Source organism: candidate division WOR-3 bacterium (assembly GCA_029858255.1).
Taxonomy (GTDB): Bacteria; Hydrothermota; Tepidihabitantia; order SM23-42; family SM23-42; genus SM23-42.
Genome location: JAOUFJ010000018.1, coordinates 1 through 50,375, shown reverse-complemented (window position 1 = coordinate 50,375; position 50,375 = coordinate 1). Strand labels below are relative to the sequence as shown.

Genomic DNA, 50,375 nt, shown 5'->3' with positions numbered 1-50,375 from the left:
GACGTTGAACGGTTGCGAAACCCATTGGCCAAATCCTAAATCCGAAGCACGAAATTCTAATTCCGTAAATACTCAAATCTCCGATTTGATGCTATTTGTGAGAATTCCCGTAGGGAACAATATCAAATGCCAAAATTAAAATTATCGAAGCAATCGATGCCGGCATTAACAGGCTTCGATCGGGTTCTCGACTCCCCTAGAACAGCGAAGCCTATGGAACGGTATTAACGGAAGTAACGGTATTAGCGAGATTAGCGAAAATAGCGATATTAACGGAACTAACGATATTAGCGGGAATAACGAACGTAACGTTCTATGTTTATTCGAATTTCAAGTGGAGGTCTTTTAATTGCTCCGGCGTAACTGAGTCAGGTATGTTCTCGAGCAATCCCTGAGCGGTCGTTGTTTTGGGGAAGGCAATGACATCCCTTAGCGAAGTCAATCCTCCAAGAACCATGACAATGCGGTCAATACCGGGTGCAATACCTCCGTGCGGTGGTGCACCGTATTCAAGTGCATCGAGCAGCATAGTGTATTTTGCAGCATCCATACCAGCGATGGCAAACAACTTTTCCTGTAACCTGCGGTCATGATTCCTTATGCTGCCCGAGGCAAGCTCGTTGCCATTGCAGACCAGATCATACAACCGGCCGTGCACGCGCAAAGGGTCAGAGTCAAGAAATTGTATATCACCGGGTCTGGGCTGTGTGAATATGTGATGACTGGCAACGAAATCCCCTGTCTTCTCGTCACGCTCAAAGATCGGAAAATCCGTCACCCACAAAAATCTGAAACCGGTTCCACCTAGACCGAGTTCTGCAGCGAGTTCGGTTCTCAGCCGACCAAGAAATTTGAATATCCGTCCATCACCTGCCGCCACGATCAATAGATTTCCTTTCTCCAGCCGCATTTTCTCGATGATCTTCCCATCGATCACTTTGCCAATACTGCCGGTGCACGTGTCGTCAATCTTCGACCAGAATACGCCACCGAGACCGGCCGTCTTCGCGCTCCCGTTCATCGCATCGAGCTTCTTGCGTGATATCTTACTCCCCGGTCCGACAACCAAACCGCGGATCTCATCTTTTCTATCAAACGGCGCGAATTCAACACCCTTGAATATATCGCGCAGGTCGACAATCTCCATGCCAAAGCGCAGGTCTGGTTTATCACTGCCATATCGCTCCATCGCACTCGCGTATGTCATCCGTTCGAAAGGTATTTTAAGATCCTGCCCCATAACAACCTTGAAAATATGGCTGAACATTCCCTCGGCAACAGCAAAGACATCATCCTCGTCGACAAAAGACATCTCAATGTCGATCTGTGTGTGTTCCGGCTGGCGGTCATGTCTCGGATCCTCATCACGCATACAGCGGGCGATCTGGTAGTATCGCTCAAAACCGGCAACCATCAGTAGCTGTTTGTACATCTGCGGAGACTGGGCGAGCGCGTAAAATTTCTCAGGGTATAACCTTGACGGAACAAGGTAATCCCTTGCTCCCTCGGGCATGCTCCTGGTCAGGATCGGAGTTTCTATTTCAATGAAATAGTTCCTATTCAAATATTCGCGCATCGCCGTAATTATATTGTGCCGGAAAACAATGTTACGTTGCATCGGGGCTCTTCGCAAATCGAGATACCGGTAACGCAAGCGCAATTCCTCATTAGCCTTCACTTCACTTTCAACGACAAAAGGCGGAACCTTGGATTTGTTCAGTATTTCCAGCTTGTTCACAATCAACTCAACCTCGCCAGTTACCATTTTAGGATTCTTTTGATCGGCTGGACGTTCTTTTACATCTCCTGCCGCGTAAATACAATCCTGCAGACCGAGTTCCTTTACGCCGGTAACGGTCGGATCGATCACCAGCTGCAGCACGCCGGTCCGGTCCCTCAGGTCTACGAAGATCATGCCGCCGAGATTCCTTATGCGGTCTACCCAACCGTAAACCGTGATCTCTTCACCTATCTTTTCTCTCCGGACTTGATTATTGAATATTTTCTTGATCGTTAACCTCTACGTTTTTTCACCCTCAATAACGATCTGCGAAAAATCGGCAAATTTCAGAAATAACTCGTTGATCGTGCTGACGAGGGCCAGACGATTCTCTCTCAGTTTCCTGTCTTCACACATGACCAGAACATCATCAAAAAATTTGTCGATCACCGGTCTCATCTCGAGAAGCAATTTCAGTAATTCAGAATAGTTCTTACTTTCGATCATAGCATCCAAATCTGGTCTGACCTTCTCACCCATCCGCAAGAGTGCTTTTTCCGCCGGCTCATTGACGAATTCAGCGTCGACAGTCATTGCTGCTTTAACATTCTTCAATATGTTTCTCACCCTTTTCTGGCCTATCACCAGCTTCACGAACTCGGGACTGTCCCTGAATGATTTGAGCGCTTCGCAACGCTTCTTAGCGTCAGCAACGTCCCCATTCCATATCGCCAGCACGGCTTTAATCTCGTCGTACCGGTAGCCCTTATCCTGCAGATAACGCGTCAATCTCTCGATAAAAAATTCCGGCAGAACTCCATCTTCGATCTTTTTATTATACACCCTGAGCATACCGGCAATCAAACCGGAAAGGTCCAGATGGATTTCAAACGCATCAACGAGCTGGATCACAGCATATCCATTCCTTCTGACCGCCAACGGATCATTTGAGCCACTTGGCCGATTGCCGCTCAAGAATGCTCCAACCACGTTATCGAGCTTGTCGGCAATTGAGAGCAGTGCTCCGCTCAGAGTCTTCGGCAATCTATCACCCACAAACCTTGGAAGGTAATGTTCGCTGATCGCGTTCGCCACCTCTGCACTTTCACCTCCTGATCTAGCATAGTGGCCACCCATTATACCTTGCAACGATGTGAATTCTTTTTCCCTTACCATCTCGGAAAGCAGATCAGCCTTGCACAACATTGCCGCGCGTTTCAATGTTTCGATATCAACGGCAGGAATTGATTTGTACTCTTCTGAAAAATGCTGGAGACGGAGAGATTTATCGTACAGTGTACCCAGACCCTGTAACCACATCATATCTTTTGTCTGTTTAAGCATACTCTGCAAACCAACCTTCATGTCATTCTGGTAGAAGAAAAGGGCATCGTACAAACGTGACTCCATCACTCTCTCGTAACCGACCTTGACATTCTGCAGCGCCTTCTTCTTGGCACTGAATACATACACATACTTATTGGTATCACGAATCCAGATAACATTTCCGTGAGCACGAAGTACTGTCATCAGAACTTCTTCGGGAAGATCGAGGTACCGCGCGTCAAATTCGCCCGTGACAACTTCGGGATACTCGGTTGTGCAGTTTATTTCTTCGATCATCTCGCTGCTGTGGACCGGCTTGCCCTTCACTTTTTCGGCTGCTTGTTTTATTCTCGTCAGTATGATCTTTTTCCTCTCGTTCGGATCCACGATGACACCGCCGTGCCGCAGAAAATTCATGTATTCCCGAGGTTTTTCGAGCCGTATGGGCTTGAATGAAAAGTGCTGATTCGGCCATGAATAACGATTCGCCTGAACGCCGGCATATTCAAATCGCAACGGTTTGCGGTCGAGGAGCGCAACAAGCCACCGTATTGGGCGGGGAAAACGAACCCGTTTGTCATTCCATACCATGGTCTTCGGAAATTCAAGATTGGATATTATGGGCGGTACACTATTCCGGAGAATATTCTCGGTCGAAGCTCCCGCGATTTCCTTCCTGCCGTAGACATAATCGCCTTTCTTCGTCCGCTTGCTTATGATCTCATTGGATTTTAGACTGTTCGCTTTCATGAAACCAATTAGTTTTTCAGTCGCTTTACCCTTCGCATCATAGGCAAAACGCTTGGGTGGACCTGGTATCTCAATTACCTGCGGCTTCTGTCGCCGACTCAAACCAAGCACCAGCGTACCCATCCGGCGTGGCGTGTATATTGTGCGGATCGATCGGTAGAAGATCTTCTTCTGCTTGAGCAGTATCTCGATCTGTTCAGCAAGACTCTCGGCCGCCGGTTTCAGAAAGTGCGGCGGGAATTCTTCAAACCCGATTTCCAGAAGGAAATCAATCATTTGAAACGTTCGCTTGCTCATTATTCTTACTCAGATATAGTGCAGCAGCTTTATTGGCGAGTGCCCTGACGCGGCCGATATACTTTGCCCGTTCCGAAATGCTGATCGCGCCGCGTGCCTCTAACATGTTGAATAGATGAGAACACTTTATCGTGTGGTCATATCCTGGATATACCAACCCCTCTTCAAACAACCTGTTCGCCTCTTTTTCATAGGTAACAAAAAGCGAAGCAAGGATGTCAGCCGGCGCCGATTCGAAGTTGTATTTGGAATACTCTATTTCGTTCTGACGGTAGACATAACCCCATGTCAACGTATTGTTCCATTTGACATCGAAAACCGAAGGGACGTCCTGCAAGATCATCGTTATTCTCTCGAGACCATAAGTAATCTCAACCGGTATGACCTGCAAGTCAACTCCACCGGCTTGCTGGAAATAAGTAAATTGAGTTACCTCGAGTCCATCCAGCCAGACCTCCCAACCCAAACCCCAAGCCCCCAATGTCGGTGATTCCCAATCGTCTTCCACAAATCGGATTTCATGCTCCCTCAATTTTAGCCCGAGGTGCTCGAGTGATTGAAGATAGATCTGCTGAATGTCGTCCGGCGCTGGCTTCATGATCACCTGGCACTGATAGAACTGCTGAAAACGCAGCGGGTTCTTCGCATACCTTCCGTCGCGAGGTCTTTTTGATATCTCAAGGTAACAAACATTCCAGGGGTCGTTGTCCAGAATTCTCAAGAATGTAGCCGGGTTGAACGTGCCTGCGCCGACTTCTGAGTTATAGGGCTCGAATAACAGACATCCCTGCTTTTGCCAGAACTGCTTCAGGTTTATGATCACATTCTCGAAAGTGTGAAGTTTCTTCATAGACCAAGGTCTTCGGCAATGCCCTGCATACTTTCAAGGCATATTTGGACAAATTGCTCCAGTTCCAGCCCCACATTCTTGCAGGCGGTTATTTGTTCCCTGTTCGCGCCGGCAGCAAATCGCTTTTCCTTGAACCGCCGCAGCACGAAATCCACGTCCAGTGCACTCAATTTCTTCTCAGGATGCATGAGTGCACCTGCGACAATCAATCCGGTCAGTGGATCTGCGCTGAATAAAGCCCAGTCTAATTTTGAAGAGGGCCCGAGGTGCCCGGAATGTGCTTTCACCGCACGGACTATAACCTCATCAATCCCCAGGCTCTGGAGGAACATCGCGCCCTCTAAGCCGTGGCGAGCGGGATCACCTTCAGTTTCCTCGTAATCGATGTCATGGAGCAATCCAGCAATACCCCATGATTCCTCATCTTCACCGAACCGTTGTGCTAACTTCCTCAGGCAAGCCTCAACTGCAAGGCAATGTTTGAACAGATTCTTATTCTTGAGCCTCTGCACAAGCAGTTCATAAGCCTCTTTTCGCATCATAGATAAATATTATGTATATATTAGTAAAAAAGTCAAGGAAAAAAAGGGATTTTCCGGCCGAGAGGCCCAAAACCATCGAAATTGCAGAGCTATTCACCATCAGGTAAGAGAAATCAATATGCTTCGTTATTGAACTGCAATTCTACTGGACCTCTTGAACAGCCGTCAAAATATTGACTTTTGTCCGATTTTAGGGTATAATTAGGGTCGAAAGGAGGACTTATTTATGCGGCGTGTCATTATTATGGGTGCAGCAGGAAGAGATTTCCATAATTTCAATGTCTATTTCAGAAATAATCCCGATTTTAGGGTGATTTGTTTTACCGCAACTCAAATACCCAATATTGCAGACAGATTGTATCCCAGAGTATTGGCGGGTAAGGGATATCCTCGAGGTATACCCATTGAACCCGAGAAAAAAATTGCGCAGATGATATCAAAACACAAGATCGACGTAGTTGTTTTCGCCTATTCGGATATTTCCCACAACTATGTCATGCATAGAGCATCCGAAGTGATAGCGGCCGGTGCGGATTTCTGGCTACTCGGGCCCAAATCTTCTATGATTACATCAAAACGGAAGGTCGTGTCGATCTGCGCAGCAAGAACCGGATCAGGCAAAAGCCAGACCACGCGCCGAGTCTGTGAAATACTACACAATCGCGGCTTGAAGACTTCAGTAATACGACATCCCATGCCCTACGGAGACCTCAAAGAACAGATCGTGCAGAAATTCTCTACGCTCGAAGATCTGGACAAGCACAAATGCACAATCGAAGAACGGGAAGAGTACGAACCGCATATTCTCAGAGGGAATACTGTGTTCGCCGGTGTCGATTATGGCCTGATATTGAAACAAGCCGAGAAGATCAGCGATATCATTGTCTGGGACGGAGGCAACAATGATCTGTCATTCTATAGATCAGACCTTCACATCGTCGTCGTGGATCCTTTCAGGACCGGAGATGAGATGACATATCATCCAGGCGAGACGAACGTGAGAATGGCCGATGTGGTCTTGATAAACAAGGTCGATACTGCGCCCCGTTCGAGTATTGAACTGCTCAAGGAAAACATAAAGAAACTGAACCCCCAGGCAGTTGTCCTTGAAGCGGCGTCACCCACTTCAGTCGACAGGCCAGAACTAGTGAAGGGCAAAGCGGTCGTGGTTATCGAAGATGGACCAACCTTGACCCACGGGGGTATGTCCTTTGGAGCAGGTATCGTTGCCGCGAAAAAATACAATGCTGGCAAGATTGTCGACCCGAAGCCCTATGCCATCGGTTCGATAAAAGAGGCTTACGTGAAATACCCGCAGATCGGGGCTCTGATACCAGCCCTTGGTTACGGTAAGAAACAGATAAAAGAACTTGAAGCAAGTATCAACAATACACCTGCCGATTCCATTGTCATGGCAACTCCGGTGGATTTAAGAAAATTTACGAAACTCAACAAACCTGTCGCAAAGATCGATTACGAGTTAGAGGAAAGGTCTGGACCGAGCTTGGATAACATCCTGAAGAAATACCTTAAGATCTAGCAGTATTGTCATTCCCTAACTGCAGGAAAAACTAACGAAAGGAGCAATGATGTCAAAAAAACTTGTTTATGAATTTGGTGGCAAGAAGGCCACGGGCAACGCCAAAATGAAAAACCTGCTTGGCGGTAAAGGCGCAAATCTCGCGGAAATGACCAATCTCGGTATTCCCGTGCCGCCCGGGTTCACGATAACGACCGAGGTCTGTAATTACTACTACGAACATAAACGCGCGCTGCCGAAGAAATTGAAGGAAGAAGTCAGGAAGTCAATACGCAACGTCGAGAAGATCATGGATCGAAAATTCGGCGATGCCGGCAACCCGCTTCTCGTTTCAGTAAGATCCGGCGCGCGTCGCTCAATGCCTGGTATGATGGAAACAGTATTGAACATCGGACTAACCGAAAAGACAATCCCCGGATTGATCAAACAGAGTGGCGACGAACGTTTTGTTTACGACGCGTACCGCAGGCTCATCATGATGTACTCGGACGTAGTCATGGAAAAAGGTGCGGGTGTCGAACCTAAAAATGAAGAGTCGGGAATCCGCCGACAGCTGGAAAAGGTCATGGATAATATGAAAAAAGAAAAGAATTATCGTAATGACCTCGATCTCAACGCTGAAGACTTGAAAGAACTTTGCGCCAGATTCAAGAGGAAGATCAAGCAAACTCTCGAGAGCGATTTCCCGGACGATCATAACAAGCAACTCTGGGGCGGTATAGAAGCCGTCTTCGCTTCGTGGAACGGCAAAAGGGCTGTCAGCTACCGGCGCATTGAAGGTATTCCCAATGAGTGGGGAACTGCCGTCAATGTGCAGGCAATGGTCTTTGGTAACATGGGTAAAGATTCTGCCACGGGCGTCGGGTTTACAAGAAATCCAGGCAACGGTGAGAACAAATTCTACGGTGAATACCTGATCAACGCGCAGGGTGAGGACGTCGTCGCCGGCATCCGCACTCCGGCGCCGATAAATGAGTATTCCAAGTCCGACCACAACAAAAAGCTCGTTACCCTGGAGAAAGCTATGCCCACCATCTACAGAGAACTGTACAGCTATCAAAAACGTCTCGAGCGTCACTATAAAGACATGCAGGATATTGAATTCACAATCGAGAACGACAAACTCTACATGCTCCAGACAAGGGTCGGAAAAAGAAATGGACCCGCCGCGGTCAAGATGGCAATGGACATGCTCAAGGAAAAGCTCGTAACGAAGGAAGAAGCCGTGATGCGTGTTACGCCCGACCAGCTCGACGAGCTACTGCATCCAATGGTTGATCCCCAGGCAGAGTTAGCCAAGAAACCAATTGCCAGAGGTCTTCCAGCAGGACCCGGCGGAGCAACCGGGCAGATCGTCTTTTCATCCAATGCTGCCGTGGAATGGACAAAAGCAGGCAAGCAAGTGATTCTTGTGCGCGAGGAGACGAACCCCGAGGATGTGGAAGGCATGAGAGCAGCGCAGGCAATACTCACGGCAAGAGGTGGCATGACATCGCACGCCGCGCTTGTAGCCCGCGGTTGGGGCAAGTGCTGCATAGTAGGCTGTAGCGACCTGCAAATCAACCACGAAAAGAAGGAAATTTCTGTGGCGGGAAAGACCCTTCATGAAGGTGAATGGATAACCCTCAACGGCACCAGGGGTAATGTCTATGATGGACAACTTCCGATGATAGCAGCGGCCGAAGAGAATGTACTATTGCAGCAATTTCTCAAAGTCTGTGATTCGATTCGTACGCTCGGCGTCCGGGCAAATGCAGATACCCCTGATGATGCGCACAGGGCAAGAAATTTCGGCGCCCAGGGTATCGGACTCATGCGCACCGAGCACATGTTTTACGGTAAAGGTTCTGAGGAACCGCTCTTTAGACTACGTAAGATGATCGTCTCCAAAACTCCGGAAGAACGAAGAAAGGCGCTCGAAGAACTCTACCCCTATGTGAAAAAGGACATAAAAGACGTACTCGAAGCAATGAACGGCCTGCCAGTTGTCATGCGGCTGCTTGACCCTCCACTCCACGAATTTGTGCCGCGGGAAAAGAGTAAGCTTGAACAACTAGCAAAGGATTTGAATATATCTCTGGAAGAACTCATGCAGCGCGCTGACGCTCTGCACGAATCAAACCCGATGATGGGTCATCGCGGTGTAAGGCTTGGAGTTACTTATCCAGAGATCACGAGCATGCAGGTAAGAGCGATCTTTGAAGCGGCAGCGGAGCTGATAAAAGAAGGGAAGGACCCCTATCCCGAAATCATGGTGCCGGTCGTCGCCGAGGCAAAGGAACTCGAGGATCAGAAGCAGATCGTCGATACAATATATAAGGAAATCCTCGCAAAGTACGGTCTCAAGAAAATAAAACACATGTATGGAACAATGATCGAGATCCCGAGGGCATGCATCGTTGCCGACAAGATAGCAGAACCCGTCGAATTTTTCTCCTACGGCACCAATGATCTAACCCAGATGGGTTTCGGTTTTTCACGTGACGATATCGGAGGCTTCCTGGCAGAATACATAAAGAAAGGAATCCTCCCCGAAGATCCTTTCCAGAGCATTGATCAATCGGGTATCGGCGAGCTGATCAGGATCGGCATAGAGCGGGGACGCGCGACAAACCCTAATCTGGAAATAGGAATATGCGGTGAGCACGGGGGTGATCCACGCTCGGTACACTTCTGTCACCGGGTGTCCATGAATTATGTGTCCTGCTCGCCATTCCGAGTTCCGATCGCACGTCTTGCTGCTGCTCACGCAACCTTACTTTACAAAACAAATAGAAAAGCAGTAAAAAAATCAAAACCCAAAGCAAAGAAGAAGTAGAGTGATATTAGTGGGGCCAGCGTCAACATGAACCGAAATGCTGGCCCCTTATTTCTTCGAACCATCCGGAAGCACAATCGTTTCGTCAAAACACTTTCGCCATAAATGAACAACAGCAGTGAGTCAAGCAGATGCTGAATCTAATACCGCGCGGTTACCCGCGCGACATCTGGGTCATATTCTTCGCCCGTATCGTTACCGCGGTCGGTTTCTCGGTCTCGATGCCATTCTTCAGTCTGTACATGCACAATGAACTCGGCATAAAAATGACGGTCGTCGGCATAATCTTGATGCTTGCCACGGTCACCGGTGCGGTACTGGGTATTTACGGTGGAGAATTGAGTGATCGGCGCGGCAGAAAATGGGTAATGGTCCGCTCGCTGCTATGGCGCTTCGTCATCTTCGCGATCATGGGTTTTTTCATTGCCCGGCGCGCGAATATTTTGATCATCACATCACTTCTGGTCGCGAACAATGCTTTCGGCTCATTCTTCATACCGGCCTCACAGTCATATGTCGCAGACCTCACCGGAGTCGATAAGAGGACGACTGCCTATGGGCTGTTAAGAATAGGCGGCAATTTCGGTTGGGCACTCGGGTTGATACTTGGCGGACTGTTGGTGACTATTGATTATTCTGTTCTCTTCTATTTCACGTCTGCCTGCATGTTAGTTGGCGCGGTCTTGCTGATAAGGTTCAGTAAAGAATCACTGCATGCGGCGGCTAAGAGCAAGTCACGGCCTGTTGGGCTCAGGGAAATATTGTCTGTTACCGCTGACCAGCGATTCCTTAAATTCACGATAATCTGCACGGTAATCTTCATGGTCTGGGGCCAGCTCGTCTATCCGCTTTCAGTTTACAGCGTCAACAGCATCGGTATCACAAAACCGCAACTCAGCATACTATTTTCTATCAACGGCCTCCTTGTCGTGTTTTTTCAGTATCTGGTCACCAATCTAATACCGCCAAAGAAAGAACTGTCAGGATTGTGGGTCGGCTCGGTCATATACGGGATCGGATATCTTGTGGTCGGGTTCGCTGCCGGCATGAACCTTCTCATACTGGCAGTCGTAGTAATAACGATCGGCGAAATGGTCGTGACACCCACAAGCCTCAGCTACGCCTCAATAATCGCCAAAGATGCTCACACCGGCAGATACCTTGGATTTTTCAATCTTGCGCAGTCTCTAGGCTGGGCTGTTGCACCACTCGTCGGCGGTATTCTGATCGACACATTCACCGGACGTTCTCTGGAGATGTGGGCCATTATCTGCGGTCTTGCTTTTTTGGCCGCTATCGGTTTCTCTCTATTCAAAAAGCAATTCAACAACAAGCTGTAAGAAAATCCACGGAATCCAATTTGGAAGATACTGTGTGATGTCCAAGAGAAAGACGCCGATTCAAATCACCAGTCGGCGTTTCTGACAATTTCACTCAAACCACAACGAGTCAGGCTACTTTTCGATACTGTCCAGTTTCGACTTCAGCTCTTTTAGAACTTCGATCGCCTCGTCGACCCTTCGTTCGTCGATCAATTTGCTGACCTTGGCCTTATACTCGACCCGCAGTGCACCCTCTCCCGAAGCACTGAGGCTTTCCATATCGAATTCATGCATGCCCTCGGTTCTGAACTCCCGTACTGGCCTCTCCCCCTCTTCAACATCATCGTCGCGCGCCGGTTCATCATCCACAGCACCTGCCGGTGAAGCAGGGTTGAGTTCCCTCACTTCAATATCAGCAAGTTTTTCTTCGGGGGCGGTTTGCGCTTCCTTACTCTTGAAGATAACCTCGAATACCGACCTTACCTTTTTCTCCTTTCTCAATTTCTCAATTATATCCATAAAATTACCTTATCCCCTCACGCCTCGATCTTGCCTTCTTTGTAGAGCTTGACTGCTTCCCTTGCTTCCTGGTTAGAAGGATCGATCTGGAGGGCTTTGTTGTATGCCTTCAACGCTTCCTCAAATTTCTCTAATTCGATCAACGCCCTACCCAGATTCACATATGCCATTGCATTGTTCACATTCTTTTTCACCGATTCCTCGAACGACAGAACGGCTTCGTTGACGTTTTTCATCCTCAAATACAACAATCCCAAGTTGTTATGCAATTCAGAAAATTCAGGCTCCAGCTCAATCGCATGGAGGTAAGCGTCTTTTGAATCCTCGTACTTGCCTAACTCGGCGAGGATCAAACCCTTGAGATTGAAATACTCGGCGGTATTGTCGATCTCTAACGCCCGGTCTATTTCGTTCAATGCTAATTCGTAATTACCACGATAGAAGTAAAGGGTTGCCCGGTCGAAATGATCAAGTGCGGTCTTCTTCCTGCTGAGTTCCTGTTCTTTCTCAAATCTGTCCGCTTCTTTCTGCAAGAAGCTCTGGATATTTTCAAGGATGTCTTTCGTGTATTCAGATAACTTCGTCTGCCGGTCCAGTGATTCGGTGAATTCACGAGTGATCAAAGAAGTCATTTCAATAACGCGATTGTTCAAATCCTCGAATTTTTCGGCGAATTTCTCTACAGCATCAAAGGTCTTCTCGTACTGTTTGCCGACCGCGCTGAGCCGATCGCTCGCTTCGCTTGTCACGCCCTTCATTGACTGTGCCATCGACTCCCCGACCTCCGCGACACCCGTTCTCATACCTTCAGCCAGCGCAGCGATCTTACCCAGGGACTGGAGATAGTTGTTGTTAAGATTATCCATCATCGCCGTCATGGATTCGAGATTCGATGCTGCTTTGGTGAAAAGATCACGTACATCCGTAAAATCGCCGCGTATGCTGTCCAGTGATGCTGCCTGCCCCGTCTTCATGTTGACGATTTCACTCTTCACACCATCGAGATAACCACTCATCTCGTCCCTGAACCGGTCAGCAGTTGACGATATGTCGAAACGCAATTCATTTACCACCGTTTTCATCACTTCATCAATACTTGTTATTCTATCGATCAGGGATTGACTTTGCGTACCGGTCGACTCAGACATCGAGGACAGAACCCGATACAAATCTTCGAATTTCGCGACCAGACCTTTGACCGCCGCATCAATCATTTCAGCATTCTGTGTCTTGAGGCCCGACAGCTCTTCGCCTATACGACCGCCCACGCCGTTTATTCCTGTAAGTAGCGTATCGGAAACACGCATGTTGCTAGCACTGAATTCTGCTACCTTTTCCTGCAGTGACAATACGGTCGCCTTCAGGCCGTCGGCCTGTTTCTCAAGGACCTCGCCAAGCGCCGTGATCTTATCTGCAACTGTGCTGCCAAAGTTCTGGAGACCACCGTTCAATTCCTCAAATTTTGTGCTGAAGGCTTCCTGCAACTTATCGAAGCCCAGTATCATGACTTCGATTTGTTTCTTCTGAACGTCCAGACGGCTGGCAATCTCATCCTGCAACTTGACCCCTGCGGCAGATACACCTTCACCCAGCGCATCGGTACCGCGGGACATTTCGTCCCTCAATTCCTTTACGCCTTTCTTATAATCATCGATAAGCACGCCGGTTTTCATGTTCGACGAAAGTAGCGAGCAGAGTTTCGTTGCGCTATCATATACCATGCATTCATTTTTCAAACATGCAAGCAGTTCCACCTCCTCGTCGACCTTTTTACCACTGTCATCATACACGTCCCTTCTCTTGATCAGAAAGGGGCACTTCATCAGGTCCTCCCTTCGACAAAATACTTGCCCTTTGTTGCCCTCTTGGCTTGTGCAAGTTTCTCAAAACTGCTTATGCGCTGTTCCATGCCATCAATACCAGATTGCTTCAGCGCAAGAGCCGCGGCACCGAACGAGCCCATCGCCTCATAAACATCCGCATATGTCTCAGCGGTTTCTTTGTCGAGCGGCAACATCTGTACGATCTCGAGTGCGTCCATCGGGCGCTTCTTCCTCAAAAAGAGTCGTGCTCTCAACACAGCATGACGTTTGGATACCGCTTCGTCGCCCGCCTCAAAATTGAGCTCGCGTTCCGCATCCTCAGTTTTATTCATCAAGAGGTACAGATGAGCCCTCTCCAACCTCTTGTTGTCGTCCCCACCCTGCAATGTGGCTATCCTTTCTCTGTAGTAATCTTCGCGCGCTTTCTTGATCATACGATAGACCGACTTCCGATCTCTCGTCCTTGTAAGAAGCTCAGAGTAAATCTTGATCGCCCGTTCTGCCTCCCCTGCTTCGTGCAGCAACTGCCCAAATTTAAGCACAACATCATCGCGATCCGGCATCAACTGCATTGCTTTCTCGAAAGATCTTATTGAGCTCTCATAGTTGTTCTGATAGGCATACGCTCTACCCAGTAATATATGCGCATCGCCGACACCAGGGTATTTCTCAATCAATCTCTCTAACCGATTGGCAACCTGCTCGACATATGAAGATTCTTCGGAAAGAAGTTCGTCAAGAACTTCGATGGACTCCTTGGCATACCCACTATCAATATACAGGTCACCCAGATAAAGTAATACGTCGGCTGCCTTCTCTTTGTACCCGCTCAGCGTACTCATGACATTGACTGTTTCGGTTGGCACCATCTGGACCAATTTTCTATAAACCTCGACACCCTTTGCATTCTCGCCTTCATCAATAAAAATACGTGCAAGAAAGTAATAAGCAGGAGGTGACTGGAAATCTGCCGGAATGATCCGGCCGACGTAACTTTTCAGCCAATCGCTTTCCTTTTTGTCCAATTCATATATCTCGTCAAATAATGTGAGCGTATCTTCCCAATTATGATAACTGAAATAAATCTCCGCCAACTTCTTACGAGCCTCTATGTCCTGCGGATTATCGGCACAAATTTTCTTCATCTCGGCGATCACCGGCTCCCGATACTTCTTGTCATGTTCGTGAGCCTCCATGAAAAATTCAATTGCTGAACTCTTGAGGCCGGTCACGTAGTACAATTTGGCCAGCGAGAAGCTGAGCAGCGGACTTGATTCGTCCTTATGCAGACGTTCAAGAAGAGGAATGACTTTGCGCACGAACGACGACTCTAGCTCAGCAGCTTTCATAAGATCGTCTACCGCATCATTGTTTTTCTGTAAACTCAGTTCTATCATACCGAGAGCGAACATGATCTTTGGATGAGCCATGACCCTTGATGCGAGCGTCTTCAACTCGGCAAGTACATGCCCAGATCTTGTGGGAAGAATCTTTGCCGTGAGCAGATACTCTTCGACCGCTTCATCGATGCGTCCAGCTTTGCTCAGTGCACGCCCCCGTGCAAAATGGGCCGGCACATTGCTCTTGTCGGTTTTCAGTATTCTATCCAGGAACTCAATGACTTCGGACGAATAATCCTCATCACCATCCAAAGAAATCATCAAAGGTCTCACGGCATCACTCAATTGCCCCACTTCAACCAGCGCTTGACCAAGCTTGAGATTGAAATAATGCGCATCCTTATCAAAAACCTCAACCGCGCGACGTGATTCTTCTATCACCTTATCCCACATTCCGCGGTCAAAGAATGTTTCAACCAACAATGTCCGGGCTTCCCTATCTTTGGGAAAAGACTTGATGGCATCGTAGAATTCGTTGATGATTTCAAAAAAGGCCTGCGGGTCAACCGATTGTGCCGTCTTGAAAAATTGGGTGGCGATTTCCATCTCGCCTTCACTGATAAACAGACGCGCCGCGGCGAGTAATAGCGGAACCGCGTTCGGTCTTTCTTTTATCACCTCGATAAGGGCTCGTTTCGTCACATCTTTTTCTTCCTGAATCTTGAAGCATCTCTCAAAACCACTGACAGATTTCCTGTATTGACCGGTGTACGCATATGCCCGTGCCATGGCCAGCTCCGCCACGAACGTATCTACCTTCCTGTATTTTTTGTACAGAGGTTCGATACTGACAAAGAGTTCCGGTTTCCTGTTTACAATCAGGTCAAATGAAGGAAACAAACGAACAAGCTGGTCCGGTTCGATCTCGAGAAAATCCATGAGCACTCTCATTGCCTCTTCCGGTCTGTCAAGCATAACAAGACTCGTTGCACGCAAGTTAACATACTCAACATCCTGCGGATGAGTTTCGCTGATTTCGGTAGCCGCCTCGTTGACATATTCGTACTTTCCTCTGTCCATCAATCTGTGAAAGAGGAGCAAAGCGCTCTCCCGATCTCCTTTCCGCGCATAGCACTGACCGAGCAGATAAAGCGCTTTTACGTTTTCCACATCCTTTTCTAAAATCGCATTGAGATTTGGAATATATTCATTCAACAAACCCGGATCCACTGCATACACCGATTCAATGACACCGACGGCAGCTGCAACGTCATCGTGCTTAAGGTACAGATTGACAAGTCCCTGGATCACATATGGATCGTTCTGCTTCTGTTCAAATGCTTGTTGATACCGCTTGAGAACCTCTTCGTACTGCCCTTCATCAATTTCGAATATTTTGTTGAGTTCGCTAACCGCCAGGGGAATTCTCTTTGCACGCAGATAAGCATCGGCAAGAGTGTAGAGAATCTTCAAGTTCTTCGGATTAACCACCTCCAATTTCCTCAAATCCTTGATGACCGTGTCCACATCCTTCGTTTCTTCTTCGAGCACCTGCTGTAACTGTTCAATAGAAGTATCCAAATCGCCCTGGGTTATGTACAGGTCGGTAAGCATTTGCGTATATGCTGGTTGAACGGCTGGCGGTGGCTTTACCGCCGACAGGATCTCAATGAGCAGATCAGAAGCATCCGGGAATTTATCAAATATCCGCTGGGCCTGCGCCAACGCCCCTTCATAATCGTCGTTCGCCAACTGTACTTTAAGAAGCAGCAGCACGGCAAAAGAATCACCGTATCGCTCTCTTGCAATAACACGCGCCCAGCTCAGCAAAGGTTTCTTGAAAAGATCCATGACCATGAGCGGTTCCATAACGGCAACACCTTCCTCACTTGCACCCAGAAAGAACTTCAGCGAAGAAAGAATGATCATATTATCAAAATCGTGTTTCAATACGACGTCCTTATTCTCAATGCTCTGTTTTGCCTTTTCATATTTTTTAACCAGAAGATTTCTATCGTGCTCGCTCAGGGCCAGTAGAATCTTGCTTATCTCTTCATACCTTTGCTGCGAGTTGTAAAGTTGAACGAGAAAATCTCCAGCATCAATTGAAGTATGGTGGTAGAATAAATCGGATAATTGAGCAATTACTTCGTCCGCCCTCGATGGTACTATTCTCTGAACTCTGCGTAATAACTCTACTGCACGCCCACGTTCTTCAGCATCATAATAAAGACGTGCAAGTTCCTGGAAGAGATCAAACGATTCTGCATCATCTGTCAGGTTCTCTTCGAGTACTTTGATCGCCGCCTCTTTCCTATCTTCGCGGATGTAGTCATGTGCTTTTTGCAGGGCTTTCTGAGGGTCCTTCACGCTGAATATATCAAACACTCTTCACCCTTTTCTGCAATTCTTCCTTCTTAGCGGCAAGCACATCTACAAGCGAATGAATTGGCTCACTACCAGCTGCCAGCAGAATGCCTGTAACAAGATGATCGAGCCAGCTGGCGATTTCCGAACTCCCGGTCAAACCCAATTCCTTCATGAGGCCGAAGCGAAATACAAAACTTATCAATAACCCCAAAGCCGTGCTGGTCAACCAGGCAAATAGTTTCTTCTTTCGAGCAGGCACCAAATGGAGTATCTTTTCAGTCACCCTTTCTATGATCAAGGATAATCCTAAGACCGCAATCAGTATCCTACCCATTCATCCTCCCAAAAACCTTCCAACACCGAAAACTACAATTTCGTACTATTAAAAAGTCTTGGCTATGGAAAAGATGCTCTTCAGTTGCTCATCAGTCTTTCTCAAACGTGCCGAGAGTGTCTTCGTGAAAACCCAGAGCAGCTTGTAAGCGATATCGGTCTGGCGTTCTAGCAATTTCCGGAAATCATCTTTGCCTATACATAGAAGCATAGTATCGTCGTTGGCAATTGCCGATGCCGAACGCGGCGCATCATCAATGAGCGCCATCTCACCGAAATATTCACCTTCTCTGAGTATAGTCAGCGCCTCTTCACCTACACCCGGGACCAGCGTCGATATCCGTACGCTACCAGTCACGATGAGATAGAAGGCATCCCCGATGTCCCCCTCTCTGAAGATGAACTCATTTTTCTTAACCTTTTTCTCTTTAGAGATCGACAGCACCCTTTCCATCTCACCAGGAGTTAATTCACGGAACAGATATACTTGACTCAGTACATCTTTCTCTTTTACCTGGCCTCCGACGCGAGTCGGCATTTTTCTCCTCTTCTTATCGCATGAAGCTCCCTTTTTGTCAGTATCAATCCGATTGAAGCCTCGCTGAATACACTAACTACCTGTATTTTACCAATATCGAAATCCGGCATCTTTTTCCCAGCAACCACTCGCTCCTGGTAGACATCAAAGACATCACCCACAGCAATACCAGCAATTTCTCCCTGATCGATATACGCAAAAACATGAGGTGGCGTCAATTTTTGACTGGTCTTGACTTCCACGACATAACCCTCGATATCCTTTTCCGTCGGTATCAATTCAACCTTCTCCGGCGCCAGGATAGGTTCATACGGAGTAACAAAGTCGCCTTTCTTGATGATGTCGTAGGAGGCCATGACCTTACATCTTGAGCCTTCATCTCCAATTTCTTCTACAACAGCTTTGCCCAATACTATGATTTCCTTTCCTAATCTCTTACCCGTCTTCGGATGCGATATTTCCTTGCCCGGACGATAGATCGTTAGTTCATCGCCAACATTCACATTGTCAGCACGATCGATGTAGACAATTCTATACGCAGAAATCGCCTTTTCGTAAGTCTGCTCGGTACCAACAATTTTGCCCCAATAAGGCATATCCTGATCGAGTATGAAGCCGGCACGATGGATCATTTCCTCACTGAACACCCTTCTTTCCGGCTCAATAACCGAAAAGACTTCGGTCATCGGTTCCTCCTTCGGCAGTATTGTCACTTCCTCCTCAGGCACATAAACCGGTACTTCCTCAGGCACTTCTGATATTGCCTCTTCAGGCGAAGGCGGTATGACAAAAAGCTGCTCTGGATAGATCCAGTGCGGGTCGGCAATCTTCGTCAAATTCGCACGCCAGATATATGGCCACAGAAAAGGATTTTGATAATAGAAACCCGCTATGTCCCAGAGTGTATCACCATCTTTGACCGTATGAGTTCCTTCCTGTGCAAACACCGAGACGAATACCAGCAGTATCAACAATTTTTTCATGCCTTCCTCCTTATTCTTTCTGATAAAATGATGCGGGACACAAACTTTTCAATATGAAATGCGTCGTTAACAAAAAACTGCGGCCGGCCAACCTGATGGCTGCAGATTATTGTCCGCTTCTTAACATCCACCATTCCCCCACCTTCCAAGAAGTGTTCTGATCTTGACCACCTGATCGTTCATTTTGAACACCCTCGCAACCCTTGGCCCGATACCAGAGGTTATTTCGTACACGATCGTTTCTGCTTTTGCCGCGCATTCCTCCACCGTAATCTCTTGATCCCCGTCTTCGCCGAACAGAGTCACGATGTCACCGACTACGACACCTGGTAGATCGGTTACATCTACCATTATCAGATCCATACAAACGGTACCGACAATCGATGCTCTCTTTGAACGGATAAGAACCTCACCCTTGTTTGAAAGAAGACGCGGGTACCCATCACCGTAGCCAACACTCACCGTGGCAATTGTACTTCGCCGCTTTGTTCTGTACGTGTGCCCGTAACTGATCGGCGTGCCAGTTTCAACAACACGAACATTCACGACTCGTGATTTCAGTTTCATCACGGGGCTGAAGTCACCCTCATACGCAATATTGGGAGAAGACCTCAAACCATACAAGGCAATCCCTGGACGAACGAGATCGTAGTGAGATTGAGGCCATTTGAAAATACCTGAAGAATTGGCGATATGGACCGAACCAACATCAATGCCACGGGGTTTCATTGCGCCTACGAGGTCATTGAACCGGTCGAGCTGCTCCTGGGTGAAGGCGCCATCCGCGTCGGCAAGAGGGAAGTGTGAGAATATGCCATCTATTTTGACCCGGGGAGAAGCATGGATAATTGCCAGAGCATTTTCCGCCTCATCGACAGGAAATCCAGTTCTGGTCATACCGGTATCAACCTCCACATGCACAAGCCCCGGAGTCCTACGTTCCTTCAATTTCTCATCGAGAACTTTGAAGAAACCGAGTTCTGAAACCGTTGGGATAATGTCATGATCCAAAACCGTATCGATCTGGTCGTACAGAATGGGGCTCAAAATGAGTATTTTTGTCTTTATTCCAGCATCCCTCAGTTCAATCCCTTCTTCGACACCGGCCACACCGAACATATATATGCCTTCTGATTCAAGCACACGCGCAACCTCGATCGCACCGTGGCCGTAAGCATCAGCCTTTATGGCAGCCATTATCCTTGCTCTACCCGTTGATTTTCTTACAATTCTATAGTTGTTTGTGAGCCGATCAAGCGAAATTTCTGCCCAGACTCGTCCTCCACACGCGTTCATTAACATAAATATATATATATATCTAAAAAAATCAAGAGGAAAATAAAAAATGCACGGACGTGAACGCCAGAAAGTATTTATGGCATTGACCTGCGTGGATTTGTCGCGATGAAATCGGAACGTTAAAGTAAAATCACATCTCTACAATAGCATCACGCTCAGGACCTAATGATATATGGCTCACTCTTATGCCAGTGTTTTCTTCAATCACATGTATATAATTCAGAACATTAGACGGCAGATCATCAGGTGAACGTACACCTGAAATGTCCTCTTTGAAGCCCGGTACTTCAATATACCTTGGCACCAAAAGTTCGGTAGCGAAGGGATCCAATTCATCACTGTTCTCGTACCCTATGGCGACTCTTATCTTATCGAAACCGGCCAAAACATCCAACTTCGTCAGGATCATCTCCTTTACGCCGCTGATACGTGCAGCATATCTGACGACCGCAGCATCAAAAGGGCCACACCGTCTCGGTCTGCCAGTTGTCGAGCCGAATTCGGCGCCTGATTCACGAAGCAGGCTACCTAACTCTCCGCTGTCTTCAGTGGGGAACGGTCCCTGACCCACTCTGGTCGTATATGCTTTAGCCACTCCCACAACACTCTCCACACTGTAAGGAGGAATACCAAGGCCAATACCCACACTACTCGCCACAGTATGTGATGATGTCACATACGGATAAGTACCATAATCTACATCAAGCATAGCACCCTGTGCGCCTTCAAACAAAACATTCTTTCCAGCGTTCATCGCCTGGCTTACTATTCTCGTATCATCCGCAACCATCGGTTTTAACTCGTCTGCGTATTTCATATAAAGATCGAAAATTTCGCTATCGGAAAGAGGTTCGGCATGATAAACATCCATCAACACTAAATTCTTCCTTGAAATATTAAGGCATAATTTCTTCTCAAAAGATTCAATATTGTACAGGTCGCCTACTCGCAGCCCGGTCCGACCATATTTGTCTTCATACGCAACGCCAATCCCTTTCTTCGTTGTACCGATGGCTTGTTTCGTCCCTTCCCGTATTTCATCGATCAAGATGTGATAAGGCATAATAAGATGACAGAATTTCGATATCTTAATACGCTCTCTGATCGCGGGATCGTATTTGGTGAGATTGCCTATTTCTTCGAGGAGAATTTTGGGGTCAAGCACGCACCCTCCGCCAATAACACCTGTGGTGTTTCTATTCAACACGCCGCAGGGAACCTGGTGAAATATCACCTTCTCTCCTTCATAACGCACCGTATGACCGGCATTAGAGCCGCCCTGAAAACGGGCATTGATATCGAAACTCCGGGCAAGATAATCTACGATCTTACCTTTACCTTCATCTCCCCATTGAAGACCCACTATCGCAAGGTTCATATTCAGTCAATTCTACCCAATTAGCCGTAAAAGTCAATAATAGTCCAACCCTTGACATATAATATTCATAGGAATATTATTGAGGAAGGCGGAATACGGCGGATTCAGACTGATGGGCAGACGGTATATCGTTCTACATCCATCCGGTTGCATCCGTTTTCATCCGTCTGCATCAATGCACGGCCTTTATGCCGTGCATAGGATTGGAGGTAGCAATGCAAGAACTCACGAAGAAAATTGAGCATTTGGTCAAAAGAATTGAAAGTAACAATCAGTGGCGCCAGGGAGAGTGCGTGAATCTCATTCCATCGGAAACTACACCCAGTCCTCTGGTAAAGTTTTGCGAGATCTCAGACCCTTCCGGAAGATATGCTGAGCACCGCACAATGAAGGGTAAGGAAGTATATTTCTATCAGGGCATTGATTTTATCAGGGACGTCGAAGAGGAATTGCACACCGAAATGGCTGCATATTTCGGGTGTCCGCGCATCGAACTGAGACCGGTCAGCGGTCAGATGGCGAATGAGGTCGTGTTCAAGGCAATGGTAAAGTTCATCAACCGGGACCGTAAAGAGGGAGAGCCATTCCGAAAAATGAGACTCGTAATGAACAATGCATTGACAAAAGGAGGTCATCTCAGTTCACAACCCATGGGCGCGCTCTTCAATTATGTAGAAGAAGACCCGAAAACGGGCAAGGAGAATGTGATTAATTTCCCGGTCAGAGAGGATTGTCTTTATAAAGCGGACACGGGAAAACTGGCTGAGCTACTTGAACAAAACAAGCCAGAACTCATCGTTTTCGGGAAAAGCATGTTCCTCCACAAAGAGCCAGTGGCGTTCGTGCACGATATCATCAGCAGCTGGCAACCGCGACCTGTCATCATGTATGATATGGCACACGTGTTGGGTCTCTACGGTGTATTACAGGAGCCTTTCGAGGAAGGTGCCGATGTCGTCACGGGCAGCACGCATAAAACTTTCTTCGGCCCACAGCGTGGAATAGTAGCATCGACGATCACTAAAGAAAGCCCGATCTCGCATTTATGGATCGATATCAAGGGCCGTGCTTTTCCGGGATCAACGAGCAATCACCATCTCGGCACACTGGTTGCCCTTCTTATGGCAACCTACGAAATGAATACTTTCAAACATGATTACCAAACTCAGATCCGCAAGAACGCGCGTGCTTTTGCAGCTGCGCTCAAGGATGCAGGTATCGACGTTGAAGGTGATGAAAAGGACGGGTTCACAGACACCCATCAGGTCGTGATCAGAGTGAGCAAGTACGGCACTGGCAACGAACTCGCCCAAAGGCTTGAGCAGAATAACATCGTAGCGAACTACCAGGCACTGCCTGATGATGAGACCTTTCTCGAGGCAAGCGGCATCAGGATGGGTGTTCAGGAAATGACACGATACGGCATGACCGAAGAAGATTTCAGAACCCTCGCCGGGTACGTTGCCGATGTGATAATCAGAAACGTTGATACCAGAGGCAAAATCGCCGAATTCAGAAAGAATTTTCTGACGATGCATTATTGCCTTTCTTTGGAGAAAACTGCGCCATTCGTTGCACGCATCTTCTCGAGCATCTTTCCGAATGAAGAATTTTTCAATTCGGTAGTAACAAACCTCGAATCATTGCTACGGAAGTAATACAAACTCGCTTTCAAGAAAACCGGTTGCGTAGAATTCCTACGACTACAACCCTCCAATACTATGGCGTTGCCGCATCTGCGAATACATCACCACAGCGCATCCCGCAAGTTGCATTGAAATGATGGAAAGACCATTGACCAGAGACCGCTCGGATATAATAGAACTCTTTCTTGCCGGAGTCGATGCTGTAGACCCGTACGAAATTACGCGACGGAGCATCAGCATAACCAAAGAATTGCTCACGATTACAGATCATCTGCGTAACCAGGAATGTTATGATCTTACAAGATTCAAACGCATCCTGATCGCAGGGTTTGGCAAAGCAGCCCTGCCCATGGCCCAGGCCATCGAACAAATTTTGCTGGATCGGATTACCAAAGGTGTAGTCATAACTCCCTATGGAATTGGTTCGAAACTGAAGCGGATAGATGTCACCGAAGCAGGGCATCCCATACCAGACACCAGAGGCATAAACGGAGCGCAGCGAATTACGGAGATGATGGGAGATACGACAAAAGACGACCTTGTTATTCTGCTCGTGTCGGGCGGCGGCTCGGCTCTCTTCACCTTACCCGCCGCGGGGATAACCATAGATGATCTCAGAAAAATGAATGAAACTCTTCTTAGAAGCGGTGCGAACATCGATGAAATTAACACAATACGCAAACACCTGTCGCTTGTTAAAGGCGGACAGCTGGCAAGATTTGTCCATCCTGCAAAAACAGCCGCACTGATCATTTCCGATGTGATTGGAGATCCACCGCACGCGATTGCCTCTGGTCCGGCAGCACCAGATCCTTCAACGTTCTGCGCAGCATGTGATATCCTCCGCAAATACCGGCTCTTACAAACTACACCGCCGAATATACTCACCCGTCTTGAAGGGGGCTGCCGCGGCGAAATACCCGAAACACCAAAACCTGGCGACCCACTTTTCCGGAACAAAAGAAATTTCATCATCGGGAACAATATCACAGCACTGCAGGCGATCGCAAAGCTGGCCAGACAGAAAGGCTATGAACCTTTTATCCTTTCTTCTCGGATCAGCGGTGATACACGATATGTGGCAAAGGTTTTCGCCGCAATGATCGAAGACTTCAAAAGAATCCCTATCACCGTACCTATATGTATCATCTCGGGAGGTGAGATGACTACAATGGTACAGGGTACTGATATTGGCGGTCGAAACCAGGATTTTTGTCTATCTCTAGTTCCTCTCATCAAAGGATTCAGAGATGTTCAGGTACTCAGCGCGGGCACCGACGGTATCGATGGCAACACCGATGCGGCCGGTGCCATAGTTGACAGTCATACATATGAACGCACCAGAGCGATGAGACTTGATATCGAACAATCGCTTGCCAACTACGATGCGCACACATTCTTACAAGCAACGGGTTGCCTTTTGATAACAGGATCGACAAAAACAAATGTCATGGATATTCAAATCGTGCTGCTGCACTGAAAGAACTTAGTGACATGAAACACGCAGGGTGCCGACCCAGGGCATTGTTGATCAATCCTTGGGTTTATGACTTCAAGGCATTTGATTTCTGGAACAAACCTCTCGGCCTTCTGATCGTCGCCCGATTGCTCCGGAAATCCGGTTTCGACATCACACTGATAGATTGCATGGACCGCAGCAGCCCGTATTACAGCACGGGCACAAAAACTGACCGGTTCGGACGCGGCAAATACCATTTTGAGGTGGTCGATAAACCTGCATTATACCGGAAAGTTCCCCGTCTTTACAAAAGATATGGCCTGCCTCTTTGTATCTTTACGGACACAATCGAGCGAATAGAAAGACCCGATATCATTTTTGTCTCTTCGACTATGACCTACTGGTATCCTGGTGCGTTCGAGGCAATAAGAACCCTCAGAGAAAAGTTCAAAGGAGCGAAAATTATTCTTGGTGGTATTTACGCCACCCTCTGTGAAGCCCATGCCCTGAAGTATTCCGGAGCGGACATAGTAGTCACCGGTATGGCAGAAGCGAATTTGCCCAATCTGCTCCGGAAACTCGGGTACTCTCAAAACAACGATAACAACGCATTAGGAATAATACCGGATTTCTCGCTGTATGATAAGCTCAACTATGGGGTCGTTCTGACTTCACGTGGATGCCCATTCAAATGTACATATTGTGCAACCCGAGTATTGTGCCCCGTGTTCGCTGTGACACCGAATACCGAAATTCTCGAGCAACTTTCTCGTTTTGCAGGAAAAACAAATGACATCGCCTTTTTCGACGATGCATTGCTGTACAACAAATCATTTCCGGAACTGCTCAAGAAGATCATCGAGAAGAAATACGACCTCAACCTCCACGCATCGAACGGTCTGCACTGCAGATACATCACGCAGGATATCGCCGGGCTAATGTCCAAGGCGAATTTCCAGACCATTTATCTCAGCCTGGAGACGACCAATCCCGCTGTTCAACAACAGACCGGCGGCAAGGTGAACACCGAAGAATTCATGAATTCTGTCCGAATACTGACGAGGGCAGGTTTTGCGCCGGCTCAAATACAAACCTATGTGCTTTACGGTATGCCCGACCAGGGTCATGAAGAAGTCATCGATTCCATCAAATTATGTCATGACCTCGGGGTTAATCCTCATCTCTGTGAATTCTCACCCATCCCGTATACTGCCGAATACGAAAAAACCGGATTTGATGAGAACACCGACCCTCTCTATCACAACAATCTGTTCTACACCTGGTATTATCCCAAACCACGAATTGCCCTGTATAAAAAGATCAAACGCCTGCTCACGAAAAACAAAACCTAACTCGAAGATCAGACGAAAATTGTCATCCGTGCAATCTAATAATTTTTTGACAGGTGGCGGTGTTACGTAAATATTGGCTAGATCTTGGAGGGTGACAACAATTTCTTGGCGGCCTTAATGCCGCTGGTGAGTATATATTCCTGCATCTTCTGGTCTGTATGGTACCCGGAAGTCTTTGTCGTGGTCTGCCTGAGCACGATCACGTCGACTTCCGTAGTTTTTTTCTCTTCAACTGTCATGTTGTTCAGCACGATCTTCAATGATCTGAATTTCTCCAGCAATCCGAAATCAGGACGTGCGATCAGCACAACGTAGAAATATGGATACTCGCGGGATTTCACGGTGTTGATCGAAATCTGCCCCTGCACACCAATGAAATCATCGGGTGCATCTATGAACTTGATAAGAACCCTCGTATCGTGTGGAAAAGTCCCCTGCTGGGCGTGCCCGATCTCAAGATAGGGAACTGCTCGAATGCCCGGATCGTTCTTTACGAGAGGCGACTCGATTATGCCTTTGACGATATCAACCTTAGTATCCAGAGCTCGAGGCATCCAAGCACTTTTCCGCCCGCTCAACCCAAGCCCGATGAATAGAACGAACGCGTTGACTATTGTCGCGAGCAGAGGGAAAGGAATTGATATTTCCTCCAGGATCGGGAACAGGAATCCTCCGAAGAACACAAGGATAATAACAAAGCCAAGCAAACATCCAAGATTGCCACTTCTGAATTTCTTTATCTTGCGGCAGTGTTCGATGACTTCATCGATCTTTCGCGTAGTGACCTCCTGCCATTCGGTTTTTTCAGGCACCGCTTTCTTGATTGAAATACTCTTAACGATATTTAACAAAGCGCAGAAGATGATGAAGGGTATTCCTGCCAGGATGTTATGCGTGCTGAGCTGTATCAGGAATCCGGCAGCAATGAGCACTGCCGAAACCACGACGCGAAGGTGCGGACTTATCTTGTCGAATATAAGATATACTTTAGGGTCGCCCAATTATCTCCCCTTTCCCAACGGCCTGCCAGTACAAAGGACACGCCCCCTTACATTCATTAAAATGCGCGCATCGACGGCACTCATCCGGGGCGTATTCCATGTGCTTGTAGCAGTGGAGTTTCTCCGACTGCCATAGATCACTGAAACTATGGCGCAGCAACGAGCCCACCGGTTCACGCCACGACGAGCAAGGGATGATATTGCCCGCCGGGTCGATACTAAGCAATCCGGTTATCGCCGCACATGCCTTATTACCCAGACCGTGCGCAATAGGATTGAAGATGCACAACGGCACTGGTGAATACCAGAGGAATTTTATATTGTGTTCCTCGGCATAACGCTTCACCCGGAGAATATGATCACCTATTTTCGAATAGGACATCCAGATTTCCTTTTTACCGGCAGCACGGCCGCAAGGGATCAACAGATTCATTGACAGCCTGCTCAGTCGCAGACGCCTGGCGAGGTTGACTATCTCAAGCGCATGTGCGATGTTGTTCTTCGATAGCGTAGTATTTGTATGGACCGGAATTCCGACCTCTTTAAGTAATCTGATGCCTGAAATTGTAGAATCGAAGGCACCCCTCTTGCCGGTTATATAATCATGTACGTCCGAATTGGACCCCTCAATACTGACTTGAACGCTCGACAATCCAGCCTTCTTGAGCGCAACCACAACATCCCTATCAAGCAGCGTACCGTTGGTAATGATGTTCGTCCAAACTCCGAGCTGCGAGGCGTATGATACCAATGACACAATATCCTCACGCAGTAATGGTTCACCGCCCGTGAAGCTCACTGACGGGATCATTGCTTCACGGTAGATTTTGAAAATGATTTTCTTCAAATCATTGGTGTTCAACTCCCTCTGCGGATGATCGCCCACATAACAGAATTCACAATTAAGATTGCACCGGTAGGTCACCGCGATTTCTGAAAGGACCGGATATCTATTGATGTCACCAGTGAACTCATGATAGTCAATGGCAATACGCCGTTCATTATCTCGCAAACAACCACTCACTATCGCCCTGAGATCACAGAAAAAATGATGCACATCTCTGCGTTTGAACGGGTCATCGCCCAGTTTTTGCAGAAGTGCGTCAGTGGTGTGGCCACCAAGTAGATGTTTCATTATCATTACACCCGTTTCGTTCAACCCGTATGCCTGATTGGGAATGAGGATCAAGAGCCGGTCGATCTCACGCACGTAAACATATGGTTTGATCTTTCGGATAAACTCATCAACCCAGCGCAAGTCAAACTCCTGCATAGAGTTACGAGGCAGACCATCCACCCCATAATCATCTTTTTCCCAGATGACTTTCTTTCCATTTAGGACTTTAGGTATTTTCATTTTTAAGAATTTGTTCATTCTAGGTATTTAGGAATTTGTGATTTTAGATGTTTAGGCATTTCCAGCTTTAGATATTCGTCCACTAGTGTGCTCCTCCGCTCACACACGCCGAGTGGCAGGCCGAATGACATGCCGAGTGACAAGCCGAATGGCAGGCCGAATGACATGCCGAATGACAAGCATCATGACAAGCCGTGTGCACGTAACATGCACTGTGGCAGGCATCTGATCGAACAAAGGCCGAATAGCTCCTGACCGGATCACCGTACACAACAAATCCCTGTTCGGTTTGATCGTAGAATCTACGTCTTGAAAACTCGCGTCCCATCAAGTAGTCATAATAATCCCTCTTATCATATTCAGCGTCGATCGGCTCTTCGGTTGATGGTGCGCCGATTTTCTCTGTGTAGTACGATTTCGTCGCATCCAGGTCGCAATCCCACGCTTTGGCCGAAACATTCTCTACCACCTGTCCCATCAGTGCTTTTAAGCCGCTTTCATCCATTGACCCGTCTGTTTTCACGGCGTCGAGGAAGGCCGCTTCGTAATAGCGTAATCCTGTAGGTCGTTTGAGCACCTCTATTCTCAAAGGGTCCCTCGATGATATGCCGATAATCCCATTTTCGGTTAACTGAGTCGACAATATCGTCAGTATCTTGTTAACAGAATAGTCCAGAAGAAATGCGGATTCGATCAGGTCTAGTTTTGCCACCTTGCCCGATTTCCTGAACGTGGCAACCTCGATCTTTGGTGGGACCCAGTCACTTCTTAGCCACTGCAGACTGGCCACGTCACTGTAGGCGCCTTTCATGTTACGCGCCTTACGATTAGAGTAGAAAAGATAAGGTATGACGTATAGAACCATATACAGCAATTCATACGGAAATGAAAATTGCTTTTCTCTCTCAGTCTCTATCTCGATCTGACCAAAACGATCGGTCTTGAAATAAGTGGCAGGCACATATTGCTGGATCATCATTTTTTCGCGCGCGTCTATGTTGTTCTTGTGTATGCGCACAGCAAAGAAATGCTCACCTCCATACGGCTGTCCGAAATAGGACAACAAATACTGTTCATTCATGAACCTTTCGGTTCTGAAGCCGTAGTCATCAGGATCCACCTCCTGACCAGGTACGGTTATCGGGTAATAGACGTAGACCGTATAGTGTTCAAGTGGCTCATCCCACTGGGGCGGCGACCAGTGCAGTACTACCAATTCACCATATTCGCTCAGTGTAGTTGCCAGATTGTCGCTCTTCGCCAGGTCCCCGCCAAAGTGTATGATATAGGTTATCTCACCGGGGCCAAAGGATTCGCCTCGTGCCAATAGCACGTCATATTTGTCACCCATGTCCTTTATTTCGAGCGGATAGCGCCTGCCATAATCATCGAGCGCGTATGAATCATCGAAGTTGAAATATGGTACGACCGAGATGCCCTGGAGGTAGAAGCCGTGCATGGAGCCTGAGAGCACGTTGTATCGTACCTTGTACACGAAATCAGCCCGACCGTCCTGCCATAGTGAAAGATCGACCTCTACCCAACGCAGATCAGCCGTCAGTGAGATCAGTGCAATCAGAAACAGGTTGAACATTATCGTCTAATTGCGGAACACGAGGTATTGACTCTTCTTGTACCTGCTATTCTTTTGAAGCTTCCACCCTTGCTCTCAAAAGGTCGGACTGAGCCGCAATGAATGCAGCATATGCCTCTTTTGCCTCAGACCAGCATGACTCATCCGGGAACGAGGCGACAATGCCCTGCCAGACAATTTTATATACTTTCTGGAGGATATCCTTTGCCGACCCCTTTGCCGTATATTCGAATTGAGCCACCACGGGCACGGGTAGAAAAACCGGCGTTGGACCTGCAACGATCTCGGTCTGCGCACCCAAGAATACCACATCCATATTCTCGATCACATCAATATGGATCTTGATGGCATTCATCACCGAAGCTATCGAGAAATCTGCAGTCGAGAATTTCATGATCAGAATATTCCCCTTTATTTCACCATACGGTAAATTCATTATACCTCCTTTTCTCCATTGTATACAAATTATCAACCGTGTCAATTTATCGCGTGCATAGATCGCTGATGCCCTGATACATCGATATAGAGATGAAGTTAGATTGCTTCGTCATCCACCTACGGCGGATTCCTCGCAATGACATCCAACTACTACTCGCTGTCATTGCGAGGAAGTCGTGAGTTTGTCGAACGACGACGAAGCAATCTCATGCTGATGTCAATAGACATACCCGAGATTACCACGTCTGCCTTGACCGGACTCGCAATGACTTAGCACGGCGCAAAAAAAAGGGGCAGGAAGATCCTGCCCCTGATGAAAAAAGGAGGTACTAGAAGGTGATATAAGTAAAGAGATGACCACCAATCATCGGGTCAAGGTCAGTCCCAAAATAATCACCTGGCATCCAGTAACCTGCTGTGGCGCCGAGCGTGATCGTCTTCCTGTAGGTGTAGGTGGTGAGCAAGGCGAATTCCATGCCCATGTCACTCTCATCACCATCAGGTACCCAGTTCTTTGAATACATGAAGAAATCACCTCTCAGCATGAACGGCCCCTGATGGAAACCGAGGTTCGCGTTTATGACATTGATGTTAGTCGACATCTGGTCAAACGGCGCAACAAGCGAAAAGCCGTATGCGGTCGTCATCGTGTGTGCTGGACCAAATCCCGGCCACCATTTGTAGAATCCGAAGGTGTACGGACCCCAGATCGGGGATTCGTACGCCTGGTTCTCGTCATCCGGCAAACCGAGCGTATCGAGTTCATCGCCGCTCAGCATGACATAAGCACCACCGATTGAGATCGGCAGTGTTGGAGGAGCATACGACACTCTGCCCAGGGCATGCATGCCTTTGTAATTAACGGTCATGTCAGTAAAAAGGGTATCCTCATAATCGATCTGGTTATCTCCCATCATCATCGTGAATTCACCATTGACGGTCAATCCAGCGATCGGTCCGATATCTACCCTGCCACCGAGCCACATCGGGTTGTCGTCCATCATCACACCTTCCATCTCGGCAGATGTCGTTCTCCAGAACCAGTACGGTGCAACCCTGAACGCACCTTCCAGGAACTTACCCGTTATCCAGGCACCGAATAGATCAAGGTCATCCGGCACTTCGCTAACAGCACCGGCATACCAGCAACCACCGTTCTCTTCAAGGCGATACCAGGCCAGGTCATAATCGACCATCTCGGTGCTGCCGTAGAACTTGGCACCCATCACGCCATCTTCGCCGCCGTCAAAGACCTGTTCACCCTGCAGAACGTGCATTTTGCCAGCCCGGAAATTCAGCGGGCTGTCGAACAGTTTTGCAAGATCAATGTATGCTTCGCGTACTGCGACATCCTGACCAGGCGATGGACATTCCTCGCCCTCACCGGTTATGGGGTGCTTGCCAAATGTACCCCAGCCGCCGACCGTCACCTGACTCGTGACCCCGGAACCAAAGTCAGCCATGATTCCGACATCAGCATGCATATAGAAGAATTGATCGCCATCAGATGTAGCAGTGTCAAAATCCGCATTCTGCCAGAAAAAGCTGTAGATATAGAACGTGCCATTGTTTGTAATCTCTGGCTTTCCCGCGAACGCCAGCGATCCTACAAAAATGGCCAACATTACACATAATACCTTACTATGCATCTTTCCTCCTTAGTTTTTAAGGTTTGGTTGGTTTCATTACACCATTCTCATCCCTCATCAGAGGGTATGGTTGTTTGGGCAAAGGTGCACCCGGTGCTTCATCAACGGAAACACCGTATTTCCAGTCGGGCGGGCAGATGGCAATATAACGGGCATACCCACCAGTGCCACCCAGCGGTTTGGAATAACCGATCGCAATTAGCGCACCTTTTTCAGGTACTTTATCAAGATTCGCGACACCCTCAGCCTGACAAAAGTGATTGTGCATCAACCAGTATTCACCCTCGAGGTTCGGCGTAGTATCGGTGTCCAGAGCTTCATGGCCGTGAAACAAGATCTTACGTTCATTTTGTAAGAACTTGATTGCTTCAAGACCGACACCAGGGAATGGTTTCGCGTTGAACTTTTCATTCGTCTGCCATCCCTTATACCAATCAGATCGCACCATTACAACCGAGCCCTCGGGGATCTTACCATATTTCTTCTCCCAGGCTTTGATGTCATCCATACCGAGGTGATATCCTGGGTTCTTTGCCACCTTGTCAGCGATGTTGATCACAACCAGCGGTCTTATGCAGTAAGTCGCTGGAAGATCACTTATCGTTGCCCCGTATTCATCCCAGTGCGCCGGCGGATCCAATTGTGTTCCGTACTGGTCAGTAGGAATCCAATAAGATGTGGCGACGAAACCGTGATCCTTATATGTGAAAACATCACCCATAGAGGCGTAATCACCGAGATCTGCACCTGCTTCAGTTGCCTCGAATCTCGCATGACCAAAGCCCGGCCAAACCGGTTGCGTGGGGTGAAATGCGTGCGTAAGGTCAATATATTTACATTTCTTGAAGTACTTCTCGTACATCCCCCACATGTCCATGTCTTCCGCCTGCAGATTGCTAAGAACCATTAATGTTATTACTCCCAGCAATACAATCGATATTCTCCGCTTCATCCGTCACCTCCTCATCTACGACAAAACACCTGTCAAGTTTTTCTAACCACCTCCTTCCGTATTTTCTTTCTTCTTGATAGATCGTGAAATGCAGTAAACCAGCCCCCCGTAAAGGATAGTACAGCCGAGGACCAGCATGATTATCGCCGATACTGGCATAGACTCCTCCCATCCATAGTCTAGCAATTATATCAGAGATTCATCACAAGTCAAGGGCTTTATCTCAGCCCGGATCGCCTCAATCCTCCGCACCTTCTTCGTGTACTGCCTTGGCTTTGATCGACATCAACACGAAGGAAATCACAATAATGCCAAGTGTTATTAAGACACCTACGGCCGTTGCCCATGTAGGATAGCCTCCATAGCCTTTCCGGACAAGCGCTATTATGTTCAGAATCAAAGAAATACCAAGAATGACCGGCGTGATGATCTTGATACAGACATCCCACCATTTACCGATCTTGAAATCAGATACTTCATTGACGTACTCACGCATTTTATGCGCCTTGTAGATATAGCCTATGACAATGCACTCAAGAAGTCCGACGAACGTCAGGCCATAAGAACTCGCGAAATAGTCAATGATATCGAGCCAGTAGTAACCGCCCCTCGTCGTGAATATGATACCGATTAGGAATCCGCATACGCAGACAACCGGCAGAACCAATTTCTTGTTAAAATGCCATTTGTCGGTGAACCCAGCAACAAAGGGTTCGATCTGCGAAAATGCGGAATCGATACCAAGAGTGAGCAACAAAAGGAAAAAGAGGATTCCAAAGAACGCAGGGATAAAAGGTAGCAATCTTATCGCAGTTGGATAAGTTATGAACGCAAGGCCAAAACCCGATTGTGTCACCTGCGGCACGCTTACTCCCATCGCCTGCGCCAAATAACCCAATATTGAAAATACCGCGAACCCCGCAAAGAAACTCGTGCCGCAATTCGCCAGAGAAACCATGAACGAATTGTTGGTGATGTCGCTCTTTTTCGGAAGATAGCTGGAATAAACGATCATCGTCCCCATGGCCAGTGAAAGGGTGAAGAATATCTGCCCATAAGCGGCCAGCCAGACCCGGGGATTCAAGAGTGCTGCAAAATTGGGTGTAAGATAGAATTTCAAACCCTCTATCGCTCCAGGTAGTGTCAGACCCCTTATGACCATGATCACCAGTATCACCCACGGAGTGATCACTGTATAGAATACTATTTTGCTCAAAGCCTTAAGGCCTTTGAACAGACTGAGATATATCGCCAACCACACAACCGCGAGACCGATCACGATCGGCCACCTGATGCCACCCAGGATCCCGGGGCTGCCGCTCAATTGCAGAAAATCCTGTTCGAAGAAAACCTTCGCATCTGTCCCCCAGCTCAGATTAAAAGCATAGACTACATAATCGACACACCATGCCATGATGACCGGATAGAACAAGAATATCAGCATGACCACCATCAATGCCAACCAGCCAATCCATTCCGTTCCCTTGCGAACACCTGCAAATGCTGTCGGCGCGCCAGCCTGCATCTTTCTCCCCAAACCGTACTCCACGATCATCAAAGGAATACCCGCCGTAAACAACGCTACAAAATATGGGATAAGGAATGCCCCGCCCCCGTTCTCATAGCACATGTATGGAAAACGCCAGACATTGCCAAGACCTATTGCGGCACCGATCGAAGCGATTATGAAGCTGGTTCTAGAAGTCCACCTCTCCCTTCCCTCATTCATTTTACCTCCCTCTTACAATGTCACTCTACAGCAAACCCGACATCATGTCAACCACGGCGAAATCACCGTGTATCATTTAGCGCGAGTACAGTGCATATTAAGAAAATCAACGAGCAGCGAGAAACCGGTTTCCTTCTTGCCCGCGCCAGGGCCGACAACCGTCACCTTGCCCAACACATCGGTATCAAAGGTCAACGCATTGATCACCCCGTTTACATGATACAGAAAATCCTCGGCACCGACCAATTGAGGTGAAACCCTGGCCATCACCTTGCCGCCCTCTTTCCACGCGTGACCGATCAACTTGTATTTCTTGCCATCCTTACGCGCGTTTTCGATATCATCGAGAGTTATTTGAGTTATTCCTTCAGTTGGAACATCCCCGGGGGTCAGCATACCACCCATTACTACATTTGCGAGAATGACAATTTTCGCCTGTGCATCCCATCCCTTGACATCTGCATCGGGTTTTGTCTCTGCATAACCGAGCCTCTGCGCCTCCTTGAGAACCTCTTCATAACTCTGCCCCTCGGCCATCTTGGTTAACATGTAGTTAGTCGTGCCGTTCATTATGCCCTTGATCTCGCGTACATCAGCACCGGCAAGTGCTTCGAGCGATAGATTGATGGCCGGCGTTCCGCTCAGTACTGTCCCTTCAAACTTCAATACCACCCCATTTTTCTTCGCAAGTTGGGAAAGTTCCCTATAAAATAGTGCTACAGGCCCTTTGTTGGTGGTAATAACATTTTTCTTTTCCCCGAGGGCAGCACGTATATGAGAAATACCCGGTTCTCCATTTTCAATATTTGTTGGACTCACCTCAACGATCACATCCGCATTGGTGTCGTTGATCGTTTTCAGACTGTCCCAACCTTTGACACCCTGGTCATATCCATTTATGTTACCTTCTTTGTCGACCTGAGCCAAGATCTTTTTCAGATCGAGACCTCCCTCCTGATAGACCGACCCTTTGACCGGGTCAGAAATAGCCGTTACCTTGTACTCCAATCCGAAACTGTCTTTAAGATAGTCCCGTTTCTCATCGAGCAGCTGTGCAAGCCCCTGCCCGACGACCCCGAAACCTATGAATGCCAGATTATAACTCATTTTTCCTCCTTGCATTGAAAGACCCTCCGCGATTTATTTCTTGCCTTCAAAGAAGCCAAACCCGTGCTATTCACTGGCGACTTCCCTTATTCCATCATTACTTGCTCTGGTGACGATTATCTCACTGTCAATGTTCTCATGTGCAAACGCCTTCTTCATTATATCAGCAATATCCTTGGTCCGCCTCTGTTCACAGATGGCAAATATCGACAACCCGCCTCCACTCACATTACAGCCGAAAGCACCGTTTTCGAGCAACTTCTTCTTAATACCTTTGTATCCGGGGATCGACTGCGAGCGAACCGGCTCAGAAATATGGTCATTGTTGATCGCTTTACCCAGTTCCTCAATATCCCCCTTCATGATGGCGTGAACAACGAGTGAACACAAAGACAGCTGTTCCTTGACCAGAGTGAGATCCATGCTCTTCGGGATATAGGTTCTTGTGGTACGCTGTGTTTTCCTCATCACACCTATCACTATCGGCACCTCTGGTACATCTATCCTTATGACATCGATCGGGTTGTAATTCTTGACGATCACAAATCCACCCAGCATTGCACCCGCAACATTATCAGCATGGGCTACGCTGCCAGACGCAACCTCTCCCTGACTGGCGATTTCGATCATTTGATTACTATGGAGATTTAGTTGGAGAAGCTTGTTCAATGCGTAAACCGATGCAGACGCACATGCACCGGATGACCCCAAGCCCGCGCCAACGCTGATCGTCTGCCGCGGCTCGATGAGCACGCCCGTTTTGCTGTCTATTCTCTTAAGCAATTCAATAACCGCCAACCCGGCGCAATTCTTTTCGGGCTCTCCCGGAATGTCCTCACGACACCCGTCAAGCTTAAAGGCAACCGAATTTGTATCGGTCAACTGCATGGTTAGTTCGATATACGGATGTTCCAGAGCCATAGCAAAGATATCAAAACCCGGACCAAGATTCGCAATCGTGCTGGGCGCACGAACGGTTATTGCCTTCAAACCAACCCCTTCTCTTTCAGTATTTTTACCAGCTTTTCCTTCTTCGACGCGCTGAGTTCTGTCAGCGGCAAGCGCAACTTACCTCCTGGTAATCCCATCAGGTTCAATGCTTCCTTGACCGCAATAGGATTTGCCTCGGCCCTCAATATTTCGAAAACGCTGAAGTACTTGTAGTGAAGTTCCTGGGCTTTGTTCCTCTCACCCCGCTCGCAATGTTCGTAGATATCTCTCATGACTTCCGGTATGACATTTCCGGCGACCGCAAAATTGCCATGTCCACCAAAGCACATCAAGGGGTACAATGTCGTATCTTTACCCGTGAAAACACTGAAATCCTCGTCTCTCGTCAGGTAGACGATCTTAGCCAGATGATCAAGGAGTTTTACCCCCTCTTTGATACCAATGATATTGGGGTGTCGTGCCAGCCGTGCGGTACCTTCAGGAGAAAGGTTTACAACAACACGCCCGGGTGAATTGTGTATCAGGATCGGAACCTTTGAAGAATCAGCAACCTGCTCGTAGAACCGTATGATGCCGTCCTCTTTAGGCAGAACAAGATAGGGTACAAAAACCGACACATAACCACAACCGATCTTTTCAAAGATCTTTATCCTTTCCAGCGTCGCTTCTATACTGCTCGTGCAGGTGTCAGGGATTACCGGACATTTTCCATTCACCTCATCAACAACAACCTCAACCACCCGTGCGATCTCCCTATCCGACATCAGCGAATTCTCACCGGTCACACCCAACGGCGCGATACCATGCACGCCGGCCTCGACCTGCCTCTTTACCAAAACTCTCAGGCCATTTTCATCCAAACTCATATCCTGGTTGAATGGAGTTACGAGAAGTGTATAGGCACCTTGCAGCATGCTCAACTCCTTTCGTTCACTTTGTTCATCTCAATACCACACGGTAACGCTTCGTATAATGTTCGTTGGCAAATGGCTACCGCCGGTATTTCCTAATACAGTTGTCCCGCTACAGATTGAAACAGACGACCTTCGGTTCGGTTTGCTCAAGCAATGAGAATTTGATCCCTTCGCGACCTAGTCCACTGTTCTTGACTCCGCCGAAGGGCATCTGATCGAGGCGATAATCGGTTGAATCATTCACGATCACGCTGCCAAAGTCCAACTCGTATACAGCCTTGAACGCCTTGTTAATATCCTGCGTGAAGACTGCCGCATGCAGACCGTAATTCACGCTATTCGCACGTTTTATCGCATCATCCAAATCATTGTATTTATACATCAGAACGACCGGGCCGAAGACTTCCTCAACAGCAAGCTTGGCGTTTTCCGGCACGTCGACCATGACAGTGGGATCATAGAAATTACCATTTCTCTTACCGCCGGTCAGGATCTTACCGCCCTGTTTCACGGCATCGTTCACCCACTCCTCGACGCGTTTCGCTTCACGCTCGTTGATCATCGCTCCCATGTCCGTAGATTCATCCAGCTGATCACCGACCTTCATCTTCTTCGTCATCTCAACGAACTTGCTGACATAATCATTAAAGATCTTCTCATGAATGAACATTCTCTGAACGCCGATACAATTCTGGCCAACCGCCCAGAATGCCCCGGAAACAGAAAGGTCAACCGCCTTGGACATATCCGCATCTTCGCAAACGATCACCGGACAATTCGAACCGAGCTCCATCGAAATTTTCTTTAAGCCGGAGATCTTGAGAATTTCCGATCCTGCATCAACACCGCCGGTCAGGGTGATCATGCGCACTGCCGGGTGTGAAACAAGCACGTCACCGATCTCTGACCCGCGTCCGGTCACAATATTTAGTACCTTTGGTGGTAAACCCGCCGCAACAAACGCTTCGCCCAGTTTCAATGCAGACAATGGAGTGTCGGTTGCCGGCTTCAGGACCACGGAATTTCCTGCTGCTATGGATGGACCAAGTTTATGGGCAACCAGATTCAGCGGGTCGTTAAAAGGGGTGATCGCAACGATCACACCGATGGGAAACCTGTAGTAATATCCTACGCGGTTCTCCCCACCCGGGAAACTGTCAAAAGGTATTGTCTCGCCAAGGGTTCGGCGGGCCTCCTCGGCCGATATGCTTATAGTGTTTATGCAGCGGGCCGTTTCTTTGCGTGCCTCGCGTATTGTTTTGCTGCCTTCCGACGCGATGGTCTTCGCAAAATCATCGAAGTTCTCCCTGAGGTAATCAACGACTCCCCACAATATCTCCATCCTCTTGTGTACCGGCATCTTCTTGCTTACCTGGAATCCTTCTACTGCTGACTCAATGGCCTTTCGTACATCTTCCTTTGTCCCGGCGGGTACATGGTCGATGACCTTACCATCGTACGGCCTGTAAACTGGAATTTTCTTGTCTTTATCGACCCATTCTCCACCGATTAACATCTTCATATGAATCCTCCTTGCTTGTTTTTTTATGGATATCTATATCTCTCTAACATCCCAAAATAGAATCTGTATTGTTCTGATTGACCTGCAACGTGATAGTATAATTGAGTTGTATCTCCTTGTCAAGTTTGCGGCCAGACGGCTTTAAAGGTTTAAGTCTACTCAAAAACACAAACTCACGAACCCCAGGAAATCAGCGCTTGCCAACAGGGCAAACTGAAACACAAATCCCGCAGAGACGAATACCCTTCCCAATATAATCACCTAATTCACGGCACTTTTCCCGGCATGCGAAGGCATCGAAGAACTCTTCCCTTCTTGTCGTTATATCCCATTCTTTGCCAGAAAGAGCATTTGCCGGGCAATTTTGCACGCAAAGATCACAATCTTGACATTCGCTCTTCAATACTGGCTCGCGGCAGCAATCGACCGGATAATCGAGGAGCACACTGACCAACCTCACCCTGGGGCCGTAATCATAAGTAATAAGCAAACCGCTCTTGCCGATCCAGCCCAGGCCCGCTCGGGTAGCCACCATTTTGTGCGAAAAATCCAAACTCAAGGTCCGGTCGAAGTGTTCGTTCCGGTCTGAAGCCGTCAAGGTCGGCGCAATACTTACGGCCTCGACACCGTTGTCACAGAGTTCCGCCGCTACACTCCTGGCAATTTCGGCGAGTTCAACATTCACTGCTTGATATAAATTGTAATAATCTACATTCGGGCCTGTTTCGATCGAATCGATTACCGAATCATCCAATCTGCGTCCAAAAACAATGCCATAGCCGTATTGTGTATATTTCCCGGTTAAAAGATTCCTCAAGTCGGCATAACCAATAACATGGTCATGCCCCTTACGCAGATATTTGTTCACTGTCTCACGTATTTTCATAGCATCCAACGCGATATTATAATACCAGGTTCGAAAAAATCAATAATCATCAGCTACAGTAATGCACCGACGCAACCGAAAACTTGACGTGCCCTCATTTCATTGTATTATAATAGACAGAGAGGATGACATGAAATATAAAATAACCGGTAAACAACCGAATTCAAAAATGTGTCTGGTATGTGGTATGAAGAACCCGTTGGGACTCAAAACATTCTTCTATGAAACTGAGACGAAGGAATTGATCGCAGTATTCAAGCCATGTGAAGAACACCAGAGTTATCCAAACCGTCTGCACGGCGGTATTGCCGCGGCGATCCTCGACGAGACGATCGGCCGGGCCATCCTAATGCATCACGACGAGGAAGTGTGGGGTGTCACGATCGAGATAAAGACCCGTTTCAAGAAACCGATGCCGCTCGATGGTGAGATCACCGTCATCGGCCGGATAACAAAAGAAGGCAGCCGCTTCTTCGAAGGGACCGGTGAATTGATATTGAGTGATGGTGAAATCGCTGCGACCGCCGAAGGCAAATACCTGAAACTGCCGCTCGATGAAATTGCAGATTTTGACCGGGAAGAGAATGAGTGGCGCGTCATCCACTCGGACAACGATCCGGAAAGTATCGAGATATAGCAGAAAAACACGATAGTTTCGCCATGCCTTGCGTTCAACGGATTGACAAAAGCATCAATATTCGTATAATTAGACTAATCCTCGGTAGCTCAATGGTAGAGCATCCGGCTGTAATGAAAACAAGGATTGTGAACATATGCGTGACATAAGGCGCTATTCGGATAGAAGAAAATACATGATAGAGGCCGTCCGCCGGAAAAGGAAGAATACGCGAAGAAAAGCAATCTCTTACAAAGGCGGCCGCTGCGAAATCTGCGGATATGACCGTTGCCCAGACGCACTGGAATTTCACCACAGAACCAATGGTAATAAAGACTTCGGAATATCGCAGAAGGGGTATACGCGCAGTTGGGAAAGAGTGAAGGTCGAACTCGACAAGTGCGTTATGCTTTGCGCCAATTGTCATCGTGAGGTTCATGCCGGGTTCATGCAGCTTCCGCGAGAAATCGCGGTTGAAAAATCGGGTGAATTCAGGGAAACCTAAGTCACTTTTTTGTCATTGCGAAGAGTCCCGAGTGCATCGAGGGACGACGCGGCAATTTCAAATTCGGATATGGTAACCCTGAGCCAATCTCCACATTTCTAAGGATCATGTGGAGCAGGTGCAGAGACTATTCCGTGAGGAAGTACCTTTCGCTTGATGCGACTGGGAAGCGCCCGATTCCGTCTTACTGTAATTGTACAGTAACGGAAATGAGATAGTCCATTCTCCAATGAAAGTTGGAGGTCAATGTAACCGGAGGGTTGCAGGTTCGAGTCCTGCCCGAGGAGTTCAACTTATTTCTACCTCCCGACCAAAACCTTCAACCTATTCACTTCTTCCTGCAGCATGTTCTTGCGTGTCTCGCCGGGTGAGTCGGGCACGACCGGCAGCACACTCAGTATACCATCAACATAACCGAGCAATGTGATAGCCTCGTCGACGTGCGTCTTCGATGCAATCTTCTTGTCTGCTTGCGCGATGACCACCTCAAGGTCGGCGACTGAAAAGGGCATGAGCATCCGCGGGTATATGCTCAATTCGTAGAGGTATAACTGCCCTTCTTTGTCATCGACCTTACCATCGTCGTACACTACGTAGAGCCCGACTATTCTGGCATCAAGCGGTGTTCTGATCTTGGCGTCGAAGAACTGTCCCTGTTTTTGAACAACCATTGAGCCCCACATATCTCCACTGAAGCTGTATTTCAAGGTCAGCTGTTCGACTCCATGCTCAGGGATCATCCTTACGAGCAGGTCGGGAGAATCCTTCAAAAAATACACATCAAGACCGCAGAATACGATCATTGCCAAAAATAGGTTCATTTTAACTCCTTATGCATTACATATGCATCGTTGCCATCTAAATAATATCTCTTTCTTGTATACAAAATATCATAACCTTTGCTCTTGTACATATTTATCGCCGCGACATTGGTGGTTCTCACCTCGAGGTAAGCATAACCACAACCTCGCTCCACCGCCACGTTCTCCATCTCGCGAAGCATTTTGCTGCCCAATCCCTGCCGTTGAAAATCTGTATCTACTGCGATATTTGATATGTGCAGTGCGACATCAATACATGCACCGAGCGCGTAGCCGACCACCTTACCGCTATCTTCAACGACAAGGGCAACGGCGTTTCCTGACTCCAGGTCCTTTTCAAAGAAATAACGCGGCCACGGATTTGGAAACACGCGCCTTTCGATCTCGACCACGCCATCCAGATCGTCAAAGCGCATTATCCTTAGCATAATTTCTTTCGGCATCGGTCTTCTTAATATAATATGGCTCGAGAAAATGGATATCGTCGAAATCGCTTTTCCGTATGCGGGGCAGCGCCAGCGAGACTACCCCTTTAGCAGTGGGCAGGTATTTTTCGTCCCTTCTGAGTTCGATATCAGAACGGACCGGTCCAGCCCCGGCAACAGCATCCACTCCAGGACCGATAATGATTGCTTGTTCCCCGACCATTTCTAATAGTTTTTGGGGGGTCACAAGAAGATAATCACTAACTCGCTTACCACTGTCATAGAATGCTGCATATACCTCACCGCGGTAAGCATTCACCACAGCCGTCATCCGCAAGTTTGGCAGCGAAGGTTGTACACCGATTATATCCAATGTATTGATCGCAGCCAGCGGCGTATTGTTGACGAGTGCAATACCCTTTGCCAGGCTCAAGCCGACACGCAATGAAGTGAACATACCGGGACCGATGCTCACTGCGATAGCACCGATGTTTTCGCCCCCAACCGAATCGAGAATGTCTTTCGCTGCCTTGAATATTTCTGCATCTCCATAGCCATCTATTTCACGCCGCTTGCTGAACTCCCGAAGCGTCTCTTCATCCTCATTCAGACATAACGAGAATATTGGAGACGATGTTTCAATCCCTAAGATCTTCAATTTCAATCGTTCTCTTATGGTGGTTCAAAATACTCATTTTCACGATAATTCCCTGTGCCACTCGTCTGATACGATCTGCCCATTCGATCACGGTAATACCTTTCTCGAGAATATATTCTTCGATAGGCAGATCGGTCACTGCGTTTCCGTCCAGCCGGTAAAGATCAACATGCGCTATCACATACTTCCCGTGATATTCAGTGGCAATGACAAAACTTGGACTCGTCACATCATCATTCACACCTAACGACTCACACAAACCTTTGACAAAAACCGTCTTACCGCTGCCAAGTTCTCCGTACAGGTATAGAACGTCACCAGGCTTTAGCGACCGGGCGAGTTCCCGTGCTACATTCCGGGTTTCGTCTGGGGTTTCACTCAAGAACTTGCTTATTTTCTTAGTCCTAGGCATATCGATAATATATTGCCAGAGCGCCGTACATGCCGAGGTCGGCATCATACTTCTGGATATCCTTAATGTGCCTGGCTAATAGCGCGCCCGAACCGCCGGTTGACACACAAAAGAAGTCACTGCCATACTGTTTCTTCAGTTCTTTGATAAAACCGCCAACCATCATCATGGTTCCGTTGAAAATGCCCGACTGGATACATTCCTCAGTGCTCCTGCCTGCAAGGTTTCTCGGTTTCCTAACAACAACCTCAGGCAGCTGTGCGGTTCTTATGTGCATGATTTCTGAGAGCATATGCATGCCAGGCAATATCACCCCACCAAGATATTCTCCTCCACTCAGAACTACATCTATTGTGATCGCTGTCCCTGCATCCACTACGATCGCATCACGCCGGAAGCGAGCCAGAGCGCCAGTAACGGCGGCAATCCGGTCTGCACCCAGTGTCGACGGGTCGCGATACGCATAAGTGATGCCACAGTCGATCTTTGAAGAAACAACTACAACTGACACGCCATACTTTGTGCATAGATTGACGATCTGCTTTGTTACACTGGGCACGACCGAAGCAATGGCAGCACCCCTTAGTTTCTTGTCAGTCAATATTCTCTTGATCTTTGCATTTGGCAGTCTGCTCTTAGTCGGGAAAACTAAGTGGCGACCAAGGGTTTTGCCCCTGTAAACGCCGACGTGAATATTCGTGTTGCCGATGTCAAAAACAACTACCATTGTAGACGTCTGACATCGCCGTAGTAATATTTTTTGATGATGCCCGACTCATCCCTTAAGAGTAGAGCCCAGTCATCATCAATATCACAGACAGTACCTTGTACCACGCCCTTGGCGGTCATGACCTCGACCGATTCGCCAAGCCCCGATATGTAATTAAGTACCTCTTTTACCTTCAATCCTTTCAACTGCAATTCTTCGTATAGATCATTGAACTTAGCGAGAAAAACCTCAAGGACTTCATCAATATCGAATGCTTGACCGGTCTCGATTCTCAGACTTGTCGCACCACTCAGTCGCGGTATGAACTTCTCAATATTGACGTTCAATCCCACGCCGCAAATAACCGCATCCTGATAACGTTCGCAAACAACACCGCAAATCTTATGGTTCTTCAACAGAACATCATTCGGCCAGTGGATCGACAAATTCGAAAGCCCGTAATGCTCAAGGGTTCTGATGATAGTCAGTGAAGCAAGCAAAGGAATTGATGTCACCCGAGCCTTCGGGAAGAGCAACAGCGAAACGTAAAGCCCTCCCTCAGGAGAATACCAATTTCTCCCTTGCCTGCCCCTGCCTTTTTCCTGTGACAAAGCGGTTACTGCTACCGGACGTCCTTCTCCAATAAGCTCCTTCGCTTTGTCCTGAGTAGATACAACTTTGCCAAATCTAATGATTTGTTCAATCACTAATTTCCGTAGAAAACTCGGAGCGCAGCACCCTCAAATGGATAATGGTTTTCTATAATCGCCCCTGTATTTTCGTTAAACCAGGTTTCCGCATTTATCACTATAACCAACTCGAGTTCATCGCCTTCGCTAATAACGATCGGTGTAAATGCCTCGGCGATGAATGAAAAAGCGGAATCAACCACGGATACCGTTGCCGTCTGCTGAACATGTACCAGTGAATCCAATGTGATACGGACTCTGGAATATGTTCCCGGTTCAACATCAACATAGCCGTTGGTAATGGACGCGAAATCCGACGTCTGAAGCTCAACCTGCACGTACTCGGTGCCCTCCCATACTATCGTGTATTCACCAGCAACGGCAGCCTCAATTTGCGTAACTCTCATGCGGAGGTCACCCGCCACGCCGTCAAAGAGCGCCTCATCGTTCATGCCGAATTCAACAGACGCATTGTTTCCGCAGCCAACGATGGCAATAATAGCCAATAGTGCATAGAAAATTTTCATCTTTCCTCCTTAATACAAGTCTATTCTATATTAGGGTTATGTCAAGATACCGGTGTGATTCCAGAGAACGTGGTCGTGAAAACAAAAGGGGGAGTGACAACTTCTGTCACTCCCCACCACCATACGAGGAGGGCATTCAAGTAAAATGAATTTCTTTCGAGTTCAATGAAATTTTAATCGTTCCAACCACAGTCATAGGTTTGATCAATACGGACCGCACTATTCTCGCGCGAGACGCGCATCTTGTGCGGTAGTAACCGAATGTTGACAACAGACTGTCATTCGTTATGATACACATAATCGGACAATGAAGAAAGTTATTCATTTTTCCATTTCACTGGTGGTCATCATTACTTTTGCTGCAGGTGATCATATTATATGCGATGCTGATTCCGATTGTTTTTACGTGTCCGTTAATTCAAATACCTCAGATTACTATCCAGCCCTGCTCGTGCTGAGTTGCACGGGAACAACTGCCGAGGATTTGGATTCAATCATCTTTGTTGCCGATAGCCTGAAGATGATAGTGGCAACCTGTCACGAAAGCAGAAATCATCGGGCAGGCCATTTGAATGATCAGGATATAATGAAGACGTACGAAAAACTCGTATGCAACTTCAATGTGGATTTATCCCGGGTTTTCATATATGGTTTTTCAGGAATGGGTGTGCAAGCGCTGTTGTCTTTGTTCTTACATAGACAAAACTTCCGTGGTGTCGTTGCGGTCTGCGCCCATAAAGGTGCATTAGATTATGCTGAAAGCAAAGGACTTGCAGGCAAATGCATATATCTAATCTCCCGCGAAAATGACTGGAATCTGGATGACAATCGAGCGATGCATATTCAATTCGGATATGCAGATCTGAATGACACCCTTGTAATCACCCCGGGAGAACATATGCCGCCAAACCAGAAAGAGCTTCTTGATGCATGCCAGTGGTTGCTGAACAAAACGAGCATGGAATAGATACCATTTGTTTTGGGTATGGTGTAAAAACGTTGGGAGGTGAGAGATGTTGGTTGAAAGAAGTATGAAACTATACAGCTACCGGTGGTTTGTGCTCTTGGTTTTCATGTTTATTGCCGGTATGACCCAGTTACTCTGGATAACCTTTGCTCCTATCACTGGAAAAGCAGCACAGTTCTTCAATACGTCGGATCTGTCAGTTGGCCTGTTATCTATGTGCTTCATGGTGGTGTATATACTGGTTGTATTACCTGCCGCCTGGGTAATAGACACATATGGATTTCGCGTCGCAGTAGGTATAGGAGCGCTATTGACCGCGGTTTTCGCCTTGACACGCGGAATATTCGCCTCATACTACTGGGTAGTTTTCGCGTCACAGATCGGAATTGCCATAGGCCAACCCTTCATAATTGGTTCTATCACCAAAGTTGCTGCCCGATGGTTCCCGATCAACGAAAGGGCCACTGCCGCAGGATTGGGGACTCTGGCACTATACATCGGCATTCTCGCGGCAATGATCCTGACTCCCTATCTTGCCATGAAATACGGCATACAAGGCATGCTTGTCATATACGGTATAGTATCAGTAGCCGCGGCAATTACGTTTGCAGCCTTTGCAAGGGAAAAGCCTCCAACCGCGCCGTGCCCGCGGGGGCATGAAGAGAGAGTATTGATGCTCGATGGCCTCAAGAAAATGCTCAGGCAGAAGGATTTTATCTTATTGCTGATTATTTTCTTCATAGGCCTCGGTATATTCAACAGCGTCTCCACGTGGATAGAGAACATCGTGAGGCCACGAGGCTTCTCAATTTCCCAGGCCGGGATGTTAGGTGGACTGATGCTGATAGGCGGCATTTTGGGTGCCATAGTCATGCCACTCTTCTCTGATAAGTATCGTAAGAGAAGAACCTTTATTCTTGTGTCATTGATAGGGTTGACGCCGGGACTTGTTGGCATGACTTTTTTCACCAGTTACGCGCTTTTGCTCTGCTCGGGTTTTGTTTTTGGTTTCTTTCTACTAAGCGCTGGTCCAATTGGTTTCCAGTATGGTGCAGAAATAACCTATCCAGCTCCGGAAGGTACATCCAATAATCTACTCCTTGTCATGGGACAGATTTCTGGCATCGTTTTCATTTTTGGCATGGACATGTTGAAAGCGCCCGGGACCGGCAGCATGACCGCCTCTTTGCTTATGCTCACAGGATTGACCATAGTATGCATAATACTGTGTACCAGGTTAAAAGAATCTCAGTTGCGGGATTGATATACTGTCCTGCACTATTAGTACTTCCAAGAAGCTGGCTGAATTAATAATGACCGGAGTCGATATTCGGACTGTGCAGGAACTACTGGAGCACAGAGATATCAAGGCGACAATGCGATACAGTCACCTTTCAAACAAGAGCTTGAGGGATGCGGTTGACAAGCTGGATTCTGCAGGATATAATGCTCATACGGACTGCACAGATACCGCACATTCGAAATTCTCAAGCGGTTAGTGTGCCGCAAAGTGTTGAGAAATATGTTGCGCCCGTAGCTCAATTGGACAGAGCGGCGGACTACGGATCCGCAGGTTAGGCGTTCAACTCGCCTCGGGCGCGCTCCAATTCTGCCTACATCTTTGATGTAGCTGCAGAACTGAGAGTCCTGAGCTTCGGCGAAGGGATCCAATTCTTGTCTGAGATTGCCACACCCCGCTCTGCGGGGTTCGCAATGACAGAATGATATTGCGTAATTTAAGACCCTCGTTCGAGCGCAGCGAAGAACGGGGTGTCATTATTTAGATTGCTTCGTCGCTACCCTCCGCGCAATGACAGACGTGAAGGTGGAGATTGCCACGCCCCGTTTGCGCGGGGTTCGCAATAACAGACCGTCTCACGTCATTGCGAGCGCAAGCGAAGCAATCTCATACGAGCGAAGCGAGGTATGAACGACGATTATTTCATGAAAGAGGCGCTCAGGGAAGCGCAAAAAGCCTTTGAGAGAGATGAAGTGCCCATCGGCGCGGTCGCGGTCTACAAGAATCAAATAATCGGCCGCGGGCATAATCAAACCGAGGGTCTCAAAGACCCAACCGCCCATGCCGAGATCCTCGCAATTACCGCTGCGGCAAATGCGCTGAGTTCATGGCGCCTCAATGACGTCGAAATGTTCACAACCGTGGAACCCTGCATAATGTGTGCCGGCGCACTTGTATTGGCACGCGTGAAGCGTATAATATTCGGCGTCCGGGATGAGAAATTCGGCGGGTGCGGTTCTGTTTTCAACATTGTGAATGAACCGAAACTAAACCACCGTGTCGAAATAACTCAAGGAGTGCTTGGTTCACAAGCCGCCTCTTTGATGAAGAGTTTCTTTGAAAAAAAACGGAAGAAAGAAAAAGGCAATCAGAAGTCTTCTGGATTCCCCGGCTAAACCCGGGAATGACAGACCGGCAGCACGGAACGCCGGTAAATTATTAGTTCTCGATGCGTCTGCAATAGAAGGATTTGCAGACTTACTCGAACAATAATGTTGCGTTTTTCGGTTAGTTCAACGGGCATCGTAACCGTAAAACATCAGACGATCTGTCAGGAGAGATGGCCGAGTGGACGAAGGCGCGCGACTCGAAATCGCGTATCCCGCAAGGGGTCGGGGGTTCAAATCCCTCTCTCTCCGTTTGCCGCTTACAGCGGCAATAGATTACACCGATATAAAATATGATTACAGCGATAGGCATGTAGCCACACATTAAATAAGCACAAATAGAACGGTGTCTATCAAAGCCTTGTTATGGCCCGAAAGGTGCGGGATAGATTATAAGGATAGTCTTAAAGTTACGCGGTGCTCAGGTTTCTGAAGAACGAACCCTGTTATTAAAACCAGATGTGCCGCTACATTGTTGGTTCTCGATGCGGCTGCCAAGAATATTAACAGCCTTACTCGAGAGGTTAGATCAGGTATTTTGAGCTAGGTGTAGCCAATCTGCCACAGCGGGCGTACATCTAGTACGCTACTCCATGGATACCAATCTGTACAGCAAAAGTATTCAAAGTAAGTGATGCACCAAATGGGTTGTCATAGGATGGCCAACCCATAATAATATCTGCTTCGACACTCCAATGTGGACTGAATTCGTAACCAGCGCCGAGGGAGAAGCCAAAACCCCAGTAATCCTCATAGTCTTCAAACGGAGCCATAAAGGACGAGAATCCTAACCCACCTTTTAGCAATGGACTGGGAGCCTTTGGATCGAAATAGTAGGTTATGCCTAATCCACTGAGCCCGAAAATGGTTATCACCTCATCAGTTGAGAACCAGGAAACCTTGTTTGTATAGTAGAGCAATAGGTTTTTACTTACACCACCGCCAATCAGAAAGTTCGTCACTCCAGAGAATTTTGTCTCACGATCAGAGGTTATCTGCATACCGAGATATTCGACCGTCCCAGTGTAGGATGTGATGCCAGCACCTACGCCTCCCCCTATGATGAACCCTCCTCTCTTGCCATCGAACCCGAATCCTTTCATGGTGAGGCCCAAAACGAGTAGTATCAACAACATCATACAAACACAGTTTCTACACATATCTACCTCCTTACAATATACTCATGGCTATGGCAGATCAGCTACCTGTAAATATACAATAAGCCGTTCAGATGTCAACACCAATCTCGCCCAGCAATTTTGTTTTTTAGGGCAAAAAAAACGGCGGGTCATACCCGCCGTTTTTCCGTCGTATTCTAACCTTACAGACCTATTG

Annotated in this window: 44 protein-coding genes and 2 tRNA genes; 13 read left to right on the top strand and 33 right to left on the bottom strand. The window is 47.7% G+C overall.

Going from position 1 to position 50,375, the window contains the following annotated elements; genetic code table 11:
* Positions 1-319: 319 nt before the first annotated feature.
* Genes aspS through OEV79_08495 form a run of 4 tightly spaced genes read right to left on the bottom strand, consistent with a single transcriptional unit; the run spans position 320 to position 5,485 of the window.
* Entirely contained in the window at positions 320-2,002 is a 1,683-nt protein-coding gene (gene aspS, locus OEV79_08510) for an aspartate--tRNA ligase (GenBank protein ID MDH4211476.1), read from the bottom strand.
* A gap of 18 nt (positions 2,003-2,020) precedes the next feature.
* Complete coding sequence (glyS, locus tag OEV79_08505; GenBank protein MDH4211475.1) at positions 2,021-4,093, bottom strand: glycine--tRNA ligase subunit beta; 2,073 nt, start codon at positions 4,091-4,093, stop codon at positions 2,021-2,023.
* Positions 4,065-4,943, bottom strand: coding sequence for a glycine--tRNA ligase subunit alpha (locus OEV79_08500; GenBank protein ID MDH4211474.1), 879 nt, complete (start codon positions 4,941-4,943; stop codon positions 4,065-4,067). The genes glyS and OEV79_08500 overlap by 29 nt, the downstream gene beginning before the upstream one ends.
* Positions 4,940-5,485, bottom strand: coding sequence for an HDIG domain-containing protein (locus OEV79_08495; GenBank protein ID MDH4211473.1), 546 nt, complete (start codon positions 5,483-5,485; stop codon positions 4,940-4,942). Before OEV79_08495 ends, OEV79_08500 begins: the two co-directional genes overlap by 4 nt.
* A 226-nt stretch (positions 5,486-5,711) precedes the next feature.
* Here OEV79_08495 and OEV79_08490 point away from each other — a divergent pair, with 226 nt between their 5' ends.
* The 3 genes from OEV79_08490 to OEV79_08480 all read left to right on the top strand — a co-directional run bounded on the left by OEV79_08490 (position 5,712) and on the right by OEV79_08480 (position 11,183).
* The gene (locus tag OEV79_08490) at positions 5,712-7,025 is read left to right on the top strand and encodes a cyclic 2,3-diphosphoglycerate synthase (GenBank protein MDH4211472.1); all 1,314 of its coding nucleotides are present in this window, start codon (positions 5,712-5,714) and stop codon (positions 7,023-7,025) included.
* A gap of 49 nt (positions 7,026-7,074) precedes the next feature.
* On the top strand, positions 7,075-9,843 hold the full coding sequence (ppdK, locus tag OEV79_08485; protein ID MDH4211471.1) for a pyruvate, phosphate dikinase: 2,769 nt from the start codon (positions 7,075-7,077) through the stop codon (positions 9,841-9,843).
* Positions 9,844-9,974: 131 nt separating this feature from the next.
* The gene (locus OEV79_08480) at positions 9,975-11,183 is read left to right on the top strand and encodes an MFS transporter (GenBank protein MDH4211470.1); all 1,209 of its coding nucleotides are present in this window, start codon (positions 9,975-9,977) and stop codon (positions 11,181-11,183) included.
* Positions 11,184-11,297: 114 nt separating this feature from the next.
* Here OEV79_08480 and OEV79_08475 read toward each other — a convergent pair whose 3' ends face one another.
* From OEV79_08475 to OEV79_08440, 8 genes are all read right to left on the bottom strand, one after another.
* On the bottom strand, positions 11,298-11,684 hold the full coding sequence (locus OEV79_08475) for a hypothetical protein (protein MDH4211469.1): 387 nt from the start codon (positions 11,682-11,684) through the stop codon (positions 11,298-11,300).
* 17 nt (positions 11,685-11,701) lie between these two features.
* Positions 11,702-13,507 carry a tetratricopeptide repeat protein gene (locus OEV79_08470; GenBank protein ID MDH4211468.1) on the bottom strand — a complete coding sequence of 602 codons (1,806 nt, stop codon included), beginning with the start codon at positions 13,505-13,507 and terminating at the stop codon, positions 11,702-11,704.
* A complete protein-coding gene (locus tag OEV79_08465) occupies positions 13,507-17,235 on the bottom strand; it encodes a tetratricopeptide repeat protein (GenBank protein MDH4211467.1) in 3,729 nt (1,242 codons plus the stop codon). The genes OEV79_08470 and OEV79_08465 overlap by 1 nt, the downstream gene beginning before the upstream one ends.
* Complete coding sequence (locus tag OEV79_08460) at positions 17,228-17,551, bottom strand: hypothetical protein (GenBank protein ID MDH4211466.1); 324 nt, start codon at positions 17,549-17,551, stop codon at positions 17,228-17,230. The genes OEV79_08465 and OEV79_08460 overlap by 8 nt, the downstream gene beginning before the upstream one ends.
* Before the next feature lie 48 nt (positions 17,552-17,599).
* On the bottom strand, positions 17,600-18,088 hold the full coding sequence (locus OEV79_08455) for a cyclic nucleotide-binding domain-containing protein (GenBank protein ID MDH4211465.1): 489 nt from the start codon (positions 18,086-18,088) through the stop codon (positions 17,600-17,602).
* Positions 18,061-19,071, bottom strand: a complete 1,011-nt coding sequence (locus OEV79_08450) for a LysM peptidoglycan-binding domain-containing protein (GenBank protein ID MDH4211464.1) — start codon at positions 19,069-19,071, stop codon at positions 18,061-18,063. Before OEV79_08450 ends, OEV79_08455 begins: the two co-directional genes overlap by 28 nt.
* 120 nt (positions 19,072-19,191) lie before the next feature.
* Entirely contained in the window at positions 19,192-20,367 is a 1,176-nt protein-coding gene (gene alr / locus OEV79_08445; GenBank protein MDH4211463.1) for an alanine racemase, read from the bottom strand.
* A gap of 133 nt (positions 20,368-20,500) precedes the next feature.
* Entirely contained in the window at positions 20,501-21,748 is a 1,248-nt protein-coding gene (locus OEV79_08440) for an adenylosuccinate synthase (GenBank protein MDH4211462.1), read from the bottom strand.
* Between the two features lie 215 nt (positions 21,749-21,963).
* Between OEV79_08440 and OEV79_08435 the strand changes: the two genes are divergently transcribed.
* From OEV79_08435 to OEV79_08425, 3 genes are all read left to right on the top strand, one after another.
* Positions 21,964-23,406 carry a hypothetical protein gene (locus OEV79_08435; GenBank protein ID MDH4211461.1) on the top strand — a complete coding sequence of 481 codons (1,443 nt, stop codon included), beginning with the start codon at positions 21,964-21,966 and terminating at the stop codon, positions 23,404-23,406.
* Between the two features lie 121 nt (positions 23,407-23,527).
* Complete coding sequence (locus OEV79_08430) at positions 23,528-24,874, top strand: glycerate kinase (protein ID MDH4211460.1); 1,347 nt, start codon at positions 23,528-23,530, stop codon at positions 24,872-24,874.
* Between the two features lie 14 nt (positions 24,875-24,888).
* On the top strand, positions 24,889-26,205 hold the full coding sequence (locus OEV79_08425; GenBank protein MDH4211459.1) for a radical SAM protein: 1,317 nt from the start codon (positions 24,889-24,891) through the stop codon (positions 26,203-26,205).
* 77 nt (positions 26,206-26,282) lie between these two features.
* Here OEV79_08425 and OEV79_08420 read toward each other — a convergent pair whose 3' ends face one another.
* The 13 genes from OEV79_08420 to OEV79_08360 form a co-directional block, all read right to left on the bottom strand.
* Positions 26,283-27,206, bottom strand: coding sequence for a hypothetical protein (locus OEV79_08420; protein ID MDH4211458.1), 924 nt, complete (start codon positions 27,204-27,206; stop codon positions 26,283-26,285).
* Positions 27,193-28,563: a radical SAM protein gene (locus OEV79_08415; GenBank protein MDH4211457.1), complete on the bottom strand. Its 1,371-nt coding sequence runs from the start codon at positions 28,561-28,563 to the stop codon at positions 27,193-27,195. The genes OEV79_08420 and OEV79_08415 overlap by 14 nt, the downstream gene beginning before the upstream one ends.
* Before the next feature lie 82 nt (positions 28,564-28,645).
* Positions 28,646-30,157: a hypothetical protein gene (locus OEV79_08410; protein MDH4211456.1), complete on the bottom strand. Its 1,512-nt coding sequence runs from the start codon at positions 30,155-30,157 to the stop codon at positions 28,646-28,648.
* Positions 30,158-30,203: 46 nt separating this feature from the next.
* Positions 30,204-30,593, bottom strand: a complete 390-nt coding sequence (locus OEV79_08405; GenBank protein ID MDH4211455.1) for a hypothetical protein — start codon at positions 30,591-30,593, stop codon at positions 30,204-30,206.
* A gap of 331 nt (positions 30,594-30,924) precedes the next feature.
* Positions 30,925-32,244 carry a hypothetical protein gene (locus OEV79_08400; protein ID MDH4211454.1) on the bottom strand — a complete coding sequence of 440 codons (1,320 nt, stop codon included), beginning with the start codon at positions 32,242-32,244 and terminating at the stop codon, positions 30,925-30,927.
* A 16-nt stretch (positions 32,245-32,260) separates the two neighbouring features.
* The gene (locus OEV79_08395) at positions 32,261-33,151 is read right to left on the bottom strand and encodes a cyclase family protein (GenBank protein MDH4211453.1); all 891 of its coding nucleotides are present in this window, start codon (positions 33,149-33,151) and stop codon (positions 32,261-32,263) included.
* A gap of 87 nt (positions 33,152-33,238) precedes the next feature.
* Positions 33,239-33,355 (bottom strand): MetS family NSS transporter small subunit, encoded by a 117-nt coding sequence (locus OEV79_08390; protein MDH4211452.1) that lies wholly within the window; start codon positions 33,353-33,355, stop codon positions 33,239-33,241.
* Positions 33,356-33,434: 79 nt separating this feature from the next.
* Entirely contained in the window at positions 33,435-34,925 is a 1,491-nt protein-coding gene (locus OEV79_08385; GenBank protein ID MDH4211451.1) for a sodium-dependent transporter, read from the bottom strand.
* A gap of 72 nt (positions 34,926-34,997) precedes the next feature.
* The gene (locus OEV79_08380) at positions 34,998-36,032 is read right to left on the bottom strand and encodes a homoserine dehydrogenase (GenBank protein MDH4211450.1); all 1,035 of its coding nucleotides are present in this window, start codon (positions 36,030-36,032) and stop codon (positions 34,998-35,000) included.
* Positions 36,033-36,098: 66 nt separating this feature from the next.
* Positions 36,099-37,022, bottom strand: coding sequence for a homoserine kinase (locus OEV79_08375; protein ID MDH4211449.1), 924 nt, complete (start codon positions 37,020-37,022; stop codon positions 36,099-36,101).
* On the bottom strand, positions 37,019-37,897 hold the full coding sequence (dapA, locus tag OEV79_08370) for a 4-hydroxy-tetrahydrodipicolinate synthase (GenBank protein ID MDH4211448.1): 879 nt from the start codon (positions 37,895-37,897) through the stop codon (positions 37,019-37,021). The genes OEV79_08375 and dapA overlap by 4 nt, the downstream gene beginning before the upstream one ends.
* Positions 37,898-38,006: 109 nt before the next feature.
* Positions 38,007-39,419, bottom strand: coding sequence for an aldehyde dehydrogenase family protein (locus tag OEV79_08365; GenBank protein ID MDH4211447.1), 1,413 nt, complete (start codon positions 39,417-39,419; stop codon positions 38,007-38,009).
* A 190-nt stretch (positions 39,420-39,609) separates the two neighbouring features.
* Positions 39,610-40,305: an epoxyqueuosine reductase gene (locus OEV79_08360; protein MDH4211446.1), complete on the bottom strand. Its 696-nt coding sequence runs from the start codon at positions 40,303-40,305 to the stop codon at positions 39,610-39,612.
* Positions 40,306-40,435: 130 nt separating this feature from the next.
* Between OEV79_08360 and OEV79_08355 the strand changes: the two genes are divergently transcribed.
* Positions 40,436-40,942 (top strand): PaaI family thioesterase, encoded by a 507-nt coding sequence (locus tag OEV79_08355; protein ID MDH4211445.1) that lies wholly within the window; start codon positions 40,436-40,438, stop codon positions 40,940-40,942.
* 175 nt (positions 40,943-41,117) lie between these two features.
* Positions 41,118-41,426 carry an HNH endonuclease gene (locus OEV79_08350; GenBank protein MDH4211444.1) on the top strand — a complete coding sequence of 103 codons (309 nt, stop codon included), beginning with the start codon at positions 41,118-41,120 and terminating at the stop codon, positions 41,424-41,426.
* A 299-nt stretch (positions 41,427-41,725) separates the two neighbouring features.
* Here the strand turns inward: OEV79_08350 and OEV79_08345 are convergent, their stop codons facing one another.
* Genes OEV79_08345 through OEV79_08315 form a run of 7 tightly spaced genes read right to left on the bottom strand, consistent with a single transcriptional unit; the run spans position 41,726 to position 45,667 of the window.
* Positions 41,726-42,247 carry a hypothetical protein gene (locus OEV79_08345; GenBank protein MDH4211443.1) on the bottom strand — a complete coding sequence of 174 codons (522 nt, stop codon included), beginning with the start codon at positions 42,245-42,247 and terminating at the stop codon, positions 41,726-41,728.
* Positions 42,244-42,690, bottom strand: coding sequence for a ribosomal protein S18-alanine N-acetyltransferase (gene rimI, locus OEV79_08340; protein ID MDH4211442.1), 447 nt, complete (start codon positions 42,688-42,690; stop codon positions 42,244-42,246). Before rimI ends, OEV79_08345 begins: the two co-directional genes overlap by 4 nt.
* A complete protein-coding gene (gene tsaB / locus OEV79_08335) occupies positions 42,653-43,336 on the bottom strand; it encodes a tRNA (adenosine(37)-N6)-threonylcarbamoyltransferase complex dimerization subunit type 1 TsaB (protein ID MDH4211441.1) in 684 nt (227 codons plus the stop codon). Before tsaB ends, rimI begins: the two co-directional genes overlap by 38 nt.
* Entirely contained in the window at positions 43,311-43,742 is a 432-nt protein-coding gene (tsaE, locus tag OEV79_08330) for a tRNA (adenosine(37)-N6)-threonylcarbamoyltransferase complex ATPase subunit type 1 TsaE (GenBank protein ID MDH4211440.1), read from the bottom strand. The genes tsaB and tsaE overlap by 26 nt, the downstream gene beginning before the upstream one ends.
* On the bottom strand, positions 43,735-44,469 hold the full coding sequence (locus OEV79_08325) for a type III pantothenate kinase (GenBank protein ID MDH4211439.1): 735 nt from the start codon (positions 44,467-44,469) through the stop codon (positions 43,735-43,737). Before OEV79_08325 ends, tsaE begins: the two co-directional genes overlap by 8 nt.
* Entirely contained in the window at positions 44,463-45,158 is a 696-nt protein-coding gene (locus OEV79_08320) for a biotin--[acetyl-CoA-carboxylase] ligase (protein MDH4211438.1), read from the bottom strand. The genes OEV79_08325 and OEV79_08320 overlap by 7 nt, the downstream gene beginning before the upstream one ends.
* Entirely contained in the window at positions 45,158-45,667 is a 510-nt protein-coding gene (locus OEV79_08315; protein ID MDH4211437.1) for a hypothetical protein, read from the bottom strand. The genes OEV79_08320 and OEV79_08315 overlap by 1 nt, the downstream gene beginning before the upstream one ends.
* A gap of 307 nt (positions 45,668-45,974) precedes the next feature.
* On the opposite strand from OEV79_08315, the gene OEV79_08310 reads away from it, so the two are divergent.
* The 5 genes from OEV79_08310 (at position 45,975) to OEV79_08290 (ending at position 49,292) form a co-directional block, all read left to right on the top strand.
* Positions 45,975-46,634 carry a hypothetical protein gene (locus tag OEV79_08310; protein ID MDH4211436.1) on the top strand — a complete coding sequence of 220 codons (660 nt, stop codon included), beginning with the start codon at positions 45,975-45,977 and terminating at the stop codon, positions 46,632-46,634.
* A 46-nt stretch (positions 46,635-46,680) separates the two neighbouring features.
* On the top strand, positions 46,681-47,898 hold the full coding sequence (locus tag OEV79_08305) for an MFS transporter (GenBank protein ID MDH4211435.1): 1,218 nt from the start codon (positions 46,681-46,683) through the stop codon (positions 47,896-47,898).
* A 263-nt stretch (positions 47,899-48,161) separates the two neighbouring features.
* A tRNA-Arg gene (locus OEV79_08300) sits at positions 48,162-48,235 on the top strand.
* Between the two features lie 325 nt (positions 48,236-48,560).
* Entirely contained in the window at positions 48,561-49,049 is a 489-nt protein-coding gene (gene tadA, locus OEV79_08295) for a tRNA adenosine(34) deaminase TadA (protein MDH4211434.1), read from the top strand.
* A gap of 158 nt (positions 49,050-49,207) precedes the next feature.
* A tRNA-Ser gene (locus OEV79_08290) sits at positions 49,208-49,292 on the top strand.
* Positions 49,293-49,618: 326 nt separating this feature from the next.
* Here OEV79_08290 and OEV79_08285 read toward each other — a convergent pair.
* Positions 49,619-50,200 carry a hypothetical protein gene (locus OEV79_08285; protein MDH4211433.1) on the bottom strand — a complete coding sequence of 194 codons (582 nt, stop codon included), beginning with the start codon at positions 50,198-50,200 and terminating at the stop codon, positions 49,619-49,621.
* Positions 50,201-50,375 lie beyond the last annotated feature (175 nt).

Coding starts and splice junctions, on each gene's coding strand:
- OEV79_08490 (MDH4211472.1), top strand. CDS start 5,712: ATGCGGCGTGTCATTATTATGGGTGCAGCAGGAAGAGATTTCCATAAT.
- OEV79_08310 (MDH4211436.1), top strand. CDS start 45,975: ATGAAGAAAGTTATTCATTTTTCCATTTCACTGGTGGTCATCATTACT.
- OEV79_08440 (MDH4211462.1), bottom strand. CDS start 21,748: ATGAACCTTGCGATAGTGGGTCTTCAATGGGGAGATGAAGGTAAAGGT.
- tsaE (MDH4211440.1), bottom strand. CDS start 43,742: ATGCCTAGGACTAAGAAAATAAGCAAGTTCTTGAGTGAAACCCCAGAC.
- OEV79_08435 (MDH4211461.1), top strand. CDS start 21,964: ATGCAAGAACTCACGAAGAAAATTGAGCATTTGGTCAAAAGAATTGAA.
- OEV79_08425 (MDH4211459.1), top strand. CDS start 24,889: ATGAAACACGCAGGGTGCCGACCCAGGGCATTGTTGATCAATCCTTGG.
- OEV79_08460 (MDH4211466.1), bottom strand. CDS start 17,551: ATGGGTAGGATACTGATTGCGGTCTTAGGATTATCCTTGATCATAGAA.
- tadA (MDH4211434.1), top strand. CDS start 48,561: ATGAACGACGATTATTTCATGAAAGAGGCGCTCAGGGAAGCGCAAAAA.
- OEV79_08305 (MDH4211435.1), top strand. CDS start 46,681: ATGTTGGTTGAAAGAAGTATGAAACTATACAGCTACCGGTGGTTTGTG.
- OEV79_08405 (MDH4211455.1), bottom strand. CDS start 30,593: ATGAATTTACCGTATGGTGAAATAAAGGGGAATATTCTGATCATGAAA.
- OEV79_08495 (MDH4211473.1), bottom strand. CDS start 5,485: ATGATGCGAAAAGAGGCTTATGAACTGCTTGTGCAGAGGCTCAAGAAT.
- OEV79_08415 (MDH4211457.1), bottom strand. CDS start 28,563: ATGAAAATACCTAAAGTCCTAAATGGAAAGAAAGTCATCTGGGAAAAA.
- dapA (MDH4211448.1), bottom strand. CDS start 37,897: ATGCTGCAAGGTGCCTATACACTTCTCGTAACTCCATTCAACCAGGAT.
- OEV79_08450 (MDH4211464.1), bottom strand. CDS start 19,071: ATGAAAAAATTGTTGATACTGCTGGTATTCGTCTCGGTGTTTGCACAG.
- OEV79_08480 (MDH4211470.1), top strand. CDS start 9,975: ATGCTGAATCTAATACCGCGCGGTTACCCGCGCGACATCTGGGTCATA.
- OEV79_08325 (MDH4211439.1), bottom strand. CDS start 44,469: ATGGTAGTTGTTTTTGACATCGGCAACACGAATATTCACGTCGGCGTT.
- OEV79_08400 (MDH4211454.1), bottom strand. CDS start 32,244: ATGCATAGTAAGGTATTATGTGTAATGTTGGCCATTTTTGTAGGATCG.
- ppdK (MDH4211471.1), top strand. CDS start 7,075: ATGTCAAAAAAACTTGTTTATGAATTTGGTGGCAAGAAGGCCACGGGC.
- alr (MDH4211463.1), bottom strand. CDS start 20,367: ATGAACGCGTGTGGAGGACGAGTCTGGGCAGAAATTTCGCTTGATCGG.
- OEV79_08390 (MDH4211452.1), bottom strand. CDS start 33,355: ATGCCAGTATCGGCGATAATCATGCTGGTCCTCGGCTGTACTATCCTT.
- OEV79_08430 (MDH4211460.1), top strand. CDS start 23,528: ATGATGGAAAGACCATTGACCAGAGACCGCTCGGATATAATAGAACTC.
- OEV79_08475 (MDH4211469.1), bottom strand. CDS start 11,684: ATGGATATAATTGAGAAATTGAGAAAGGAGAAAAAGGTAAGGTCGGTA.
- OEV79_08365 (MDH4211447.1), bottom strand. CDS start 39,419: ATGAAGATGTTAATCGGTGGAGAATGGGTCGATAAAGACAAGAAAATT.
- OEV79_08395 (MDH4211453.1), bottom strand. CDS start 33,151: ATGGTTCTTAGCAATCTGCAGGCGGAAGACATGGACATGTGGGGGATG.
- OEV79_08380 (MDH4211450.1), bottom strand. CDS start 36,032: ATGAGTTATAATCTGGCATTCATAGGTTTCGGGGTCGTCGGGCAGGGG.
- glyS (MDH4211475.1), bottom strand. CDS start 4,093: ATGAGCAAGCGAACGTTTCAAATGATTGATTTCCTTCTGGAAATCGGG.
- OEV79_08315 (MDH4211437.1), bottom strand. CDS start 45,667: ATGAAAATTTTCTATGCACTATTGGCTATTATTGCCATCGTTGGCTGC.
- OEV79_08470 (MDH4211468.1), bottom strand. CDS start 13,507: ATGAAGTGCCCCTTTCTGATCAAGAGAAGGGACGTGTATGATGACAGT.
- OEV79_08500 (MDH4211474.1), bottom strand. CDS start 4,943: ATGAAGAAACTTCACACTTTCGAGAATGTGATCATAAACCTGAAGCAG.
- OEV79_08410 (MDH4211456.1), bottom strand. CDS start 30,157: ATGTTCAACCTGTTTCTGATTGCACTGATCTCACTGACGGCTGATCTG.
- OEV79_08385 (MDH4211451.1), bottom strand. CDS start 34,925: ATGAATGAGGGAAGGGAGAGGTGGACTTCTAGAACCAGCTTCATAATC.
- OEV79_08350 (MDH4211444.1), top strand. CDS start 41,118: ATGATAGAGGCCGTCCGCCGGAAAAGGAAGAATACGCGAAGAAAAGCA.
- OEV79_08455 (MDH4211465.1), bottom strand. CDS start 18,088: ATGCCGACTCGCGTCGGAGGCCAGGTAAAAGAGAAAGATGTACTGAGT.
- OEV79_08345 (MDH4211443.1), bottom strand. CDS start 42,247: ATGAACCTATTTTTGGCAATGATCGTATTCTGCGGTCTTGATGTGTAT.
- OEV79_08355 (MDH4211445.1), top strand. CDS start 40,436: ATGAAATATAAAATAACCGGTAAACAACCGAATTCAAAAATGTGTCTG.
- OEV79_08360 (MDH4211446.1), bottom strand. CDS start 40,305: ATGAAAATACGTGAGACAGTGAACAAATATCTGCGTAAGGGGCATGAC.
- rimI (MDH4211442.1), bottom strand. CDS start 42,690: ATGCCGAAAGAAATTATGCTAAGGATAATGCGCTTTGACGATCTGGAT.
- OEV79_08285 (MDH4211433.1), bottom strand. CDS start 50,200: ATGTGTAGAAACTGTGTTTGTATGATGTTGTTGATACTACTCGTTTTG.